Origin of the sequence: Micromonospora sp. NBC_01796, from assembly GCF_035917455.1 — a bacterium.
GTDB lineage: Bacteria > Actinomycetota > Actinomycetes > Mycobacteriales > Micromonosporaceae > Micromonospora_G.
Window position 1 is genome coordinate 7667505 of the sequence record NZ_CP109078.1, and the last position, 55705, is coordinate 7723209.

Below are 55705 nucleotides of genomic sequence, written 5' to 3' on the forward strand. Positions count from 1 at the left end.
ACGCCGGAGGCAACGTGACCGTGGCCGGCTCCACCGAGTCGGCGGTCGGCGCGGCCATCTGCCGTTCCGGCTCCACCACCGGATGGAAGTGCGGCACCGTCCAGGCGAAGAACTCGTCGGTGACGTACCCGCAGGGCACCGTCTCCGGGCTGACCCGGACCAACGCCTGCGCCGAACCGGGTGACTCGGGCGGCTCCTGGCTCTCCGGCCAGCAGGCGCAGGGTGTCACCTCCGGCGGCTCCGGCAACTGCACCTCCGGTGGGACCACGTACTTCCAGCCGGTCAACGAGATCCTCTCGGTGTACGGCCTGACGCTGCGTACCGGGAGCGGCGGCCCCGGCGAGCCGCCGCCGACCGGGTGCACCGGTTACGAGGCGACCTACACCGGCTCGGTGACCAGCGGAAACAGCCAGTTCCAGCCGGGCGGCAGCTACTACCAGTCGACCGTCTCCGGCACCCACCGCGGCTGCCTCGACGGGCCGTCCGGGGTGGACTTCGACCTCTACCTGCAGAAGTGGAACGGCAGCGCCTGGGTCGACGTGGCCGCGGGCGAGACCGCCAGTTCGGACGAGACGATCACGTACAACGGCACCGCCGGCTACTACCGCTACGACGTGTACGCGTACAGCGGCTCGGGCAGCTACTCGCTCGGCATCACCAACCCGTAACCGGAATCCGGCCGGCGCGGGGCAGACCCGCGTCGGCCGGCGACCGAACGGATCGGGCGGGTTGCGGGGTACGCACCGGACCCCGCACCCCGCCCCTGGACGAGCAATCCCCCACTCTGGCCGGTCGTCGTAGACACCGCCAGGCGGCGCGACGATCTTGCAGTTGTGGTGGGACACAAATCCGGATGAGTGCCGTGATCCGGGCGCCACAAGTGCAAGATCGTCGCGGGGGGCGGTGGTGCGGCATCGACGGGAGTTGGGAGGTACTCGTCTGGGGTTGACGCTGGCGCAGGCGCGCGGCGACCGCCCGGAGGTGCGAATCGCCTCGAAGCGGGTACCGGTAGGTACATGACCGACCTCATTCCGCCCGACGACGACCGGGAGAACGCCCGGCGGATCGCCGCCGCCCACACCGCGGCCTCCCGCGACGTGGAGGCGTTCCTGCGCCGGGCGCCCGACCTGCCCACTCCCGCCGACGTCGCCGAGTACGCGGCCCTGCTCGCCCGCGAGGAGGCGTTCCGTGAGGAGCGCCGGGACGCCGCCGAGTCGGCCGGGTTGGGAGCCCCCAGCATCGGCGGCGAATGACACGGATCGAGAAAGGGCCCCTCGTTATCGCGTTCCGATATCCGAGGGGCCTTTCCGTCGCCTTCGTCGAGGCGGCAGCGGTGGGTCGGGGGTCAGCGTTCGAGCAGGGGGTCGTGGCCCAGGTCGAGCAGGGCCCGGCGCCAGCCCTCGTCGCTCGGCCCGGCATCGGGGCGGGTGTCGAGCAGCCCCTCGATCCCGTCCACCGTCACCCGCATCACGTCGATGTCCTCGGGCGTCAGGTCGACCTTGCGCTTGCGCTTCACCGCGAGGATCTGCCGGCCCGGTTCGGGCAGGTCGAGGTCCGGATCGGGGCTGAACGCCTCCTCCCCCGACCCCTGCGTCATCAACCAGGTACGCAGTTGCTCCGAGGTGACGTTGACCCGGTCGTGGAAGTCCTGCCAGAGCTGCTCGACCTCGGGTTCGATGCGTTGGTCGCGGGCCATCACCGCTCCTTCCGGGAGGTCGACGAGGTCCCCGCCGGGTCGTCCTCGCCCGGGTCCCCCTCGTCACGGTCAGCGTCGTCGCGGTCCGGCCGGTCGCGTTCGCCCCGCAACTGTGTCCGGTCCGGGTTCGCGGTCGGCGGTTGCAGGACCGCATCGGTCTTCGGGCTCTTCTCCCGGCTCTCCTCGGGTTGGCTCACCGTCCGACTCCCCTCGCCGTACCGCCGTCAGGACCGTCCGTGTCCGCACAGGTGAACCCGATCCGGCCGGCGGTGCTCATTCGGCCGCCGCCGCGGCCGCCGCCGTGTTCCGTCCGCTGCTGTGGCCGCTGTCCGACACGTCGAAGGTGAGCGCGCCGTCGGCGACGTCGACCGTCACCCGTTGACCGGGTGAGAGCGAACCGTCCAGCAACATCCGGGACAACCGGTTGTCGATCTCGCGTTGGATCGTCCGGCGCAGCGGGCGGGCCCCGAACTCCGGCTGGTAACCGTGCTCGGCGATCCAGTCCACCCCGGCGGTGGTGAAGTCGACGACGATGTCCTGGGCGTGCAGCCGCCGCCGGGTGTCCTCGAGCAGCAACTCGGTGATCTGCCGCAACTGCTCGCTCTCCAGCCGCCGGAAGATAATCACCTCGTCGATCCGGTTGAGGAACTCGGGGCGGAAGTGTTCCTGCAGCCGGCGCATCAGCCGCTCCCGCAGCTCGATGCTCTCGTCCTCTTCCCCGTCGCCGCCGAACCCGACGCTGCGCTGGGTGCCGGTGATCAGCTCCGAACCGAGATTGCTCGTCATGATCAGTACGCTGTTGCGGAAGTTGACCGTACGGCCCTGGCTGTCGGTGAGCCGGCCGTCGTCGAGGACCTGCAACAGGATGTTGAACACGTCAGGGTGCGCCTTCTCGATCTCGTCGAGCAGCACCACCGCGTACGGGCGGCGGCGTACCGCCTCGGTGAGCTGGCCCGCCTCCTCGTACCCGACGTACCCGGGCGGGGCGCCGACGAGCCGGCTGACCGTGTGCCGTTCCTGGAACTCGCTCATGTCGAGCCGGATCATCCGGTCGGACTCGCCGAACAGCGCCTCTGCCAGGGCCCGGGCCAGTTCGGTCTTGCCGACCCCGGTCGGGCCGAGGAACAGGAAACTGCCCATCGGCCGGTCCGGATCCGCCAGCCCGGTACGCGAGCGCCGCACCGCCTCGGCCACCGCGTTGACCGCGTCGTCCTGGCCGACGATCCGTTCGTGCAGGTGCCCCTCCAACCGCAGCAGCCTGTCCCGTTCCTCCTCGGTGAGCTGGCTGACCGGGATCCCGGTCGCGCGGGAGACCACCTCGGCGATCTCCTGTGGCCGTACCTCGGGCACCTGTTGCTGGCCGTTGTCGCCCCGGGACGACTCGATCCGCTCCTGTACGCCCTGCAACCGGTCGCGCAACTGCGACGCGCGCTCGTACTGCTCGTCGGCGACCGCCTGTTCCTTGTCCCGGCGCAGGTCCTCGAGTTCCCGCTCCAGGTCGCGTACGTCGTTGTCGGGCGTACGGGTGCGCAGACGTACCCGGGCGCCCGCCTGGTCGAGCAGGTCGATCGCCTTGTCCGGCAGGAACCGGTCGGTCAGGTAACGGTCGGACAGTTCGGAGGCGGCGACCAGTGCCTCGTCGCTGAACCGCACCTGGTGGTGTGCCTCGTACCGGTCCCGCAGCCCGCGCAGGATCGCCACCGTGTCGTCCACCGACGGCTCGGGCACCAGCACCGGCTGGAACCGCCGGGCCAGGGCCGCGTCCTTCTCGATGTGCCGCCGGTACTCGTTCAACGTGGTCGCCCCGACGACCCGCAACTCGCCCCGGGCCAGGGCGGGCTTGAGCATGTTGCTGGCGTCCATCCCGCCCTCGCTGCCCGCCCCGCCGGCGCCGACCAGGGTGTGCAGTTCGTCGAGGAAGACGATGAGCTCCTCGCCGTGGGCGCGGATCTCGTCGATCACCTTCTTCAGCCGTTCCTCGAAGTCACCCCGGTAGCGGGTCCCGGCGACCAGCCCGGCCAGGTCGAGCTGGACCACCCGCTTGCCGAGCAGGGTGCGGGGTACGTCGCCGTCGGCGATCCGCTCCGCCAGCCCTTCGACGATCGCGGTCTTGCCGACCCCGGCCTCGCCGATCAGGACCGGGTTGTTCTTGGTCCGGCGGGACAGGATCTCCACCGCCTGTTCGATCTCGTCGGCCCGGCCGATGACCGGGTCGATCTCGTCGGCGCGGGCCAGGTCGGTGAGGTCCTGGCCGTACTGGTCCAGGGTCGGGGTGCCCCGGTCGGGTTTGGGTCCGGGGGCACCGGAGCGTTCCGAGTTGGCGTTCTGCAGCGACTGCGGCTGGATCCGGCCGGCGGCGAGCATCCGCCCGGCCGGCGATTCGGGGTTGAGCGGCAGGGCCATCAGGATGTGCTCGGGGCCGATGTAGGAGGCGCCCATGGCGCGGGAGAGCTGGTGGGCGTCGAGCAGGGCCCGCTTCGCGGCCGGGGTGAGGGAGAGGTTCGGTGGCACCTGACCCTGCGGTGCCGGCTCGGCCGGGCGCTGCTGGCCGCCGAGGGCACCGGCGAGTGCGTCCGGGTCGGCCCCCGCCCGGCGGACGAGTTCGCGCAGCGGCTCGCGTTGCAGGGCGGCCCAGAGCAGGTGGTCGGTGTCGAGGTCGCTGCTGGAGGCGGAGGCGGCCCGGCGGGCGGCGTCGGCGAGCAGTTCCCGGGCATCGGCGGTCATCAGCCGGGTGATGTCCACCCGGTGCGCCGGCCGTCGACCCTCACCGCGCCCGAAGTACCGCGCCAGGAACTCGTCCCAGGGGTCAACGCCGGAGTCACCGGGTGGCTGCGTCATCTCTGGTCCCCTTCGACGGGCAAGACACGGTCGGCGTGGCCTACCCCGCCGTAGGCCCGACAAACGTGCGCCGGTGGCAGGCTGACCCCATGGAGACCGAGCCGCTGCTGGTGGTGGACGCCGCGAACGTGATGGGTTCCCGGCCCGACGGCTGGTGGCGGGACCGGGCCGGGGCGGCCGGTCGGTTGCGGGACGCGCTCGTCCCGATCGCCGAGGCGGGCCTGCCGGACCTGCCCGGCCCCGTCGAGGTGGTGCTGGTGGTCGAGGGGGCGGCCCGCGACATCCCCGGAGCCGACCCGGTCCGGGTGGTGGCCGCCGCCGGGTCCGGCGACGACCGGATCGTCGAGGTGGTCCGGTCGGAGGCTCCGGGGCGGCACTGCGTGGTGGTCACCGCCGACCGGGAGCTGCGGGCCCGCGTCCAGGCACTGGGAGCGGAGGTACGCGGGCCGCGCTGGTTGCGTCCCGACTGACGGCTGCCGTACGCCGTCTCGGGCGCTGCCGTACCCCCGTCTCGGGCATTCTGTCGGAGATCCGACTCAATGTTGCCCGAAATGGCGACTGCCGGGGTCCGACCTCGGGCTCCGTCAGAAGCCACGGTGCGCGTCGGAACGGACACTGAGGCGACAACCGCCCACGGGGGTATGTTGACCCCAGAACAAAACCAGAGCCCTCCCCGCCCGCCCCCAGGAGGTTCCGCCGTGGCGAGCGTCGCCGAGCTGAAAGCAGCCATCGATGCCGCCCTCCAGCAGATCACCGAGGGCCAGACCGCGGTGCAGGCGGCCAGCGAGAAGCTGACCGAGGCACAGCAGACCCTGGCCGGCGCGCTGGAGGGCAGTGGACACGAGACCGTCAGCGCCGCCCAGGCCTCGCTCTCCCAGGCCTCCCAGGAACTGGAGGAATGTCTCTCCGCGACCCTGGCCGCGGTGGAGCAGGCGCAGCTCTACGTCTCGACCCTCTGAGCCGCCGATGTCCATCGTGGAGGAACTGGGCGCGCAGGTACGAGCCGCCGCCGACGAGTTGCCGGTGGCGTTGGTGACGGAGGCGCTGGACCGGCTCCGGCAGGCCGCCGACCGGCTGCGCTGGGTGCGCCAGGAATCGGCCGATCCGATGGGTGTGCCCGAGCTGTCCGCAGCCACCGAGCACGCGGAGACCGCCGGGCACACGCTGCGGGTGGCACAGGACCAGTTCGCCGCGTACCTGGCCGCCATCGGGTTGGCCGGCGACGGCCCACCGGCCGCCGGGCAGCCGCAGCGGCGGGAACCGGCTGACGATCAGCCGACCGCCGGTCCGGGGCCCGTACCGGAGCCGCAGGGCGAGGCCGGGCCGGTCCACCGGTGGTGGTCGGTCCGGGTGACCGAGCTGACCGGCCAGCGGGACTCACCCGAGGCAAAACCGGACCGCGAGATCACCGACGCCGAGGACCTGCTGCGCCGGGTGGCCGAACGCGTACGCGCCGACGACCGCGGCCAGCTCCACGCCCAGCTCCGGGACGTACCGGCCGACGTGGGGCTGGGGATGGCGGCGGTCGCCCCACCGATGCTGCGCGACCTGGCGGCCGAGCTGCTCGGGCACCCGCCCCGGGCACAGGACCTGCCCCGACTGCGCGGTGAACTCACCGGCAAGGCCCGCGACCTGCTCCCCGGGCTTCCCGCCGAGGTGCTCGAAACGGCACTGAGCCGGGTCTGCCGGATGCCACCGCCGAAGAACCCCACCGCCCCACCGCACCCGGCCGATCCGGCGGTGGCCGCCGGGGTGCTCACCGGCCTGCTACTCAACCGGCTCGGTCGCGACGCCCGGTCGGTGGCCGCCCAGAACCTGCGGGAGTCCGATGGCTGACGTTCGGACCCAGCTCGTCACCCGGGTCCGCGGCATGCTGTCGCACGCGCTCGGCGCGACCCGGGGTCGGCTGACCCAGGCCCGTACCGAACTCGACGGGTCGCGGGACCGGTTGACCCGGACCCGACGGGCCGCCGCGCGGGTGCCGCAGCGGGTCGGCGCCGAACGGGACCGCCGGCTCGCCGAGATCGCCGACGAGTACGAGGGCCAGCTCGTCGAGCTGGCCCGGCGTACCGCCGAGGCGGCGACCGACGAGGCGCCCGGCGCGGCCAGCGCACCCTGGCCCCGGTGGCGGCCGAGCCCGGCCGACCGGCACGAACCCGCAGGCGCGCTGCGGGTCGGCGCGGTCCGGCTGCCCGGCGCCGAACCGGTGCCGGCGCTGGTGCCGCTGCTGGACCGGGGACACGTGCACCTGGCCGGCGACGACCGGGCCGGCTGCGACGCCGTGGTGGCCGCCCTGCTGCTGCGCGCGATCGGCCGGGCCGAACCCGGCGCGGTCCGGCTGATCGGCTACGACCCGGAGCACCTCGGCGGCGGGCTGGCCGGCTTCGCCCCGCTGTCCACCGCCGGGCTGCTCACCTTCGTCGGGCCGGGCGGTCTGGCCCGCCTCCTCGACGACCTGGTCGACCAGATCCGACGGATCAACGAGACCGTTCTCGCCGGTGAGTACGGATCGCTGCGCGAACTGGCCGCCGCCACCGGCCGGCGTCCCGAACCCTGGCGGGTGGCGGTCCTGCTCGGCGGGGACGAGCTGTCCCGGCACGAACGCGGCCAGCTCGACCGGGTGGTCCGCACCGGCGCCGCCTGCGGGGTGCACCTGGTGGTCCGGGGCATCGAGCTGCCCGACGAACCGAACGTCGAGCGGGTCCTCGTCGGTGACGGCCTGACCCGGCTGCGCACCGCCCCGAGCCTGCCCGTACGGCTCGATCCGCCGCCGCCGGCCGCCCTGGTCACCGACACCTGCCGGGAGATCGCCGCGACGGTCACCGCCGGTCCCGCACCGGCGCCCTTCACCGACCTGCTGCCACCGGTGGACCAGATGTGGAAGGAAGGTTCGGCGACCGGCCTGACCGTGCCGATCGGCGACGGCCCGCAGGGGCGCCCGGTGCTGCTCAGCCTCGGCGACTACCCGCCGCACGCGTTGATCGGCGGCCCGTCCGGCACCGGCAAGACCAACCTCATCTTCGCCTGGATCGGTTCGCTGGCCGCCCGCTACTCCCCCGCCGAGCTGGAGTTCTACCTGCTCGACTTCAAGGAGGGGGTGTCCTTCGCCCGGTTCGCCCAGGGCCGGCGGGACCCGAGCTGGCTGCCGCACATGCGGCTGGTCGGGATCAACGTCAACACCGACCGCGAGTTCGGGCTGGCCCTGCTCCGGTTCCTCGCCGAGGAACTGCGCCGCCGGGCCGACGCCGCCAAACGGCACGAGGTGACCAAGCTCGCCGAGTTGCGCGCGGTCGACCCGGACGGGCACTGGCCCCGGATCGTGGCGGTGGTGGACGAGTTCCAGATGCTGCTCGCCGGTCGGGACGCGGTCGCCCGGGAGGCGGCCGACCTGCTCGAGGACCTGGCCCGACGGGGCCGGTCGCAGGGCATCCACCTGGTCCTCGCCTCGCAGGACGTACGCGGGATCGAGGCGCTGTGGGGAAGGCCCGCCCTGGTCGCCCAGTTCACCCTCCGGATCGCGCTGCCGAAGGCGCTGCGCATCCTCGCCGAACGCAACGACGCGGCCCAGGCCCTGCCCCGGCATCACGCCGTGATCAACGCCGAGTCCGGCATGGCGGAGGGCAATCAGGTGGCCCGGATCCCGTCGGCCAGCGACTGGGGCACCTGGAGCGAGCTGCAGAACCAGCTCTGGCGGATGCGCCCGCAGGACGCCGCGCCGGCCCGGTTGTTCGACGGCGACGCGGTACCCCGGCTGGCCGAGGCACCGGACTTCGCGGCCCTGCGACCGGTCGAGGAGTCGACCGAGGGCAGGGCCGCCGGTGGTCCGCGCGGTCCGGTCGCCCTGCTCGGCGAGATCATCGACGTCCAGTCGCGGTCGGCCGGAATGCGCCTGCCCCGGGCACCCGGGCGCAACCTCGCCATCATCGGCACCCGGGTGGACGAGGCGTGCGCGGTGCTCGACGCGGCGGCCCGGTCACTGCACCGGCAGCATCCGCCCGGCACGGCCAGGTTCTCGATCGCCTGCCTGGACCCGGACGCCGACTCGGCCGCCCGTACGCTCTACGACTCCCTCGGTGACGACGCGGCCTGGTACGACGAGGAGACGGTGCCGGAGTTGATGAGCGAGACGGCCACCGGGCTCGGTCTGGGCGCCGCCCCGGGCGAACCGCACTACCTGCTGCTGTACGCGGTCGACGCCGCCGCCGGTCGGTTGGCGGCTCGGGCCGGTGGGCGTACGGGGCTGGAGCACCTGCGGCAGATCCTGCACGACGGGCCGGAGCGGCGTACGCACGTACTGGCCTGGTGGCGGGGCGTGGCCCGGATGCGGGCGGACCTCGGGGGCCCGGCGTCGCGTACGGACCAGATCGGGGCCTGGGTGGCGTTGGACGTACAGGGGGCGGAGCTGGGTTCGGCCCTGTATCCGGGCACCGGTGGGCCGGACTGGTATCCGAGGCCGTGGCGCGGGCTCTTCTTCGACCGGGCGGTGCACCGTACCGGGCAGACGATCATCCCGTACGGACCGGCCCGATGAGCGGGACGTACGCCGAGCTGATCCGCCGGCTGGCCGAGACGACCGCGCGGATGGACGCCGAACGGGGCGAGGCGCAGAGCTGGTACGCCGGCCAGGTCTCCGCCGCCGATCGCGCCGTACGCGACGCCGAGCAGGCGGTACGCCGGGCCGAGGCGGAGCTGGAAGAGGCTCGCAAGGAAGCCGAGTCGACCGACGCCGAAGTGCTCCTGCTCTGGCAGACGCTGCGGGAACGGCTCGGCGGCGGGGTGCGCCGGATCGGTGACCCACCGGTGCCGACCGTGGGTGCCCCGACGGATCCGCGGCTGCTGCTCGACGGGGTTCGGGACCTGCTGGACCGGGCCAGGCATCCGGGTGAGTTGTCCGGCTCGGCCCAGCCGCTGCTGGCGGTCTTCGGCGTACTCGGTGCGGCGGTCGCGTACGCCCTGGGTTTCGCCGCCCGCGCGGCCGGTCTGCGGTACGGCGGCGACCTGGCCATCGGGATGCCGGTGCTCGGCCTGGTGGTGACGTTGGTCGGCCCGGTGGTCGGGCTGGCCCCGGCGAAGCTGCTCGCCGACCGCCGGCACGCCGGGCTGGACCCGAAGTCGGTGACCATCGTGGTGGCCGCCGGCCTGCTCACCACCGGCGCCCTCTTCGCCCTGGTGCGCTGACCCCGACGGGCCGGTCCTGAGCGGCCCGCCGGTGCACCGGTCAGGCGGGTACGGCCACCGCCTCCCGGAGCAGCCGGCGGGCGAGCAGGATCCGGTCCGCGTCGTCGTCGAGTCCGGGCAGGTCACCGACGCGGGAGACACCGCCGTCGAGGAATGCCCGCAGCGCGAGCGCGCACTGTCCGGGGAAGGTGATGGTGCGGTCGAACAGGCGCAGTTCGACCCGGTCGGGCTCGTCCGGACCGGCCGGCCCGAGCTGCCAGTTGAGCCCGCCGCGGGGGGCGAGCCGGGAGTCGGCGTCGAGACCGGCGATGGCGTCCGCCTGGGCCAGCGGCCGGATCGGCGCGGGACGGGCGGCCGACCAGACGCGTTCCCTGAGCTTGGCCGCGACCGCGACCGGGTCCGCCCGGTCCAGCCAGTCGCGCAGCGCCTCCACCGTCTCGGTCAGCTCCGGCCCGATCTGGGCGGGCTCGGCGAGGTCGAGCCCGAACGGCAGCGCGGCGCGCAGTCGCGGGTCCTCGGCGGCCAGCCCGAGCAGGGTCTCGACCAGCGCGTAGCGGGTGAGGGCACGGACCCCGACGGTGAGGTGCAACGAGCTGCCGTGCTGGGCCTGGGCGCTGTGCAGCCAGCCACGGGGCAGGTAGAGGGCGTCGCCGGGCTCCAGGGTGACGTCGAGCGCCGGTGGTCCGGCCGCGGTGGCGGAGACCTCGTCGGCCCGCCCGCCCCAGGGTTGACGTTCCAGCGGGTCGGCCAGGACCGGTTCGTGGATCCGCCAGTGCTTGGACCCGTCGACCTGGAGCACGAAGACGTCGTGGGTGTCGTAGTGGGTGGCGAAGCCCTGGTTGCCGGCCGGGGTCAGGTAGGCGTTGACCTGCAACGGCTGGCGCAGGCTGGTGCCCAGTTCACGGGTGAAGTCGATCAGCGGTGGCCAGTTGCGGTGCAGTCCCTGCAGGACGAGGGTGGCGCCGTCGGCGTACAGGTCGAGGATCCGCTCGTCGAGCACCTGGTCGCCGACCTCGGCCCCGGCACCACCGCCGCCGGTGAACCGGCCCGCCGGCAGCACCTGGCCGTCCTTGGCCACTCTCAGGAACGGGGTACGCAGACCGCGTCGACTGAGCAGTTCGTCGGCGTCGGCGGGGCTGAGCAGGTCGGTGAAGCCGTCCGGGTTGGCGAGTTCCTTGGCCCGGGACAGCAGGGGTGCCCGACCCCAGTGGGTGGCGACGAACGCGGCCGGGGGCAGGGCCACACAACGGGCCAGCGCCGGGCGGCGGTCGCCGCCCGGCGCGTTGTCGGTCATCTACCGGGTCCCGGCTACCGGGCCGCGCTGTCCGCGCCGCCGTCACGCTGACCGGGGTTGGCGCCACCGTCGGCCGGACCCTCGGCGCTGCCGTCCGCACCGCCGTCGTGCTGACCCGGCGTGGCTCCGCCGTCGGCCGGACCCTCGGCGCTGCCGTCCGCACCGCCGTCGTGCTGACCCGGCGTGGCTCCGCCGTCGGCCGGACCCTCGGCGGCGCCGTCGGCACCGCCGTCCCGCTGGCCGGGGTTGGCCCCACCGTCGGCCGGACCCTCGCCGGCACCGCCGCCGCTCGTCCGGATGTCGTCGTCGTCGAGTCTCATCGGGCCCCCTCGGTTCAGTCGCCCCGCCTTCCACGCGGCGGGGCGCCGTGCAACCGGGTGGTACCCGGCACACGATCATCCCTAACCCGCTGGCGGGGTCACTCCACCAAGAAGCCTAATTCAGCTCGAATCATCGCAAAGCGGTTCGCGGAGTCCCGCGGCGTACCTCGGCGGGAGCCGGATCCGGCCAGGTCAGCGCCGGACCAGGGGTGCCGAGCTGTCCCGTACGACCAGGTCGGTGGAGAGTTCCACCCGAGGGGTGTCGACCGGCTCACCTCGGGCCAGGCGCAGCACCGTACGGGCCGCGAGCAGCCCCATCTCCGCCAGCGGCTGGCGGACCGTGGTCAGCGGGGGCGAGGACCACCGCGCCTCGGGCAGGTCGTCGAAACCGACCACGCTCACGTCGTCGGGCACCCGCAGGCCGCGCCGACGGACCGCCTCGTACGCACCGAAGGCCATCTGGTCGCTGGAGGCGAAGATCGCGGTGGGTGGCTCGGGGAGGTCCAGCAGCGCGGTGCCGCCCGAGTACCCGGACTCGTGGTAGAAGTCCCCGGGCACGATCAGCTCGTCGAGCATGGGGATGCCCGCCGCCTCCAGCGCGGCCCGGTAACCGTCCAGCCGGGCCCGGCTGCACAGCAACCGGGGTGGGCCCGCGATGAAGCCGATCCGGCGGTGGCCGAGGGAGAGCAGGTGCTCGGTCGCCCGCAGCCCGCCGGCCCAGTTCGTCGCACCGATGGTTGGTATGTCCAGCGTGGGTACGCCCGCGGGGTCGACCAGCACCATCGGCACGTTGAGCCGGCGCAACTCGGCGTGCACCGGCGGGGCGAGGTCGCTGGTCACCAGGATCACCCCGTCGGTGGCCCGGGTACGCAGATTCTGCAACCACTGCCGGGTGGAGGTGGACCTGCGGTGGATGGCCGACACCACGGTGCCGACACCGGCCGCGTGCGCGACGTCCTCCACCCCACGGATGATCTCCACCGCCCAGGGGCTGTCCAGGTCGTTGAAAACCAGGTCGATGAGGCTCGCGCCGGCCCGTGGACGGGTGGCCCGGCGCCGGTAGCCGTGCCGGCGCAGCAACTCCTCGACCCGCTCCCGGGTCTGCGGCGCGACATCGTTGCGACCGTTGAGCACCCGGGACACGGTGGGCACCGACACCCCGGCCTCCTGGGCGATCGCGGTGATGGTGATCCGGCGTCCTTCGTCGACCGTCACGAGGCAGCTCCTTCGTCGAGGCTCCAGCCTACGACCGAAACACTTTCGCGGTCGCGCCGGCACCTGGCCCGGGTCGATCACCGTTCGCCGAGGCCGGATGCCGAGGCGACGGCCGGTGCCGGCGGCTCTGGCGTTTTGCACCAAGTTACGGAACTGTTCCGGAAAGTGGTGCCCGCAGACTAGCCGATCCGGCCCCGGCCCGGCGCTTTCCCCGCTCGTGCTCCGGTGTCGTAACGAGGACACGTCGGCCGGACATCGACGTCTGCGACCATGGAGAGCATGGCAGCAGGACGACGTACGGCCTGGGATCCGCTGGCCGCGACCGCCGGGGCGATCGCGCTACTCATGACCGTTCTCTATCTCTGGCTGATCGGCCGGCAGGGCGGCCAGGCGGTCGCCTGGTTCGTCGGCGGGACCGCCGCGGCGGGCCTGCTCGCCGCGTACGGGGTGCGCCGGGCGGCAGCCCACCGGGTCGGGGCGCTGGCGGTCGCCGGCACCATCATGATCGTGCTCGGAGTGCTCGGCATCCTCTCGATCGGTCTGCCCCTCCTGGTGGCCGGCGCGCTGGCACTGACCGCCGCGTTGCGTTCCCCCGGCAGGGCGCCCGACCCGGCGTCGTCGAGCTGAACCCCGCCCCGGAAGTCACCGCGGCCCGTCCGGCGGCTCCCACCGCGCGTAGCGGGCCATCGAGCGCAACGCGGTTCGGGACGGAGTGAGACGCATCAGGGTGTTGCGCGCCGCGACCGCGAACGGCTGCTCCAGCTGCTGGCCGAACCGGACGATCAGCCGGGCGGCACGGGCCATCCGCTGCGTACGCGGTCGCCGTTGCCCGTCGTACGCAACCAGCGCGGCACCCAGCCCGCTGTCCGGGCCGCAGACGGCGCCGAGCACGACGGCATCCTCGATGGCCTGTCCCGCCCCCTGACCCAGGTTCGGTGTCATCGCGTGGGCGGCGTCGCCGAGCAGCACCACCCGACCCCGTACGTAGCTCGGCAGCGGGGCGTCGAGACAGTGGATGTCGTCGCGGATGACGGTGTCGGCGGCGGTGGCCGCGAGCAGGGCGGGAATGGGGTCGTGCCAGGACCCGAAGCGGCCGGACACCGTCGACATCCCGTCGGCGTCGCGCTGCCCCGGCGGGGCGTTGACGGCGGCGTACCAGTAGACCCGGCCGTCGCCGAGGGGCACCATCCCGAACTCGGCACCCGGCCCCCAACTGATCGCCGTCACCAGCTCGCCGTCCCACCGCTGTCGGGTCACGCCACGCCAGGTGGTGGAGCCGGCGTACACCGGTGCCGGATGCGCCGGCCAGAGCCGGGATCGCAACATGCTACGCAGCCCGTCGGCACCGACAACCAGGTCCGGTTCGACGGTCTGCCGCCGGCCCCGGTGCAGGTACGTCAGGCGGGCCGGCGGGCCGGGTAGGACGTCGACCACCTCGGCACCGGTGACGAGCGACGCCGCCGGCAGCGCCTCGCGCAGGATCCGGTGCAGCGTCGCCCGATGGATGCCGAGTGCCGCCGTACCGAGTTCGCGGGTGATCGCGACGCTGTCGATCCGGGAAAGCCACCGACCGGTGCTGGTACGGGTACCGCCCGGCGTGTCCACCCGGCCCTGCGCCCGGACGGCCTGCGCCAGGCCGAGCGCGTCGAGTCCGCGCAGCGCGTTCGACATGAGGGTGAGACCCGCACCGACCTCGCCGAGCACGGGTGCCCGCTCCAGCACGGTGACCAGCCAGCCCCGACGTACCAGGGCGACTCCGGCGGCGAGTCCCCCGATCCCGGCCCCGACGACCACGGCGGTACGAACCGTCATGAGGGTCATCATCCGCCGTCCACCGGCCGGTACGCCATCGACGGGGGCACCGCACGGTTGGTACCTAGCGCCGGAGCGGGACCCGGCGCGCTTCGGTCCACGAGCGCAGCAGCCACTCGACCGGCCCGTACCGGAACCGGGCCAGCCACCATGCGCTGAGGAGGAGCTGGCCGCCGAAGATGCCGACCGCGATGAGCAGGGTGGGCAACGGGGCGACCCGACCGACCAGCCCGAGACCGATCCCGGTGAAGATCAGTACAGCGGCGACCGACTGACCGAGGTAGTTGGACAGGGCCATCCGCCCGGCGGGCGCGAGGATCCCCGCGATCCGGTGCCCCCACCCGGTCTGGAATCCGCGCAGCGCCGTGGCCACGTACGCGGCCATCAGCAGGGGCGCGGTGAGGATGCTCAGCATCAGGCCGGTCAGGTTCTCGGTCCCGCCACCGACGGCGAAGACCAGCGCACCGGCCAGGCCGACCGGGTAACCCATCCACTGCACCCGCCGCAGCAGGCCCTGGTGCCGGGTGACGTCGGCGAGCAGCCGTACCTTGCCGGCCGCCAGGCCGATCAGGAAGGCACAGAGGGCGAGCGGCCCCTGGACCACCAGTGCCCCGATCATCGCCGGCATGGCACGGAGGTGCTCGACCAGCACCGAGCCGAGGCCACCACCCAGCGCCTCGGTGGACCGCGCACCCGAGTCGAGCGCGACGGCGTGATCCGGGACCAGGCCACCACCGCCCACGGCCGCCAGTGCGATGACCAACGCGACCAGGCCGAGCAGGACGCCCGCGAGGGTCGACGCGGTCCTCGGACGCATCCCCCGCGCCGTGAACAGCACCAGCCCGAGCAGGGCGTACGTGGTCAGGATGTCGCCGTGGAAGAGGAACACGGCGTGCAGTACGCCGAGTACGAACAGCCCCGCCAGCCGGCGCCGGAAGCGCGGGGCGAAGGCGACGCCGCGCCGTACGGCGGAATCGATCTGGAGGGTGAAGCTGTAACCGAACAGGAAGGAGAAGAGCAGGTAGAACTTCATGGAGAAGAGGAACTCGACGAGCCAGCGGGTGGCCTGGTCCACCCAGGACCCGTAGGCCGGATCCGGTACGAGATGGAACGGGTAACCGGACGCGAAGAACGCGATGTTGACGACCAGGATGCCGAGCAGCGCGAAGCCGCGTAACGCATCGAGGTCCCCGATGCGCGACCCGTCCCCGGGTCTCGCCGAAGCGTCGGCGGGTGGTTCCACTTGCATCGGACTGCTGAACGGATTCATGGCTTGTCCCCCCGGATGTCAGCCTGTGGATCGGGTCGCCGCCGACGGGTGGATCGAACCGCCGTCGGCGTACGGATCGTCGGAATCAACGTATGAAAATGTCGGGTTCGCTCGACAGCCGGCAGACCGGAGGATTCGGGGTAGGGCTGGTCCTACCACCGGGGCGTGCCCCGGCCCTGACGCCCGTCCGGACGCCCCGACAACGACCGTGGGAGGGGTCCGTCCTGGAGTGGTGCGGGCGTGTACCGTCGCCGCATGACGGTGCTGCAGGAGTTTGTCGCCGCCCTTGCCGGCGGCCGGATCCAGGTTGTCGATCTCACCGCGCCGCTCTCGGACCAGACCCCGATCCTGGGCCTGCCCGAGCAGTTCGGCCAGACCTGGCCGTTCCAGCTCACCGAGATCAGCCGGTACGACGACCGCGGCCCCGCCTGGTACTGGAACAACTTCTCCACCGGCGAGCACACCGGCACCCACTTCGACGCGCCGATCCACTGGGTCACCGGCAAGCAGGCGGCCGACGTGTCGCAGGTGCCGGTGAGCCAGCTGATCGCGCCGGCCGTGGTGATCGACCGCAGTGCCGACGCGGCGGCGAATCCCGACTTCCTGCTCGAGATCGAGCATGTGCGGGCGTGGGAGGCGGAGCACGGCGAGCTGCCGGCCGGCGGCTGGCTGCTCTACCGCACCGGGTGGGACGCGTACGGCGACGACGCCGAGCGGTACGCCAACGCCGGCCGTACGCCGGGGATCTCGGCGGAGTGCGCCCGCTGGCTGGCCGAGGAGTCACCGATCCAGGGCATCGGGGTGGAGACGGTCGGCACCGACGCCGGTGCCGCGCACTCGTTCGACCCGCCGTTCCCGTGCCACTCGTACCTGCTGGGTCAGGAGAAGTACGGGCTGACCCAGTTGCGCAACCTCGCCACACTGCCGCCGACCGGTGCGGTGGTGATCGCCGGGCCGCTGCCGATCGTGGCCGGTTCGGGCAGCCCGTGCCGGGTCCTCGCGCTGGTCGAACGGTAGACACGGGCCGGCGATGCGGGTATCCGAGGTGGTCGGCCGGGTGCTGGCCGGGCACGGCGCGCGGTACGTCTTCGGTGTGGTCGGCAGCGGCAACTTCCACGTGACGAACGCGCTGGTGGCGGCCGGTGCCCGGTTCGTGCCGGCCGCGCACGAGGGTGGTGCGGCGAGCATGGCGGACGCCTTCGCCCGTACCTCGGGCACGGTGGGGATCCTCTCGGTGCACCAGGGTCCGGGTCTCACCAACGCGTTGACCGGCATCACCGAGGCGGCGAAGAGCCGTACGCCGATGCTGGTCCTGGCGCCGGAGGCGACCGCACCCCGATCGAACTTCTTCCTCGACCTGCCGGCCCTGGCCGCCTCGGTCGGCGCCGAGTTCCTCCGGGTACGGGCGACGCACGCGGCCGAGGACACCGGCACCGCCTTCCGGGCCGCCGCCCGGGGCGCGACGGTGCTGCTGGGTCTTCCGCTCGAGGCGCAGAACGCGTCGACCGAGCCCTGGTCGGGCCGGATCGTACCGGCCCCGCCCGCCGGGCCGCCGGTCGAGCCGGAGGTGGCGTCGCTGGTCGCGGCGCTGCGCGCGGCGCGCCGGCCGGTGTTCATCGCGGGCCGGGGTGCCCGTACCGCCCGCGAACCGTTGGTCCGGCTCGCCGACGCGTGCGGCGCGCTGCTCGCGGTCTCCGCCGCCGCCAAGGGGCTGTTCGTCGGGGACCCGTGGAACCTGGACGTGGCCGGTGGGTTCGCCACCCCGCTGGCGACCTCGCTGATCGGTGAGGCGGACCTGGTCGTCGCCTGGGGCAGCACGCTGAACATGTGGACCACCCGGCACGGCGAGCTGATCCCGCCGGGCGCGGTCGTGGCACAGGTGGACCGGGATCCGGCCGCCTTCGGGGTGAACCGACCGGTCGACCTGACGGTGGCGGGCGAGGTCGCGACGGTCGCGCGGGCGGTGCTGGCCGGGCTGGCCGGGCAACCGGTGTCGGATCCGCCGACGGGCGGATGGCGTACGCCGGAGCTGGGCCGGCGGATCGAGCGGGAGGGCCGCTGGCAATCGGTGTCCTACGTGGACGGGGGCAGGACGGAGCAGCCCGCCACGATCGACCCCCGGACGCTCTCCATCGCCCTGGACGATCTGCTCCCGGCGGAGCGGACGGTGGTGGTGGACTCCGGCAACTTCATGGGCTACCCGTCGATGTTCCTCGACGTGCCGGACGTGGCGGGGTTCTGTTTCACCCAGGCGTTCCAGTCGATCGGGCTCGGTCTGGCCAGCGCGCTCGGCGCGGCGGTCGCCCGGCCGGACCGGCTCACCGTGGCCGCGCTCGGTGACGGCGGTTTCCTCATGTCGGCCGCCGAGCTGGTCACCGCCGCCCGGCTGGCCCTGCCGCTGGTCGTGGTCGTCTACGACGACGCGGCGTACGGCGCGGAGGTGCACCACTTCGGCCCGGACGGGTATCCGTTGGACACGGTGACGTTCCCGCAGACCGATCTGGCCGCGATCGCCCGGGGCTACGGCTGCGCCGGGGTGACCGTCCGGGGCGTCGAGGACCTCGACCCGGTACGGGACTGGCTCGCCGGTTCCCGGAGCCGGCCGATGGTGGTCGACGCGAAGGTGTCGGGCGAGCGCGGTTCGTGGTGGCTGGAGGAGGCCTTCCGCGGGCACTGAGCGCCGTTGTGCGCCCCTGCGGTCGGTCAGCGATGCATGTGCACGCGGATGCTGGTCGCCCCGGGCCGAGTGTGTACGCGTACCAGGTCGCACAGCTCGTTGACCAGCACCAGGCCGCGCCCGCCGTCCTGGTCCGGCGCGGCCGGGATCCGACCGGCGAGCGGCTCGGTGATGTGCCCGGTGTCGGTGAGCTGGCAGATCAACTGGCTCCCGTCGGTCCAGACCGCCAGGGTGCCGGTGGCGCCGCCGTGCTCGACCGTGTTGGCGGCGAGTTCGTTGACCGCCAGGGTCAGGTCGGTGACCCGGTCCGGTGCCAGCCCGGCGGCCAGTGCCTGCGCGGTCACCAGCCGGCGCAGCGCCCAGAGCGTGTGGAACTCGATCACGACGGTCTCGGCGTACGCGGGCGGGGGCGGCAGTGGCAGGTTGAAGCCGTCGGCCACCACGAGCGGATCGGCGTAGTGCGGGCTGTCCCAGGCCGCGGTGGCGGTCCGCACGGTCGGATGGGTGCGGTACGCGTCGTCGAGCCAGTTCCGGTCCAGCCGACCGGTGTCGTACGGGCACAGGATGGTCGCCCGCCGGCCGGTGAAGGCGGCGTTGATCAGGGCTTCGTGCTGGGCGCAGGCGGGGTATTCGTCGGCGGTCCGCCCGGCCCAGACGGGTTCTCCGATGATGCGTACGGCCCGGTCGGGGTGGGCGTCGGCGAAGGCGAGCAGGACACCGGGGAGGATCCGGCCGGGGTTGCGCCCGGCCACGCCCATGTCGTGGAGCTGGACGTCGGCCGCGTCGGCGCCGAGGGCGGTGCGGATGTGGTCGAGGTTCTCCTCGGGCACGGCGACCATCACCGGTTCGTCGGCAGCCAGTCCGGCCTGGATGAACGGCACGGTGCCGGCCAGGTATTCGTACCGGTTCGCGTAGAACAGGGCCGGGTGCACAAACGCGCCGGGACCGGTGGACTCGCGCATGGCCCGACCGCCTCCCCTGCCCGCCTGTTTCCGATCACCGCGCGGCGGCCCGGACGGCTCGACCGGAGTCATCGGGGTGCCGAACGGACCTCGCCGCCCATCACCATAGCCGTCCATTGCATCGGTGCATTCCCGGTGGCGGGCAGAAACCCCGGCCACTCGGCCAGGGCGGACCACCGGTTTCGCCGAGCCCGATCACTGTGTGTAGTCAACAGTCCCGGACCGCCGGAGCCCGGCTCGGCCGGAGCGGCATCGGTCGGCCGGAGCCGGGCTCAGGGAGTGGCGTACGCGTGCAGCGGCCCCGGCGCCGGTCGGGCGTCGAGCGTGCTCGGATCCACGCTCCACGCACCCGCGAGGCGCATCACGTCGTGCTCCGAGACCAGGATGTCGGGCTGTCCGTCCAGCGCGGGCGGCAGCCCCATCGCCTGCTCCACGTCGTCGGGGTCGCCCCGCCACTCGGTGACCTCACCGATCTCGCCGAGGAAGCCGAACGCGCGTACCGCGACGCCGTCGACCGCTCGGGCCCACCGGTGCAGCTCGGAGACCCGGTAGGTGGCGAAGAGCTGCACCTCGGTGCCGAGCGTGGCGGAGAGTTCCACCACGTCCACGACGGTGTTCGGCCGGAGCAGCCAACGGCCGGTGGCGAGCAGCCAGTGGGCGTCGCGGGCACCGGGCAGCGGCGGCGTCACCACCAGGCGGTCGTCGGTCAGGTAGGCCAGGTCGATGCCGTCCCGCCAGGAGACCGTACCGAGGTCGCGCAGTGCCAGGGCCCCGGTGAGAGCCTCGACGTCGGCGTCCCGGACCGCCAACCACGACTGTTTGTGGCCGAATCCGACCATGGTCTCCCCCTGCATGCCCCGCACGTTACCGACCTTCGTCGCGCCGACGCGGCGACTTACCGGCGCGACCGCCGGATCCGGCCCTCCGGGTCCGCGCCGGGCCCGGTCCGATTCGGGTACGCGGCACGCCGGATCGCCGGTGGGCCCCGGCCGAGACACGTCGGCGGATCTCGATGAGCAAGGATGATTCGTTAGTTCCGTTCCCGATCACGCATTTCGTCCCCGGAAGGACTGGACATGGAAAAGCCGAACATCGGACCGATCGAGGGTGCGCCCCCGGCGGACCTGGTCATCGAGGACATCACCGTCGGCGAGGGTCCGGAGGTCGGGCGCGGCCAGTGGGCCTCCGTGCACTACGTCGGCGTCTCCCACTCCACCGGCGGCGAGTTCGACTCCTCGTGGGGCCGGGGCGAGCCGTTCGGCTTCCAGGTCGGTGCCGGGCGGGTCATCGCGGGTTGGGACCAGGGCGTGGCCGGTATGAAGGTCGGCGGCCGGCGCAAGCTCGTCATCCCACCGCACCTCGGGTACGGCAACCAGGGCGCCGGCGGCCTGATCAAGCCGGGCGAGACGCTGGTGTTCGTCGTCGACCTGGTCGACGTCAAGTAATCCTCGACCGTCGGCGGTGCCGGCGATGCCCGTACCCGGGGCCTCGCCGGCCCGTCGGCGGGCGGTGACGGCGGGCGCGTCCTCGGGTTAGGGTGCGGCGGTGTCGTCGTACGTGATCGGCGGTGTCTTCGCGCGGACCTCGCGCGCGGTCTCCCTCGGTCTGGTGGCCGGGGTCTATCTGGTGGCCGGCGGCGCGGGCGCGCTGACCTGGTGGCTGCTCGCCCCGCACCACCACCCGCTGACGGTGGCCCTCTGGGCCGATCTGGTCGGCACCGTGGTGGTCTTCGCCGCCTCGGTGGTGGCACGCAACGCCAGCCTCTACGACCCGTACTGGAGCGTGGCGCCGCCGCTGATCGTCCTCGGCTGGGTGATCGCCGCCGGGCACGGAGTCGGCGTACGGCAGGCACTGGTGCTCGGCCTGGTCACCGTCTGGGCGGTACGCCTCACCGGCAACTGGGCCGCCGGCTGGACGGGCCTGAGCCACGAGGACTGGCGTTACGTGCAGATACGCGGGCAGACCGCGGGTCGGCCGCCCTGGTGGCTGGTCAACCTCACCGGCGTGCAACTCATGCCGACCCTGGTCGTCTTCGCCGGCCTGGTCGCCGTTTGGCCGGCGATCACCGGCGACCGGCCGCTGGGCTGGCTCGACGCGGTCGCGGCCGGGCTCACCGCCGCCGCGATCGCCCTGGAGGCGCTCGCCGACCGCCAGTTGCACCGGTTCACCGGCGAGCCGGCGAACCGGGGCCGGATCGCCGACCGGGGCGTGTGGCGGTACGTCCGGCACCCGAACTACCTGGGCGAGATCGCCTTCTGGTGGGGCCTGTGGTTGTTCGGGCTGGCCGCCGCGCCGCGCTGGTGGACCGTGGTCGGGCCGCTGGTGATGGTGGCGCTGTTCACCGGGGTGAGCATTCCGATGATGGACCGGCGGTCGCTGGACCGCCGGCCCGGTTATCGGGAACACATGCGGAAGGTGCCCGCCCTGCTGCCCCGGCTCACGCGCCGACCGGCACCCGCTCCTTGATGAAGTTGAGCAGTTCCCGGGTGACGTCCTCGGCGTGGGTCCAGGGGATCCCGTGCGGCGCGTCCTTGAGTACCACCAGCTTGCTGCCGTTGACCATGCCCACCAACCGCTTGCCGGTGGACGGGAACGGAAGCACCCGGTCGGCGTCGCCCTGGATGATCAGCAGCGGCACGTCGATGCGGGGCAGGTCGTCCCGGAAGTCGGTCAACCAGGCCGGTACGGCGGCCAGGGTCGCCGTCGGAGACGAGCTGATGGCCATGCTCCAGTTCGCCCGGACCGCGTCGTCGCTGACCAGCTTGCCGGCGTTGACGTCGAGGTTGAAGAAGTTCTGCAGGAACTGGGTGTACCAGACGTACCGGTCCTTGCGGATCTGGTCCATGAAGCCGTCGAACAGGCTCTGGTCGACCCCCTCGGGGTTGTCGGCCGTCTTGAGCAGGAACGGCGGGATCGGCGAGACCACCACCGCCCGGTTCACCCGCGCGGACCCGTACGCGCCGAGGTAGCGGGTCACCTCGCCGGTGCCCATCGAGTGCCCGACCAGGGTGACGTTGCGCAGGTCGAGGGTGTTCATGATCTGGTCCAGATCGGCGGCGAAGGTGTCGTAGTCGTAGCCCATGGTGGGCTGACTGGACTTGCCGAAGCCCCGACGGTCGTAGGTGATGGCCCGGTATCCGGCATCGACCAACGCCTGCACCTGCTTCTCCCACGCGGTGCCGCCGAACGGGTACCCGGGAATGAGCAACACCGGCTGACCTGCGCCGTGGTCCTCGTAGTAGATGTCGATGGACGCGGAATTCTCCACCCCGACACTGATGTACGGCATCTCGACTCCTCTCGCATGGACGCGTGCGTGACGGGGGTCGGCCGATCCGTTGCCACGTGAGAGGGGCGCGGCAGCCTGAAATTAACACGGTCCGGGGTGGGTGGTGGCCGAGTCGCCGGGTTGGGTCCACCCCTGCCGAGCGGTACCGCAAATTTTCGGCCCCGGTCCGATAGTTCAGGCCGTCGCGGCACGCACTCTGGACCGCTGCTTCATCACGCCGGCCCTGTCCCCGCCGAGAGGGTGGGCCGGGAGCAGAGCATCGAGACCCTCGACGGGAGGCCAAGTTTCCGGAAACATATCGGAAGCAACGGCATCAGCCCCCGGCACGACGACGTCGCCGGTGGGACTTCGGAGTGCCGGTACAAGCGACAGGAGGCTGCCATGAGCAGCGATCCCCGGGCCAGCAACGGCCACCGCACCCTGACGGCGGCGCCACTGGCAGCGTGGCAGGACCCGTCCCGACCGGTCGACGTACGGGTCGACGACCTTCTCGGCCGGTTGTCACTGGAGGAGAAGATCGCCCAGCTGTACGGCGTCTGGGTCGGCGCGGACGTGTCCGACGAGGACATGGCCCCGCACCAGCACGACATGGTGGACGAGATACCGGACTGGCGGGAACTCATCCGGGTCGGGTTGGGGCAGCTCACCCGGCCGTTCGGCACCGCCCCGATCGACCCGGCGCTCGGTGCGCGGGCGCTCGCCCGGATGCAGGCCGAGATCGTCGCCGCGAACCGGTTCGGAATCCCGGCGATCGCGCACGAGGAGTGCCTGTCGGGCTTCATGACCTGGGGCGCCACCGTCTATCCCACCCCGCTGGCGTGGGGCGCCACCTTCGACCCCGAGCTCGTCGAGCGGATGGCCGGGCAGATCGGGGCGGCGCTGCGGCAGGTGGGCGTACACCAGGGGCTGGCGCCGGTGCTCGACGTGACCCGCGATCCGCGCTGGGGCCGGACCGAGGAGACCATCGGCGAGGATCCGTACCTGGTCGCGACGATCGGCACCGCGTACGTGCGGGGGTTGCAGTCGGCCGGGGTCATCGCCACCCTGAAGCACTTCGCCGGCTACTCCGCCTCCCGGGCCGGCCGCAACTTCGCCCCGGTCGCGGTCGGTCCACGCGAACTCGCCGACGTGCTCCTCCCGCCGTTCGAGATGGCGGTACGCGACGGCGGGGCCGGATCGGTCATGCACTCGTACGCCGAGGTCGACGGCGTACCGGCGGCGGCCGACGAACGGCTCCTCACCGACCTGCTGCGGGTCCGGTGGGGCTTCACCGGGACCGTCGTCGCGGACTACTTCGGCGTCGCCTTCCTGCAACTGCTGCATCACGTCGCCGACTCGGCCGTGGACGCGGCCCGGCTGGCGCTCACCGCCGGGGTCGACGTCGAACTGCCCGCCGTCCGCTGCTTCGGCCCGGCCCTCGTCGCCGCGGTCCGCGCCGGAACCGTGCCGGAGGCCCTGGTCAACCGGGCCGTTGCCCGGGTCCTGCGGCAGAAGTGCACGCTCGGGCTGCTCGACCCGGAGTGGCAACCCAGTCCGCCGGCCCTGGCCGGTCGCGGCGACGAACCGGCCGAGCTGGAGGGGACCGTCGACCTGGACCCGCCGGCCAACCGGGCGCTCGCCCGGGAACTCGCCGAGGAGTCGGTGGTCCTGCTCGCCAACGACGGAGTCCTCCCGCTGGCCCCCGACTCCCGGATCGCGCTGGTGGGGCCGCTGGCCGACGGCGTCACCGGGATGCTCGGCTGCTACACCTTCCCGAGCCACGTCGGCGGTCAGCATCCGGGCGTACCGGCCGGGGTGGACATCCCCACCCTGCTGGCGTCGCTGCGCGCCGAACTGCCCTCGGCCCGGTTGAGCCACGCCGCCGGCTGCACCGTCGACGGTACGGACCGGGCCGGGATCGCCGAGGCGGTGGCCGCCGCCACCGAGGCCGACGTGTGCGTCGCGGTCCTCGGCGACCGGGCCGGACTGTTCGGCGCCGGAACCTCCGGCGAGGGCTCCGACGCCGCCGACCTGCACCTGCCCGGAGTTCAGCAGGAGCTGCTGACCGGGCTGCTCGACACCGGGACCCCGGTGGTGCTGGTGCTGCTCGCCGGGCGTCCGTACGCCCTCGGCGGGTGGGCGGACCGACTCGCCGCCGTGGTGCAGGCGTTCTTCCCCGGCGAGGAGGGTGGTCCCGCGATCGCCGGCGTGCTCGGCGGGCGGGTCAACCCGTCCGGTCGGCTTCCGGTCAGCGTGCCCCGTGATCCGGGCGGGCAGCCGGCCGGATACCTGGCCCCGGCGCTGGGTCACCGCACCGAGGTCAGCAACATCGACCCGACCGCCCGCCACCCGTTCGGGCACGGCCTGTCCTACACCCGGTTCGACTGGCGGGACGTCCTCGTCGACGGTGTCGCACCGACCGAAGGACAGCGCACCGACGTGCCCACCGGCGGCACGGTCACGGTCTCGGTGGCCGTGCAGAACACCGGGGAGCGGGACGGTGCCGAGGTGGTGCAGCTCTACCTGCACGACCCGGTGGCCCAGGTGACCCGCCCGGTGGTCCGGCTTACCGGGTACGCCCGGGTCCCGCTCGCCGCCGGCCAGTCCCGGCGGGTGACCTTCCGGGTGCACGCCGACCTCACCTCGTTCACCGGCCGCGACGGCCACCGGGTGGTCGAACCCGGTGACCTGGAGTTGCGACTGTCGGCGTCGAGCGCCGAACATCGGTTCGTGGTGCCGCTGCGCCTGACCGGGGTCGAGCGCCGGGTGGACCACCGGCGGCGGATGGTCGCGGAGGTGACGGTGCGGTAGGAGCCGCCCGGTACGCGGTCAGGGGATGATCGTCGCCAGGTCCTCGGGCATCGTCGACCTGACGTCGCCCCACTCCCCCGGGCTGATGTGCCGCCGCAGGGCGTCGAGGACGGTCTGCACCACTCCCTCGGCGCCCCCGTCGACCTCGTACGGGAAGCCCTGCCGGACCTCGTAGAGGAAGTCCTCGCGGTTCAGCTTGACCGGTACGTCGCTCGGCTCCCAGCCCTCGTAGTAGACGCCGCGCACCAGCACCGGCAACTGGGCCGCGAACTGGACGCTCTCCTGCACCGGGAGCCGGTCGCGGAGCAGTTGCAGCACCGTGCGCAGCGCCGCGTACGACTGGTTGCGCCGTTGCTTCGGCCACCCGTATGCCTGCTCGATGTCCTTGAGGATGAGGTTCGTCTTCTCGATCGACGCCTCGAAGGTCGAGTACGGATTGCTCGCCACCATGTTCCCCCGTCCGGTGAGTGCACCGGCTCTCCCACCGGTGATCTCCCCAGGGTCGCGCCGGGGCGGGTGAGCGGGGTTCACCCCGGCCGGGTGAACGGATTCGCTCAGGCGGCCCGGCGTTCCCGCGACTGCTTGCAGGAGACGCAGGTGGTGGCGGACGGGAAGATCTCCAACCGCTCCACCGGGATCGCCGCGGAGCAGCCCTCGCACCAGCCGTACGTTCCCTCCTCCAACCGGGCCAGCGCGTGTTCGAACTGGGCCCGGCGGTCGAGGATGGTCCGCAGCAGCGACTGCGCGGTGTCCCGCTCGGCGGTCTTGGTGCCGCTGTCGGCCTGGTCGTCGCCGGCGGTGTCGCCGACCTCCACCAGCCGCAGCACCTGGCTCTGTAGCACGGCGTCGTCGTACTCGCCGGTCAGCTCGTCGAAACGAGCCTCCAGTGCGAGCCGGATCAGGTCTGTGTCCGCCTGGGAGCGGGCCGTGCCGACCGCATCGTTGACGACGACCGCATCGTTGACGAGCATGCGTTTGCCCTGCCTTTCCGTGACGGCGGTGGACTCGCTGCCAGGACCCGGTTGGTCCGGCGCGGTCCACCGTGACCGGGCGCATACCCGTACCGGCCCGCCGTCAAACAGGGAAAATTTGCGCCCCGCGATCGTGTCCCCGACCGCTGCGCGCCCGGCCGGGCCGGGGGCGAAGTTCAGTCCCCGTCGCCCGGTTCCACCAGGGCGGGGTGGCGCGGGTCGTCCATCCGTACGACCACGTCGGCGAACGTCGCCGGAACGACCTCCTCGCGGTAGCGGGCGAAGGCGGGCAGGGTCCAGGCGTCCGCCGGGTCGGTGCGCCGGGCCAGCGCCGCGGGCGACAGGACAAGGTGGATGGTGACGTCGAAGGGAAGCCCGCCGCCGAGCAGGAACGCGCCGCTGACCAGGAGCACCGCCCCGGTCGGCAGGTCGAGGTAGCCGGCCCGGCTGGCCCGGTCGGTCCGCGCGTTCCACAGCGACGGCAGGATCCGACCGCTGCCCGAGGGTCCGGCCGGGTCGAGCACCTCCCGCCGCAGCCCCGCCTCGTCGAGCCAGTCGGTGTAGAACGCGTCCGGGTTGTCCCGACCGAACTCGTAGCGCAGCGACGCGGGCCGGAGGAAGTCCTCGGCCCTGATCGGCAGCGCCGGGCGGCCACGCAGGCGCAGGGGGTCGACCAGGGCGTCGGCGAGCCGGTCGGGCCCGGCGGCGGCCGGACCGTCGACCGCCACCCGCAACGGCTGCCCGGGGCGTTCCCCGGCGAGCCGGTCGGCCAGCTCCTGGACCAGCGACTCCGGGCTGATCGGGCGGATCTTCACCCGGTCCATACTGCCCGAACGGGTCAGCCGATCTGGTCGACGGTGACCCGCGCCTCGTCGGCGAGTCGGTAGCCGACGCCGTACACGGTGGTCACCAGCGGTACGTCGGCGCCGACCTTGCCGCGCAGCCGGCGGACGTGCACGTCGACCGTACGGACGCCGGTGTGCTCGTACCCCCACACGGCGGCGAGCAGTTGCAGCCGGGTGAAGACCCGACGGGGGTGTTCCACCAGGTGCAGCAGGAGGTCGAACTCCAACCGGGTCAGCGGCAGGGGCTGGCCGTCGACCAGCACGGAGCGGGAGGCGGCGAGAATGCGTACCTCGGGCACGTTCGGGTCGGTGATGGACGGTCCGGTCTGGCTCGACTCCGGCACCGGCCGGGGCGGTGGGCGCAACGCGGCCGGTTCGGCGGTACGCCGGTCCGCGTACGTCGGTCCGGGGATGACCGTGGCCTGGCCGTGCTCGATCAGCTCACGGGCGGCGTCCAGCAGTCGTTGCGCCGACGGGGTCAGCGCCTCCTCCCCGCTCAGGGGAATGGAGAGGGTCACGGTCAGCGCGGGCGCCCCGGCGCTGCTGGGACGGCGTTGGGCACCCGGCGGGCGACCGGGTCCCGCTGGCTGGGACGTATGCCATCCGGCACGCGACGACGCGGGGCTGACCGACATGGTCCTCCTTGGCTGATGGGGGGAACTCCCCGCGGCCCGTGGTGCCGCACGCTCGATGTTTCCGGGCACCACGGTTAGGGTCAAGGGGCCACTACGTTGCATGAATGTGACAATTGACGCACGCATCGGAACTGAACGCTCGCTCTGCGTACCAGATCTTGGGAAATCCGGCGGGGCGGTCCACGATGATCGAGTGCGGGGAGTACTGGCCGGTTTCACGGCCATCTGGACGGTCACGCTCGCCGGTTACCTGATCGGCCGCATCGGTCTGCTCGGCCCGGACGGGACGACGGTGCTGGCCCGACTCGCCTTCTTCGTCGCCGCCCCGGCACTGCTGTTCACCACGCTGGCCCGTTCCTCGCTGGCCGAGGTGTTCACCCCGGCCCTGGCCGCCTTCGTGCTCAGTACGGTGCTGGTCGCCGCCGTCTACCTGGCGCTCGCCCGGTGGGTGTGGCACCGGCCGGCCGGCGAGGCGACCGTGGGCGCGCTCAGCGCCTCGTACGTCAACGCGGCGAATCTCGGCCTGCCGGTGGCGGCGTACGTGCTCGGTGATCCGTCCTTCGTGGCGCCGGTGCTCCTGTTCCAGGTGCTGCTGGCCTCACCGCTGGCGCTCGGCGTGCTGGACGCCACGGCCACCGGACACCGGCCCTCGGTACGCCGTCTCGCCCTCCTTCCGGCCCGCAACCCGATCATGCTGGGGTGTGCCGCCGGGCTGGCCGTCACGGTCACGGGACTGCCGTTGCCCGAACCGGTGATGCGCCCGTTCGAGCTGGTCGGGTCGGCCGCCGTACCGTTGGCGCTGCTCGCCCTGGGGATGTCGCTGCGCGGCAGCCGTCCGCTGCACGGCGGCCCGGAGGCGGGCGAGCGGTACACCGCGGTCGGCCTCAAGGTCCTGGTGCAGCCGGCGCTGGCCTACCTGATCGGACGGTTCGCCCTCGGCCTGACCGGGCCGGCCCTGCTGGCCGCGGTGGTCACCTCGGCCCTGCCGACCGCGCAGAACGTCTTCGTCTACGCCACCCGGTACCAGCGAGCCGAGTCGCTGGCCCGGGACACCGTCGTGCTCTCCACCCTCGCCGCCGCCGTCATGCTGGTGGCGATTTCGGCCTGGCTGGGCTGAGCCGGACCCCCGCGTCGGTGCGCGGGCTACGCGTCGCGGTCCAGGCTGATCCGGGCCTCGTCGGCCAGCCGGTAGCCGACCCCGTACACCGTCGTCACCAGGGGCACCGTCTCGCCCACCTTGGCCCGCAGCCGGCGTACGTGCACGTCGACCGTACGGGCGACCGCGTGTTCGTAGCCCCAGACGCTGTTGAGCAACTGCAGGCGGGTGAAGACCCGGCGCGGGTGCTCGGCCAGGAAGACGAGCAGGTCGTACTCCAGTCGGGTCAGCGGGATCGGCGCACCGCCGCGCAGCACCTTCCGGGAGCCGGCGAGGATCCGAAGTGGAACGGCGTCCTGGACGGCCGCGTCGGCCTCCTCACCCCAGACTCGCGCCGGTGCCGGCTCGACGACCAGTCCGATGGCACCGGGAGCGCCGGCGATCGCCGCCCGGTCACCCTGTTCGACCAACTGCTGGACCAGCTCCAGCAGGCGGGACGCCTGCGGGGTCAGGGTGTCGCCACCGCTCAACGTGATGTCGAGGGTGACGGTGAGGGTGGTGGGGGCGTTACCTGGTTCGATCCGTCGGCGGCCGAGGGTCGACCGTACCGATCCGCTCGACGGTGGGTACGTGCGCGGGCTGATCGCGATGACCGACATGAGGGGCCTCCTAGCGCTGGTGTGCCGTGCCGTCCCGCGGCGCGGTGGCGCGCGGGATCAGGTGTACGCCCGGCCGGCGATCGCCGGGGGCGCGGTGGTCAGGTGGGCGTAGACGTCGGTGGGGCCGAACGCCGGCAGACCGGCCAGCCGCCAGGCGGCGAACCCGCCCGCGATGTCGGTGGCCAGGTACAGGCCGAGGTCCTGGAGGGCGGCGGCGGCCAGCGAGGAGGTGTAACCCTCCTGGCAGAAGATGACCACCGGCAGGTCGTACCGGTCCGCGACCGGCAACCGGGCCGAGCTGCGCGGGTCGAGCCGCCACTCCAGCACGTTGCGCTCGATCACCAGCGCGCCGGGGATCGAGCCGGTCGCGGCCCGCTGGGCGGCCGGTCGGATGTCGACCAGCAGCGCTCCGCCCCGGTACGCCAGGTGCCCCGCCTCCGGTTCGAGTCGGTGCAGCCGCAGCCGGGCGGCCTCAAGGATGTCGTCGATGCCGCGCGAGCCGGCCGGTGCCGTCGTGTCCGGACAGCCTGCCTGCCGGTGCGATGAGTTGATCAGTTTCACCAGGCCACCCCTGCCTCAGCCACCTCGGCCACCCGCAGCTTGCCGCCGTCGAGTTCGTAACGGGTCATCCGGCGCAGCGCCGGGAGGTAGACGTGCACGCTCACCGCGGGCTCGGTGCCCCGGTTGCTGACCCGGTGCACGTGCCGTGGACCGAACTGCCGTCCGCTGTCGGCCGCCAGCACGGTCGGCCGGAGTTCGCCACCGACCACGATCTCCTCGGTGAGCGCACCGGCGGACACGAGGAAGCCACCCGACGAACCGCCGTGGTCGTGCAGGTCGGTCGTCTGGCCGGGCAGCCAGGTAAGCAGCCAGACCTCGTACTCGTCGGTGCCGGCCAGCCGGGCGTACCAGCGTTCGACCGGGTCGAACTGGGCTGTGACCGGCCAGGCGGCCGGGTTCGAGGCGTACTGCCGGGCGATGGCGAGCGGGTCGGTGGAGTTGATGGTCATCGTCATTCCTCGTCGAAGGCGATCGGTCCAGTGCCCCCACCCTAGCCAATAAAACCTATAGGCTTGGTAGGTAATTGACTTCGTCTCACTTGTTGGGAAACGACGAGGCCCGCCCCGCCGGACAGGACGGGACGGGCCTCCTCGACGGGACCGGGACGAAACTCAGGCGCCGCCCTCGTTGAGGGTGACCGTGGCCGGTTGGAAGCCCGCACCGGTGACGTCGACCCCCGAACCCCTGAGCGCGTCCAGCGCCCGCTGGACGTACTCGTTGGTGTACGCCGCCGGATCCGGCTGCTTGGTCAACACCGTCTGCCCGTCCTGGTTGCGGGTGGTCAGGGCCAGGTCGACGGTTGCCTTCCAAGCCGTCTCGTCGATCAGCCCGACCCCCTTCGGTGCCGGCCAGATCAGCTTGTTGACCTCGTTGGTCTGCCAGAGCTGGTGGCTGGCACCGAGCTTGGCGCCCCGGGCGACCACCAGGTCCCGGCACACCTGCGGGTTGTCCCTGCAGTACGCCCACCCCTTGATCGTGCCGGTGAGGAACTTCACCGCCGTCTCCTGGTACGCCCCGTCCTTGGCCAACCGCTCGCTGTTGGCCCAGACCGCGTCCTGCAGCATCGCGGTGCCGATCGTGTTCCAGTCCAGCACCGTGAACGCCTCCGGCCGGTAGAGCTGACCGGTCTTCGGGTCCTTGGCCTCCAGCAACTGGGCGTACTCGTTGTAACTCATCGCCTGGGCCGCGTCGATGTCACCGCGCAACAGCGCCTGCATGTCGAACTGCTGCTGCACCAGGGTCACGTCCTTACCCGGATCGAGTCCCGCCTTGGTCATCCCGGCGAACAGCTCGAACTCGTTGCCGAACCCCCAGTTGCCGACCTTGCGGCCCTTGAGGTCGGCCGGCGTACGGATCCCCCGGTCGGCGAAGCTCACCTGGTACGTCCCGGACCGGGCGAAGATCTGACCGATGTCGGTGATCCCGGCGCCCTGCTCCCGCGAGGCGAGCGCCTTCGGCACCCAGGCCACCGCGAAGTCGGCCTGCCCCTGCGCCAGCACCGTCTGCGGGACGATGTCGACACCGCCCTCGACGATCTCCACCTCGAGGCCCTGCTCCTGGTAGAAGCCCCTGTCGACGGCGGCGATGTACCCGGCGAACTGGGCCTGCACGAACCACTGCAACTGCAGCTTGACCGAGGTCCTCCCGCCCGGCGCGGTGGACCCGGAACCGGTGCCGTCCGCGGTGCCGCAGCCGGCCAGCACCGCACAACTCACGAGCCCGGCGACAAGGCGCCGTCTGCTGAGACTACCCATCTGTCCTCCAGCGGTTGACTCTGCGCATCGGGACCGGTCGGCCCCGACGTCGGGCGGCGCCGGGCGGGCGAGGGCCCAGCACGGCCGTCGTCAGCCGGACCGCCGCGCCCGCCAGGGCATCGTCAGGCGTTCCAGGCCGAGGGCGGCCAGATAGAAGACAAGACCGAGTACGCACGCGCCGACCACGAACGCCCACGCGCGCGGGTACGCGGTGTACGAGGCCGCCGAGGTGATCCGCGATCCGAGGCCGTCCTGCCGACCCCCGAAGTACTCCGCGACCACCGCCGCGATCACCGCCAGGGAGGACGCCTGACGCAGACCGGTGAAGACGAACGGCAGCGCGCCGGGCAGGCGTACCAATCGGGTGAAGGTCCAGCCGGGAGCGGCGTAGCTGGTCATCAGCTCGCGGTGCACCGGGTCGACCTCGCGCAGCCCGCGCAGGGTGTTGAGGAAGACCGGGAAGAACACCACGATCGCCACCACGCTGCGGCGCGGGATGCTGCTGGTGGACTCGAACATGTTGTTGAGGATCGGCGCGAGCGCGATGATCGGCAGGGCGTTGAGGGCCGCCGCGACCGGCACCGCCACCTCGCCGAGGAAGTCGAACCGGCTGGCCAGCATCGCGGCGAGGATCGCCAGCACCGCCCCGGCGACCAGCCCGACCAGCGCGTTGGTGCCGCTGGCCAGTCCGACCTGCCAGATCACCGCCCGGTTGTCGACCAGTTCGGTGCCGATCGCGGACGGGGCCGGCAGCAGGAACGGCGCCACCCGCCCCAGGGTGACGGTCAGCTCCCACGCCACCAGCCCGCCCACCCCGACCAGCAGGGGCGGACCGACACCGCGCAGGAGCCGGCGCGTCCCACGGCCGACGGTCACCGCGACACCGCCGGATCCGCCGGCTCCGGTTCCCCCGGTTGGTCGGCCGGGTCCGGTCCACCCGGCGGGTCGGCCGGTGGCCCGTGGCGCAGGGCCTGCCGGACCCGGGTGATGCCGGCGAAGAACTCCGCGGTCTGCCGGGTGGTCTCGTTTCGCTCCGCCAGGTCGATGCCGATCTCGGCGGTGATCCGTCCGGGACGGGCCGACATCACCACCACCCGGTCGGAGAGGTACACCGCCTCCGGGATCGAGTGCGTCACGAAGATGGTGCTGGTGCCGGTACGGGCGCAGACCCGCAACAGCTCGTCCTGGAGCCGCTCCCGGGTCATCTCGTCCAGGGCGCCGAAGGGTTCGTCCATCAGCAGCAGCGGCGGGTGCACCGCCAGGGCGCGGGCGATCGCCACCCGCTGCTGCATGCCTCCGGACAGTTGCGGCGGATAGTGCCCGGCGAAGTCGGCCAGCCCGACCAGGTCCAGCATCTCGCGGGCTCGTACCCGCCGCTCCCGCCGGCCGGTGCCGCGCAGCTCCAGCGGCAGCTCGACGTTGCGCTGCACCGTACGCCACTCGAAGAGGCCGGCCTGCTGGAAGGCGATGCCGTACTCCCGGTCAAGGCGGGCGGTCCGGGCCGGCTTCCCGGCCACCCGTACGGTCCCCTCGGTGACCGGGATCAGGTCGGCGACCAGGCGCAACAGGGTCGACTTCCCGCAGCCCGAGGGCCCGATCAGGCTGACGAACTCGCCCCGCCGCACGGTGAGATCGACGCCGGTCAGCGCGGTCACCCGGTCCGGGCGGCCGGGGTTGAAGACCTTGGTCACGCCGGTGATCTCGACCGCCGGTCCGTGTTCCGTGGTGGTCACCGCATCGACGCCCTTCGTCCGGGGGTGAGCAGGAGTTCCGCGAGCCCGACCGCCCCCGCCACCAGGAGGCCGAGCAGCACCGCGCCGAGCAGCGCGGTGTAGACCTTGGCCGGGTCGGTGGTCGCCTCGCGCGAGTATTCGATGACCAGCCGGCCGATGCCGCCCCGGGTGCCGGTGGAGATCTCCCCGACCACGGCACCGACCACCGCCGCCGCGCCGGCCAGCCGCAACGCCGGATAGAGGTACGGCGTCGCCGCCGGCAACCGCAGTTTCACCAGCGTCCGCCACCAGCCGGCGGCGTAGCTGCGCATCAGTTCCTCGGCTATCGGTGCCGGCGAGGTCAGCCCGCGCAGCAGCCCGACGGCGATCGGGAAGAACGCCAGGTACGCCGCGATGGTCGCGACCGACATCCACGGCTGCCACGGGTACGACCCGATCGACAGCCGCCCGCCCCATCCGGCGATCACCGGGGCGAGCGCGATCAGCGGGACGGTCTGCGACAGCACCACGTACGGCAGCAGCCCGCGCCGGACCCAGCGCAGGCGCTGCATCAGCACCGCGAGCAGCAACCCGACCAGCGCCCCGGCGAGGAACCCGACCGCGACACTGCGGAGGGTGACCAGGCCGGCGTCTGTCACCACCAGCCAGATCGGATCCCCGCCGACCCGTTCCGGATCACCGAACCGGCCCAGGATCTCGGTCAGGTGCGGCATGGCGGCGTCGTCGGCGCGGGGCAGCACCCGTACGCCGAACAGCACCGTGCCGTCCGGGTCGCCGACCGCCTTGTAGCCCTCCCAGAGCAGCCCTCCGAGCACCACCGCCCCGAGCACCCCGAGCGCCGTACGCACACCGCGCCGACCCGGTGGCGGGGCGCCCGACCCACTTTCGGGTGAGCCGCCGGTCATACGGCGTTCGCGGCCGAGCCGGCCCGCTGCACCGGGCTGTGCCGTCGGGTCCCGTCGCGCAGTACCGGGATGATCTGCTCGCCGTACGCGGCCAGGGTCTCCTCCTTGGCGTCGTGCTGGAGGTAGACCGCGAACTGGTCGACCCCGAGGGCGCGCAGTCGTTCGAGCTTCTCCAGGTGCGCCGAGACCGGGCCGAGCAGGCAGAACCGGTCGACGATCCCGTCCGGTACGAAGTCCGCGTGCCGGTTGCCGGCCCGGCCGTGCTCGGCGTAGTCGTAACCCTGCCGGCCGGCGATGTAGTCGGTGAGTGCCTGCGGTACCGCCCCGGTCGCGCCGTACCGGCCGACGATGTCCGCCACGTGGTTGCCGACCATGCCCCCGAACCACCGGCACTGGTCGCGCTGGTGGGCCAGGTCGTCGCCGACGTAGGCCGGGGCGGCGACGCAGAACCGGATCGCCGCCGGATCCCGACCGGCCCGTTCCGCCGCCGCCCGCACCGCGCCGATCATCCAGGCGGCGATGTCCGGGTCGGCGAGTTGCAGGATGTAACCGTCACCGACCTCGCCGGCCAGGGCCAGCGCCCGTGGCCCGTACGCGGCCACCCAGACCTCCAGCTCACCACCGGCCGCCCAGGGGAACCGCAGCTCCTGCCCCCGGTAGTTCGCCGATCGGCCGTTGGCCAGTTCCCGGATCACGGTGACGCAGTCGCGCAGCTCGTTGATGCTGGTCGGCGGGTACCCCAGCGTCCGCAGGGCCGAGTCGCCCCGACCGATGCCGCAGACGGTGCGGTTGCCGTACATCTCGTTGAGGGTGGCGAAGTGCGACGCGATGACGGTCCAGTCCCGGGTGCCGGGGTTGGTCACCATCGGGCCGACCACCACCCGCTCGGTCCGGGCCAGGATCTGCGAGTAGATGACAAACGGTTCCTGCCAGAGCAGGTGTGAGTCGAAGGTCCAGACATGGCTGAATCCGGCCGCCTCCGCCCTCTGGGCCAGCGACACGAGCTCCCGGGCGGGTGGGTCGCACTGGAACACGACTCCGATGTCCATCGTCTGCTCCTCGTGGTCGGGCTAGCGGACCTTGGGGAAACCGAGGTCGACCTCGCTCGTCGCCGGATCCGGCCAACGCGAGGTGACCACCTTGGTACGGGTGTAGAACCTGAGCCCCTCCGGCCCGTACATGTGCAGGTCGCCGAAGAGGGAGGCCTTCCAGCCGCCGAAGCTGTAGTAGGCCACCGGCACCGGGATCGGCACGTTCACCCCGACCATGCCGCAGACCACGTCGTACTGGAAGCGGCGGGCCGCACCGCCGTCGCGGGTGAAGATCGCCGTGCCGTTGCCGTACTCGTTGGCGTTGACCAGGTCGACGGCCTGCTCGTAGGTGTCGACCCGGACCACCGACAGCACCGGGCCGAAGATCTCGTCGAGGTAGAGGTCGGAGTCGGTGGTGACGTGGTCGACCAGCGAGGCGCCGAGGAAGAAGCCGGGCCCGTCGGCGGCGGGCAACGTCCGCCCGTCGACCACCAGTTCGCCACCGGGCCGGTCCAGGTAGGACCGCACCCTGTCCCGGTGCTCGCCGCTGATCAGCGGCCCCATCTCGGCGTCCGGGTCGGTCGCCGGGCCGACCCGGATCCGCCCGATCCGCTCCGCGATCGCCGCGACCAGGGGATCCGCGACCGCCCCGACGGCAACCACCACGGATACCGCCATGCACCGCTCCCCCGCCGACCCGAAGCCGGCCGAGATCGCCGCGTCGGCCGCCGAGCCGAGGTCGGCGTCGGGCAGCACCACCATGTGGTTCTTCGCCCCGCCGAGCGCCTGGACCCGCTTACCGGCCCTCGTCCCGGCCTCGTAGACGGCACGGGCCACCGGGGTCGAACCGACGAACGACAGCGCGGCCACGTCCGGGTCGGCGAGCAGCGCGGCCACCGCCGAGCGGTCCCCCTGCACCACGTTGAACGCCCCGTCCGGCAGCCCGGCCCGGCGCAGCAGGTCGGCCAGGAGCAGCGAGACGCTCGGGTCCTTCTCGCTCGGCTTGAGGACGAACGTGTTGCCGGCGACGAGGGCGGTGCAGAACATCCACATCGGGACCATGGCCGGGAAGTTGAACGGGGTGACACCGGCGACCACCCCGAGCGGTTGGCGGATCGAGTAGACGTCCACCCCGGTCGCCGCCTGCTCGCTGTAGTCGCCCTTGAGCAGGTGCGGCGCCCCGGTCGCGAACTCGACGTTCTCCAGCCCCCGGGCGAGTTCACCGGCGGCGTCGGCGACCGTCTTGCCGTGCTCGGCGGAGAGCAGGGTGGCGATCTCCTTGCTGTGCGCGTCGACCAGATCCCGGAACCGGAACATCACCTCGGCGCGGCGGGACAGCGACGCGGCCCGCCAACCGGGCTGGGCGGCACGGGCGGCGAGGACCGCGGAGCGTACCTCCTCGTCCGTGGCCGCGACCACGACGGCCTGCTGCTCCCCGGTGGCCGGGTCGAAGACCGGCAGCCGGCGGTCGCCGGTGCCGGCGACCTCGACCCCGTTGATCCAGTGTGGAATCTCGCGCATGTTCCTCACGTTCCCTTGCTCGCTAACCGAGGTACGACGACAGGCCACGGGGCAGGTACCGGCCGTGACCGGCCCGCCCGTGGTACGTCCCGTCGGAGACCAGCACCGTGCCCCGGGAGATGACCGTGTCGACCCGACCGGCGATCCGGTAACCCTCGTACGCGGAGTGGTCCATGTTCATGTGGTGGGTCTCCACGCTGATCGTGGTCTGCCCGGCCGGGTCGTAGAGGACGATGTCGGCGTCCGAGCCGGGGGCGATGATGCCCTTGCGCGGGTAGAGGCCGAACATCCGGGCCGGCGTGGTGGAGATCGTCTCGACCCAGCGCTCCAGCGACAGCTTGCCGTCGACCACACCCTGGTAGACCAGGTCGACCCGGTGCTCGACGCCGCCGATCCCGTTCGGGATCTTCGAGAAGTCGCCGAGGCCGAGTTCCTTCTGGTCCTTGAAGCAGAACGGGCAGTGGTCGGTGGAGACGATGGCCAGGTCGTTGGCACGCAGTCCGCGCCACAGGTCGCGGCGGTGCGACTCGTGTCCGCTGCGCAGCGGGGTGGAGCAGACCCACTTGGCCCCCTCGAAGCCCGGCGCGCCGAGCTGCTCCTCCAGGGTCAGGTAGAGGTACTGCGGGCAGGTTTCGGCGAAGACGTTGCGTCCGGCGTCGCGGGCCGCCGCGACCTGTTCGAGTGCCTCGCTGGCGGACAGGTGCACGATGTAGAGCGGGCAGTCGCGGGCCACCTCGGCCAACCGGATCGCCCGGTGGGTCGCCTCCGCCTCCAGCACCGCCGGCCGGGTCAGTCCGTGGTGGATCGGATCGGTGTCGCCCCGGGCCAGGGACTGCTGCACGAGGACGTCGATCGCGATCCCGTTCTCGGCGTGCATCATGACCATCGAGCCGTTCTCCCGGGCCCGCTGCATCGCCCGCAGGATCTGGCCGTCGTCGGAGTAGAACACCCCCGGGTACGCCATGAACAGCTTGAAGCTGGTGATCCCCTCGTCCGCGACGAGCTGGTCCATCGCCTTGAGCGAGTCGTCGTCGACCCCGCCGAGGATCATGTGGAAGGCGTAGTCGACGTGACAGTTGCCGGCCGCCTTCGCGTGCCAGGCGGCCAACCCGTCCTGGACCACCTCACCGGTCCGCTGCACCGCGAAGTCGATGATCGTGGTGGTGCCGCCGTACGCCGCCGCACGGGTCCCGGTGTCGAACGTGTCGGAGGCGTTCGTGCCACCGAACGGCAGTTCCATGTGCGTGTGCGCGTCGATGCCGCCGGGGATGACGTACCGCCCGGTGGCGTCGATGACCTCGTGGTCGCCGTCCGGCGCCCGTCCCGGCGCGAACAGGGCGGCGATCGTCTCGCCCTCGACCAGGACGTCCGCGCGGTGCGCCCCGGTGGGGCCGATCACGGTTCCGCCGGTGATCAGCAGTGCCATCTCCCGCTCCTCCCGTTCGTTTCGATCGACACGACGCCGGGCTCCGACCTGCCGGAGGCGCACGGCCCCGGAGGGCTACGGCTGTACGAGTCCCTGGTAGGCGTCGGGGCGCCGGTCCCGGTAGAAGGCCCAACGGTCACGTACCTCGGCGAGCAGCCCGAGGTCGAGATCGCGCACGATCAGCTCCGGCTGGTACGCGTCACCGACCGCGCCGACGAACTTGCCCTCGGGGTCGACGAAGTACGAGGTGCCGTAGAAGTCGTTGTCGCCGAGGTTCTCGATACCGGTCCGGTTGATCGCACCGATGAAATATTCGTTCGCGACCGCCGAGGCCGGTTGCTCCAATTGCCACAGGTACGACGAAAGGCCCCGACTCGTCGCCGACGGGTTGAACACGATCGTCGCGCCGGCCAACCCGAGTGCCCGCCAGCCCTCCGGGAAATGCCGGTCGTAGCAGATGTAGACGCCGATCCGGCCGACCGCGGTGTCGAAGGTCGGGAAGCCGAGGTTTCCGGGACGGAAGTAGAACTTCTCCCAGAAGCCGTGCACCTGCGGAATGTGCGTCTTGCGGTACTTGCCGAGGTAACTGCCGTCGGCGTCGACCACGGCCGCGGTGTTGTAGAGCACGCCCGGCTGCTCCTGCTCGTACATCGGCAGGACCATCACCAGGCCGAGTTCGGCGGCGAGGGCCTGGAACCGCTCCGTGGTCGGGCCCGGGATCGACTCGGCGTACGCGTAGTAGCCCGGGTCCTGCACCTGGCAGAAGTACGGACCGTAGAAGAGTTCCTGGAAACAGATGACCTGGGCTCCCTGGGCGGCCGCCTGGCGGGCGTACTCCTCGTGGGCCTTGATCATTGACTCTTTGTCCCCGGTCCAGTTCGTCTGCACCAGGGCGGCGCGGATGCTGTCGGCCACGGTCGTTCCTCCCTCGGGTGTTTCCGGGTGGATGGCGTAGGACCTTAGTGACACTTGCCGGGGTGGACAATGGCCAATCTGTTACATGCTTGTTCGGAGAAATGACACGCTGCAATTGATCATCGTCGCGGGGATACCCGCGTTCACCTCGGCAGGTTAAGATCGGCACCCGCGGCGGAGGGAGAGCCGATGGCACCGGTGGTCACGGCCATGAGCCGCAGCGTCACTCGCCCTCGCGCTCCGCGAACACCGCCAGGGCAACCTGGTACGTGTCGAAGGCGCGGGCCGCACCCGCGTACGCCTCCAGGTGCACGAAGAGGTCGACGATCTGGTCCTTGGTGACGCCGACGTTCAGCGCGATCCGCAGTTGTCCGCGCAGGGGTTCGTGGGTGCCCAGCGTGGCGGCGATCGCGACGGAGACCAGCGCCCGGCTCCGGTCGTCGAGGGCGGTCCTGGTCCAGGAGTCACCGAAGGTGTGGGCGGTGGCCAGGGCACGGAAGTCCGCGCCCGAGGCCGGCTCGCCTGGGCCCATGGGAATCACCAACGGTGTACCGAGGAGGCGTTCTGCGTTGTCGAGGGCGCGCTGTTGTGCCTGCTCGTCCACGTCGCACTCCTCCAGCCCTGCTCGCCGGCCCGGCGGCCCCGCCGTCGCTACGCCGATAATCACCCGATTTCCCGGAACATGGGGCGGTTACCCGCAAATGGCGGCCGTCGGGGGCGACACTTGAGCAAAGGAAAGTTACCTGCTTCAATGCGGTGGGAGCACCGGGCCGTCATACCTATCACCCAGCACCGTGACGGGAGACGACCATGCTCCGCAAACCCCTCGGTCAGGCCGTACTGGCCACGCTGGCCGTACTGATCGGGCTCGCGATCGCGACGCCCACCCTTCCGGCCGCCTCCGCGCCGGTCACCGCCCTCGCCCCGGTCAGGATCATGCCGCTCGGCGACTCGATCACCGGCTCGCCCGGCTGCTGGCGGTCCATGCTCTGGAACAGGCTCCAGAGCACCGGCTACACCAACGTCGACTTCGTCGGCACGCTCGGCCCGCAGGGCTGCGGACAGCCGTACGACGGCGAGAACGAGGGCCACGGCGGGGCTCTGGTGACCAACGTGGCCAACCAGAACCAGTTGCCCGCCTGGCTGTCGGCCACCCGACCGGACATCGTGCTGATGCACTTCGGCACGAACGACGTCTGGAGCAACGTCGCACCGGCGACCATCCTCACCGCGTACGGCAAGCTGGTCGACCAGATGCGGGCCAGCAACCCGGCGATGAGGGTCCTGGTTGCCAAGATCATCCCGATGGCGCCGAGCACCTGCGCGGAGTGCGGCCAGCGGGTGGTCGCCCTGAACGACGCCATCCCCGGCTGGGCCGCCGCGAAGAGCACCACCGCGTCACCGGTCGTGGTGGTGGACCAGTGGACCGGTTTCAGCACCGGCAGTGACACCTACGACGGGGTGCACCCGAACGCCGCGGGCGACCAGAAGATGTCCGACCGCTGGTACCCGGCGCTGACCGCCGCGCTCAACGGCGTCACCCCGACGACGAGCCCGACCGCCACCCCGACACCCACCCGTACGCCCACGGCGAGCCCGACTCCGACCCGTACCCCGACAACCGGGCCACCGACCACCCCGCCGCCGACAACAACCGCACCCCCGATCGGCGGCTGCACCGCGACGTACCGGGTGATCGGGCAGTGGCAGGGCGGCTTCCAGGCCGAGGTGACCGTACGCAACGGGAGCACCGGGGTCTTCGCCGGTTGGGCCGCCTCCTGGAGCTTCGGTTCCGGTCAGCAGGTCAGCCAGGCGTGGAACACCACGCTGACCCAGTCCGGGACGAACGTGTCGGCTCGCAACGTGGGCTGGAACGGCAACCTGGCGCCGGGAGCGACGGCAACGTTCGGTTTCCTCGCGAGTTGGAACGGCTCGAACCCCGTACCGACGGTCACCTGCACCGCCTGAACCCATGACCGTTGCCGGTTGAGGGTACGAAACACGAACGGTCACGACAGCACGGACGGCCCGGACCTTGATGGTTCGGGCCGTTGTCGCTGACCGGTCGACCGCACGGTTCCGACCCGACCAACCTCGCTTCCGAGACCCAGGAGTCAGCGGCGCAGGGCGGTCTCCCGCTCCATGTGCGACAACTTCTCCGGGTTGCGCACCGCGTAGATGCCGGTGACGAGGCCGTCGTCGATGCGCACCGCGAGAACGCTGTCGATCTCGCCGTCGATCCGGAGAATCAACGCCGGACAGCCGTTGACCTGCGCCGGCCGCAGCGACGCCAGGGCCGCGACCCTGGGCAGCCCGGCGGCGAGTACGCGGGCCACCCGGTCGGCGCCCACGATGGGCCTCGGCACGGCCTGCTTGACTCCGCCACCGTCACCGAGAAGAACAACATCGGGTGCGAGGATGTCGAGCAGACGTTGCAGGTCACCCGTTTCGGTGGCCCGCTGGAACGCCTCCAGCGCGTTCCGGGTCTCGGCCGGGGTGACGACTCCGCGCGGTCGGCGCGCCGCGACGTGTGCCCGTGCCCGGTGGGCGATCTGGCGGACCGTTGCCGCGCTCTTGTCCACGGCTTCCGCGATCTCGTCGTACCCGAGGTCGAACACCTCGCGCAGGACGAACACCGCCCGCTCGGTGGGCGTGAGGGTCTCCAGCACCAGCAGCATCGCCATCGAGACGCTCTCGGCCAACTCGACGTCCTCGGCCACGTCGGGCGCGGTGAGCAGCGGCTCGGGCAGCCAGGAGCCGACGTAGGACTCCCTGCGGCGGCCGAGCGTACGCAGCCGGACGAGTGCCTGACGGGTGGTGATCCGGACCAGGTAGGCCCGCTGGTCCCGTACGGTGTCGAGGTCGACGCCCGCCCACCGCAGCCAGGTCTCCTGGATGACGTCCTCCGCGTCGGCGGCCGAGCCGAGCATCTCGTAGGCGACGGTGAACAGCAGGTTGCGGTGGGCGAGGAACGCCTCGGTGGCCGGGTCCGGACGGTCGTCGCGGCTGCCGCCCCGGCCGCGATCGTCGGCTGCGGTTCGCGACGTGCCGGTCATGAGGGGCTCCTCTTCACGTTCGACTGGGTCACCCACCAGACACCGGGGACCGTCGTCCTGTGACACCGGGACGCTACCGATGTTCGTCACCTGTCGGTGGCACTCGTCACGTCCCCGGTGCTGTCACAGGGCCCGTGCCGCCGGCATCTCGTGTTCGTCAAGTGCTGCGACAGCACCCGCGACACCACGAGTGAGGACGGAAGTCATGGAACCCCGCATCGACCTGTTCAGCAACGAGATCGGCGCCAAGTTCGCCAAGCGGTTCGCCAACGCCGGCCTGGTGATCGTCCAGTCGCCCCTGCCGAAGGCCACCCAGGAACTGGTAAGCCTGCGCGCCAGCCAGATCAACGGCTGCGGTTGGTGCATCGACATGCACACCAAGGAGGCCACGGCCGCCGGGGAGAGCGCGGTCCGGCTCCACCTGGTGGCCGCCTGGCGCGAGTCCACCGTGTTCACCGAGGCCGAGCGGGCCGCCCTGGCACTGGCCGAGGAGGGCACCCGGCTCGCCGACGCCCACCAGGGCGTGTCCGACGAGACCTGGGACCAGGTACGCAAGCACTACGACGACGACCAGACCGCCGCGCTGGTCGCCCTGGTTGCCCTGATCAACGCGGCCAACCGGCTCGCCGTGATCGTGCACCAGAGGGGCGGCTCCTACGAGCCCGGCCTGTTCGCCGCGTTCAACCGGTAGACGGGCGAATCTCGCACGCCAGCGTGCTTCCGCCCGGCGCGTGAGATTCGGCCCGGCCCGGCCCGGGAACGATCGATCCGGGCCGGGCCCGCGCAGGCGGGCGATGATCGATACTGTGCCCCGGTGGCCCATACACAGCTCACCGCCGAGTTGGTGGTCGACGGTCGTGCTCCGCGCACACCGGCGCTGTCGCCGGACGGCAGGTGGGTCGCCTACGTGGTCGCACCGGGCGGGCAGGCCGGTGATCATCCCGTCAGCGAACTCTGGGTGGCCGCCGCCGACGGGACAGGGTCGCCCCGACGATTGACCTCGGGAGAGGCGCACGATTCGGCGCCAAGATGGGCCGCGGACTCGGTGGTGGTCTACTTCCTCTCCGACCGGGCCGAGCGTGGCACGGCGCAGGTACACCGGGTCGGGCTGGTCGACGGTGTGGTGCAGGCGCTCACGTCCTGGTCCGGTGGAGTGTCGGGTCACCTCCCGCTGGCCGATCCCGACCTGGTCGTCGTGATCGCGGCCGACGAACCGTCGGCCGAGGACGAACGTCGGGCCAGGGAACGCGACGACGCCCGGGTGTGGGGCGAACGCGTACGCCCGGACCGGCTGCGCCTGCTCGACGTGCGGAGCCGGGAGGTCCGGACACCGGACGGGTTCGGGAATCGCCATGTCGTCGAGGTGGCCCGACGGCCCGACGACGGAACGCTGGCGGTCCTCACCTGGTCGACCCCGGACGTGGACCCGGGCCTGGTCGATCCCGGTCTCCACCTGCTCGACCCGGACGGTGGCGGGACACGCGACCTCGGCCCGGCCGCCGCGGACGCGTCGTCGCTCGTCTGGTGGTCCGCGGACGACGGCTGGCACCTGGCGTATGTCGCGAAGACCCCACCCACCCTGGTGGGCGGACACGCGGTCCTCGACGTCGCCGTGCCGGTGAGCGGGCCGGTGGGCGAGCACCGCAACCTGACCGCCGGCCTGACCTGCTGCCCGATCCACCTGGTCCAGGTCGACACCGGTCCGCCGCTGGCTCTGGTCGCCGACGGGCTCGACACCGCGATCCACCGGCTCGATCCGGTCGGGCCCGACTTCGTCGAGGTGTACCGGGTCCACGGCCTCGCCATGTCGTTGACCACGAACCGGCACGGTGACGCCGTCGCGGCGGTGCTCAGCACGTCCTACGAGCCGCAGAACGTCCACGCCGGTCCCACTCGCGGGCCGCTGACGAGGCTGACCGACCTCAGGCCCGAACTCCGGGACATCCGTTGGGGTGTCCAGGAGCGCCTGTCGTACGAGGCATCGGACGGGCTGACCCTCGACGGCCTGCTGATCCTGCCCGCCGGCCGGTCCCGCGAGGACGGGCCCTTTCCACTGGTGACACTGGTCCACGGCGGCCCGTACGACCGGCACGACGACCGGCTCAAGCTCGGCTGGTTCCCGTCCGGCCAGGGCCTCGCGACCGCCGGCTACGCCGTGTTCCTGCCGAACCCGCGCGGTGGCAAGGGTCACGGCCACGACTTCGCGGTACGCGTCGCCGGTGCGGTCGGCCTCGAGGAGTGGACCGACATCTGCGCCGGAATCGACCTGCTCGTCGCCGACGGCGTCGCCGATCCCGACCGGCTGGGCATCGGCGGCTGGAGCCACGGCGGGTTCATGGCCGCATGGGCGGTCGGGCAGACCGACCGGTTCAGGGCCGCCGTGATGGGAGCCGGAATCAGCGACTGGGGAATGCTCGCCGCGACCGGGGAGGAGGGGCCGTTCGAGTCCGCCCTGGGCGGCAGCAGCGGCTGGGAAGGAACGGGTCCGCACCGCCACGACCGGCTCAGCCCGATCTCGTACGCGTCCGGGGTCCGCACGCCGGTGCTGATCCTGCACGGCGAGGACGACACGAACGTTCCGGTGTCACAGGCGGAGTTCTTCCACCGCGCGCTACGCAGGTTCGGCGTCGAGCACACGTACGTCGTATATCCCCGCGAGGGTCACCGGATCCGCGAGCGCAACCACCAGCTCGACGTGCTCCGCCGCACCCGGGCCTGGTTCGACCGGTGGCTCGGATGACCCCGACGAGCAGCCCGTCCGCCGGCACCGCGACCGCCGGGGCGGACGAGGGCGGGGCGCCAACCGGTTGAACCGGTGACACCCCGCCCCGTTACACCCTCCGCCACGACTGCGGGAGGTCCCGTCGTCGGTGGCTCAGGCGGTGCAGGTGGCGCCGTTCAGCTTGAATCCGCTCGGTGGTGGGCTGGACGAACCGCTGCTGATGAAGCCGATCGTCGCGGACGCGCCCGGTGCCAGCGAGCCACCCCATGTCGGTGCGGTGGCTGTGGCGGTACTGCCGCTCTGCGAGACGGTGGCGTTCCAGCCCTGGCTGATGGTGTTGCCGCTGGGCATGGTCCAGCTTGCCGTCCACGGGTTGACCGCCGCGGTGCCGTTGTTGCGTACGGTCACCGTGGCCTGGTAACCGCCGGACCAGGAGCTGTCGACGCGTACCGAGCCGGTGCACGCTCCCCCACCGGCGGGCGGGGTGGTCGGAGGTGCTGTGGTGGGTGGCGGAGTCGGCGGTGCGGTGGTCGGCGGCGGGTCGGTCGGGCCGCCGTTACCGCCGAAGTTGACGTCGGAGCAGTTGTAGAACGCCTCCGGGCTGTCGGAGCGCTGCCAGATCGAGTAGATGATGTGTCGCCCGCTCTTGTTGGGCAGGCGGGCGTTCCAGACGTACTCGGCGCCCGATGCCCCGCTGCCCAGCGGAGGGTTGGTGATCTGGTCGAACGGCGTCGCGTCCAGATCCGACCACTTCAGCGGCGCGTTCGGGTTCCACCCGTCCCGGGTGACGTACTGGTACCAGGTGCCGGGGTGCGGGGCCCAGGCGTTGTACCGGAACGTGATGGCCGCGCCGGACTGGAGGTTCGTCGTGGGCCAGTCGGCCGAGGCCGCGTTGTACGCGGCGTACTTCGTCGTCCCGGCACCGCAGAGCGCGCCGTCCGGGATGATCTCCCGGTGCCGGCCGGCCGCGTTGCTGATGAGGACGGCGAAGAAGTCCCACAGCGGCTGCTTGCCGCCCTGTGCCACCGCCGCGGCACAGGCGGGGTTGGTGGGGTTCAGGTCGCCGCCCCCACCGGCGCGACCGTCGAGGTAACACGCGTACGTACGGGTCGCGGGATACGTCATAGCCCCGTGGGCCAGTACGGCATCGGGCTTGAGGAGCAGCGGGAGCCCGCTGCCCAGGATCGCGGCGGCGGCGATGACCGCCAGCCTGCGTCTGATTCGCAACGCACTTTCCTTTCGGTGCGGCCACGGCCGTCACTCGCGCGTCCGCCCGGAGGACGGGTCGCGGAAGCTGCGGGAACGTGGGCTCGGGCCACCGTAGGAGTTGCACCCGGGTGCCCGACGCCGAAGATCTGGACGGTGTCTCGCGTCCGCACCACTCGGTCCGCATCCGGAGCGTCGCCCACCTCGCTCCGTGCCCGGGAACCGTCGGCGCAGACGGCCACTCGCGACCGGCACGCACCGACATTCGACCACAGGGCGGTCCATTAAGCAATGTACGTCGATGGAACCGCCCCCCGTCGTACACATGGAACAGCGGGCCCGACCTCCGCGAGGAAGGTCGGACCCGCTGGTTGCGGAGCCGTTCACCCGGATCCGGCAGCGACAGCTACCGGCGCCGGGAGTTGCTCACCAGGACCAGTAGCTGGGCTGGGTCTGCGGGTTGAACTCCTTGTACGGCTGGAGCTTCGCGGTCCAGGTACGCCAGTCGTTCAGGTCGAGCACATCCAGGCCCTTCTGGATGTCGTTCGAGTAGATGTAGCCGTTGTAGTAGTACGCCGACCACGATCCACCCGTCACCAGGCGCGTGTCCGAGAGCGGACCCCGCTCCCAGTAGGCGATTTCCTTCGGCTCGGCCGAGTTGGTGAAGTCCCAGACCGAGATGCCGCCCTGGTACCACGCCTGCACCATGATGTCGCGGCCGAGCACCGGGATCAGCGAGCCGTTGTGGGCCACGCAGTTCTCGAAGTTCGTGTTCTCCCGCGGAATCTTGTAGTAGCTACGGAAGACCAGCGCACGACCGTCGCCCCGACCGGTGATGTCGTAGATGCCGTCGGCGCCACGGGTGGCACCGATCGTCGGGTTGCAGGTCGGGCCGCCGCCGCCACCGAGTTCGTCGGTGAAGACGACCTTGGTGCCCGCGTTGTTGAACGTGGCCGAGTGCCAGAACGAGAAGTTCACGGTGTCGCGTACCGAGCTGATCACTCGGGGCGCTTCCCGGTTCTTGATGTCGAACAGCACACCGTCGCCCATGCAGGCGCCCGCCGCGAGGTCCTTCTCCGCGTAGACGGTGATGTCGTGGCAGCCGGCGGTCGCCGAGCTGCCGTTGCCACCCGGGTTACCGCCCTCCGGGAAGAGCACCGGCGTGGCCACCACAGCGGCGTCCGTCGGCTTCTTCAGCGGGACCTTGATGATGGAGATCAGGTCGTGCGGCGGCTGGCAGTCCGGGAAGGCGGCGTTCGGGCTGTACGAGGAGACGTACAGGTAGACCGTCTTCTTGTCCTTGCTCGGAACCAGGGTGTGGGTGTGCGACCCGCACTTGGTCTCGACGGACTTGATGTAGCGGGGGTTCTTCTTGTCCTTGATGTCGAAGATCTTGATGCCCTCCCAGGAGGCGGGGTTCGCCGCCGACTGGGACGTGCTGGCACACGAGTCATCGCTGCGGGACGAGTCGGTCGACAGGAACAACAGGTCACCGTGGACGGTGATGTCGTTCTGCGAGCCGGTGCAGAGCACCTGCGACACGACCTTCGGCGACCGCGGGTTCTTGACGTCGAAGATGACGAACCCGTCGTAGTTGCCGCTGAAGGCGTAGTTCCCCGAGAAGGCGAGGTCGCTGTTGAGGGCGGCCTCCGTGTTGAACGGGCCCACCTTCGGTACGTTGGCGATCTGGCGCAGGTTCGGGCTGCTCGAGATCTCATCGACACCGGGTATGGCGTCCACGGTGGGCGGAGCGGGGGTCCGCTCCTGGGCACTGCTGGGCGGAGCGGTCGCCACGCCGAGCACGAGCAGGGCACTCGCGGCAAGCCCGACGATGCGGAGTCGCCGCGACCCTGGTGGGGAAAGGTTGAACATCTGGCGGCACCCTTCGAAAGGGGTTAACGATGTTGAGGACCTTACCTAACCCATCAATTCCTCGATGTGATGAGTATCACATCGAGGAACTCGCGCGTCACCTGGCTATTATCCAAGACGATCTTCGACGAGGAGAGACCAGATGACTGGAACAAGCCGACGGCGGATCGTCCTCGTCGCCCTGGTGGCACTGCTGGTGGTCGGCGGCATCGCCGCCGTACAAGGGTTCTCCGGTGGTTCGTCCACTGACGACCGTACCGCCGGGGCCACCGCCGGCGGCACCCCGAGCCCCTCCGTGGGCACCGGCGGGGACGCTCCGGTGATCATGCCCGGCCGGCCCGGCGAGTCCGCCTCGATCGCGCCGCCCGGTGAGCAGGTCGCACCGAACACACCGCGTTACAACACAATGGACGCGGAGTACATCCGGATGATGATCCCGCACCACAGCCAGGCCCTGCTGATGACCGAGCTGGTGCCCGACCGCGCCGCCGACCCCCGGATCAAGGTGCTGGCCGGACGGATCAAGGACACCCAGGGGCCCGAGATCCTGCGTATGCGCGGCTGGCTGGAGTCGTACGGGCTGGACCCGGACGAGGACAAGCGTCGCGGCCACGACCACGGCACGATGGCCGGCATGCAGAGCCCCGAGGCGATCGCCCGGCTCACCGCCGCCCGCGGCGCCGAGTTCGACCGGCTGTTCATCGAGATGATGACCAACCACCACCAGGGCGCGATCGACATGTCGATCAACCTGCTCAAGGTCGGCGTCGACCTCATCGTGGAGGAGATCGCCACCGCCGTCGCGTCCGAGCAGAACATCGAGATCCAACGCATGCGTGGGCTGCTGACCGAGTAGGGGGCGCCACCCCGGGGTGGTGGTCGCCGGGACACCGGGCCGCCGGCCACCACCGGCCGTGGACTGCCTAAGCTGATCCGATGGCCGAGGAGCTGGACGAGGAAACCCTGGCGTTCGCGCACCGGATGTTCGACCTCGCACGCGAGGGCCGGACCGAGGAACTGGTCGGCAACGTGGCGGCCGGGCTCCCGGTCAACCTGACCAACGACAAGGGCGACACGCTGCTGATCCTGGCCGCGTACCACGCGCATGCCGACACCGTCGCCGCGCTGCTGAGCCACGGCGCCGACCCGGCCCGGACCAACGACCGGGGACAGACGGCACTCGCCGCGGCCGTCTTCCGCCGCTCCACCGGGACCGTCAGCGCCCTGCTGGACGCCGGCGCCGTCCCGACCCAGGGCAGCCCGTCGGCGATCGAGACGGCCCGGTTCTTCGAACTGCCCGACATGCTCGCGCTGCTGCAACGCGCCTGACCGGTCGTCGCAGTCGTTCGGTCGCGGCGTTTGACCGGGCCCAGGACGGGTAGCCGGCCGGCCATGACGACCCCGCAGACACCGGACGCCCTGCTCGTCGGAGGGCCCCGGGACGGCACGCTGTTCAGCGCCGAGGACGCCTCGAGCGTCGAACTGGAGATCGACGGGTTGGTCCAGCGCTATCTGCGTACCGACCGGCAACACGACCGGGACGGCACCCCGATGGTGGTGTTCGCCTACGACGGCGTGACCGACGCGGGCGTCACCCAGGCCGAGGTCGAGGCGAGCGACCAGGTATACAGGGCGGGTGGATGATCCCGTACACCGGCAGATGCGGACCGCGGCGACGGCGCTGCTGAGCGCGCTCGCCGGCCCGGAGCGCGAACTCGCGGCCCGCCCCTTCGACGCGGACGCGGACCGGCGATGGATCGAGTACCGTCCCCGACCCCGGCCCGGGGCCTGCATCGCCGACCTGGACCGGACCGCCCGCAAGGCCGCGCACCGGCTGCTCGCCACCGCGCTGAGCCCGCACGCGTACGCCCAGGCGATGGGCATCATCGCGCTGGAGGAGGTGCTCGACCGGCAGGAGGACTGGCGCCGGCAGCGGCACAGTGACGACTACTGGGTGGCCGTCTTCGGCGACCCGGACCGGGACGACCACTGGTCCTGGCGGTTCGAGGGGCACCACCTCTCGGTGACCATGACCGTCCTGGACGACCAGGTCTTCCCCACCCCCGTCTTCCTCGGCGCCAACCCCGCCACGGTCAGCTACGCCGGGCGGCCGATCAGCCGCCCGCTCGCCCCGGAGGAGGATCTGGCCCGCGAGCTGCTGGACGCGATCGGCCCGGTCGGCCGGGCCGCCGCGATCGTCTCCGACCGGGCGCCGGACGACCTGCGCAGTGGCCCCTCGCCGGTGGCGCCGGCCCGGATCGAACCGCTCGGGTTGCGGGCCGCCGGGCTGGGTTCGTCCGCGCGGGCGATGCTGGACCAGCTGGTCGCCCTCTACCTCGACCGGCTGCCGCCGGAACTGGCCGCCCGTGAGGCGGTACGGGTCGCCGGCGGCGACCTGCACTTCGCCTGGCAGGGCCCGACCGTCCCCCGGCAGCGGCACTACTACCGGATCCAGGGCGACGACCTGCTGATCGAGTACGACAACACCAGCGAGGACGGCAACCACCCGCACACGGTGCTCCGCCGCCCGCACAGCGACTTCGGCCACGACGTCCTGGCCGCCCACCGCGCCGCCGTCCCCCACTGACCGCCGCCCTCTCCCCCGCACCCGCCCAGGACCGCTCTCGTAGAGAAAGAGTGGCAATTCCGGGCCCGATAGCACCTCTTTCAGGGAATTAGCGCTGGTCGGGGAGCGGTGCGCGGGGTGGGGGTCAGGTGCGGTGGGGGTGGGGGGCGGGTTCGAAGTCGGGACGGAGGGTGTCGAGCGAGCCGGGTTCGCCGCCGCCCTGGTCGAAGCGGCGTACCAGGACGGCGCCCAGCCACACCCCGACCGCCCCGACCGCCAGCGCCAGCAGTTCGACCGCGACCAGAACACCGGTGGCGGCGTACTCGGGTGAACCGGAGCGGATCAGGCAGGCGAAGACGAACAGCACCGCCACCCCGGCGTTGACCAGGTTGAACGTGATCGCGGTCCGGCGGGTACGCCCGTCCGGGACGTCCCAGAGGTCGACGAGTCCGGCCCCGGCGGCCAGTGCCGCGGCGACCAGCGCAGCCACCACCGTCCAGTAGCCGACCTCACCGAGGAACGTCGGACCGCCCGCGAGGTAGGTCAGGTCGAAGACCACGGCACTGACGAACAACCCGAACGGGAAGGTCACCAGCATCGGTTGGATCGGGTGACCCTGCACCCGCAAACGGCTCTCCACGGCGGCGACCTCCCCGGTTCGTTCATCGACTACCGTCAGGCCCTACCCCGCACGGTATCGCGCCGAACCGGATTTCCGACACGCTGTGTATCGCCTTCCGACGCGATCAGCGAGAATCTCCCGGCGCGCCGCCCGCGGCGCGCCGGGAGAAGATCACGACGTACGCGACCGGGCCAACGATCGGACCAGCCGCTCGGCCACCTCCCGCAACGGGATCGACAGGGCTCCCGAGGTACGCCGGAGCACCTGCAACGCCTCGGGCGCGGAACAGCCCCGCTCGGTCATGATCACCGCGATCGCCTGGCCGACCAGCTCACCGTTGGCCAGGGTCCGGTCCAGCTCACCGCTGAGCGCGTGCTGCCTGGCCCGGTCCCGGACCGAGGCGAGCAGCAGCCCGGCATGCTCGGCGAGCAGCATGGCTGTCACCTGCCGCTGCTCACCGAGCGCCCCGGGCTCACGCGCGTAGAGGTTGATCGCCCCCACCACATGATCGTCGACGTCGACCGGGGCGGAGATCACCCCCCGTACGCCGAGCGCCCGCGCCCGCCGGGTCCAGCCCGGCCACCGGGACTCCCTGCGCAGGTCGGCGACGTGCACCAGATCCCGGGTACGGATCGCGGTCAGCGCCGGCCCGTCCGTGCCGTACTCGATGTCGTCCAGACTCCGGGAGGCCGGATCGGACGCCACCACGGCGGCCGGCGCCCCGGCCCGCAACACGGTCACCCCGCACCAGGTCACCCCCGGAATGGCCCGTTGGCTGGTCCGGACGAGTCGCTCCAGGGCGTCGTCGAAGTCGTTGCTCGCGATCAGCCCGGCGGTCAGTTCGCGCAGCAGGGCGGCGGTCTCCAGCACACCCAGCGTCTCGGTGGGGTGCGCCGCCCGGATCTCCAGGCTCACCGGGCCGGGGCCCAGGCCACCACCGCGTACCGCGCGGCACGCCCCGCTCGTTCGCTCGCCTCGGTCATGTCTCGCCTTTCCCCGGCCTGATCGGACCCGCCCTACTACCCGTGCGGGCCGAGGATCAAACCGGGAAAAGCGAGGGCCCCGCCCACCGACCTGCGGTGTGCGGGGCCCCGGCTTCCGGTCAGCGGGAGGCGGCGGTGAGCCGCCGGCCGACCGCGGCGATCAGGCGGTCCAGTTCCGACCCGAACGGGTTGTCGTGGACCAGGTACGTCCAGGTCGCGCTCGGCCGGACCAGCTCCGACTCGTCCGGCTGCCAGTCCTCGCCGATCTCGGCCTCCTCGAAGGTCGCCACCGTCCGCGTCTCGATCTCCGGTACCAGGGCGGTGAACGCCGGTACGGCCGCGCGGTGGAACTCGTCGAGCGGGTCGAGCCGGCCCAGGGCACGCAGGTGCACACCCTCCCGGACCTCGGAAAGCTCGGCCAGGTGCTCGGCCCAGAGCCGGTCGAGGTGGTAGAGCGCGATCGACCGGGCGGCCCGGGACAGCACCTCGGAGTCGATCTCCTCGGTCTTCTCCGGGAACCGGTTCTTCAGCATGTCGGCGGCGACGTCACTGCTCAGCAGCCGCTCGCGACGCTCGGCCAGGGCCTTGCGCTGCTGCTCGATCACCACGCTGTAACGCCAGGTGTTGCGGTGGATCTCGTGGTTGACCCCCTCCGCGACCCGCTGGGCGTGCTCGACCGCGAAGTCGACCTGTTCGTCCTGGACCAGACCGTCGGCGTTCATCTTCGGCGAGGGCGGGATCGCGTCCGAGGCGTGCCGCAGGACCAGCTCGTCCTCGAGGCTGACGAAGAAGACCGACCGACCGGGGTCGCCCTGCCGGCCGGCCCGGCCACGGAGCTGGTCGTCGACCCGGCGGCTGTCGTGCCGGCCGCTGCCGATGACGTACAGGCCGCCGAGTTCGGCGACCCGGTCCCGGTCGGTCTGCTCGCTGCCGCCGAGCCGGATGTCGACACCCCGACCGGCCATCTGGGTGGAAACGGTCACCGCGCCGTACGCACCGGCCTCGGCGATGATCGCCGCCTCTTCGGCGTCGTTCTTCGCGTTCAGCACCAGACAGGGCACGTCGGCGGCGAGCAGCGCCTTGGACAGGCTCTCCGACTCCTTGACGTCGAGCGTGCCGACCAGCACCGGCCGGCCCGTCTCGTGGCTCTTCTTGATCTCGGTGACCAGGGCCTCCTCCTTCTCGGCCCGGGTGGCGTAGATCCGGTCCGGCTCGTCCACCCGGACACACGGGGTGTTCGGCGGGATCACCGCGACCTCGAGCGAGAAGAACTCCCGGAGCTGGTCACCGACCAGGACCGCGGTGGCCGTCATGCCGCACACGGTCGGGTAGAGCGCGACGTACGCCTGCACGGTGATCGTGCCGAGGACCTCGCCCTCGGCGGTGGCGGTGAGTCCCTCCTTGGCCTCGACCGCCGCCTGGAGACCGTCCGGCCAGCGGCGGCGCTGGGCGACCCGGCCGCGCATCTCGTCGATCAGCTCCACCGCGCCGTTACGGACGATGTAGTCCACGTCCCGGTGCAGCAGGGCGTGCGCGTGCAGCGCCACGTTGACCGCCGAGAGCTGTTCCATGTTCTCGTCGGCGTAGAGGTTGACGTCCTCGAGCTTCGCCTCGATCACGGACAGGCCGGTGGTGGTGAACGCCACACTGCGGCCGTCGTCGGCGATCTCGTAGTCCTCCCCGGCACGCAGCCCGCGGACCAGCGCCGCGGCGGCGTGCACCGGGTCCTGCTCGCCGGGAACCGCACCGGCCAGCACCATCGGCACCCGGGCCTCGTCGATCAGGATCGAGTCGGCCTCGTCGACGATCGCGGTGGTCAGCTTCGGCTGCACCCGGTCCTCGAGGTCGGTGACGAGTTGGTCGCGGAGGTAGTCGAAGCCGGCCTCGCTGACCGAGACATAGGTGACGTCGGACGCGTACGCCGCGCGACGCTCCTCGGGGGTCGACGCCTCGGTCACCCAGCCGACGCTCAGCCCAAGCAGCCGGTAGATCGGCTCCATCCACTCGGCGTCCCGGCGGGCCAGGTAGTCGTTGACGGTCAGCACGTGCACCGGGCCGTTGCCGCGCCGAACGTGCCCGTACGCGGCGATCGTGGCGGTCAGGGTCTTGCCCTCACCGGTGGCCATCTCGGCGACCTTGCCGGCGAGCAGCGACATCGCGCCGAGCAGCTGTACGTCGTACGGCCGCTGGTCGATGCCGCGGCGGGCGGCCTCGCGGCCGACGGCGCAGATCTCCGCGAAGTCCTCGGCCTTGCCGGCCGCCTCGGTCAGCTCGGCGTCGTCGAGGGCCGAGAGTTCCTCCTCGCGCGCCTCGATCGCGGGCAGCAGCTTCTCCAGCGGCGCCAGATCCACCGTGCTACCCGGCCGCTGCAAGAAACGCCGGAACCTGCTCTTCAACCGTGTCGACACACCCATGAGCGGCAACGGTAGCCGACTTCGGCGCAACTGTGCGGCCCGGCTTGCCGCAGCGGTATGTCCGGTCCGGGAACCCCTGGTCAGCGGCTCAGCCGACGAGAAGCTGATGCGCGGCGAGCTCCCGGTACAGCGGGCTGGTCTCGGTCAGTTCCAGGTGTGGTCCGACCGCCACCACCCGGCCCGCGTCGAGGACCACTATCTGGTCCGCGTCGACCACCGTCGCCAGCCGGTGCGCCACGATCAACAGGGTCCGGTCGGCGGCGACCGCGTCGATCGCCCGACGCAGGGCCGCCTCGCTGCGCGCGTCGAGGTTGCTGGTCGGTTCGTCCAGCAGCAGGACCGGCGGGTTCGCCAGCAGCGTACGGGCGATCGCCAGGCGCTGGCGCTCCCCGCCGGAGAGCAGCACCCCGCCCTCGCCGACCTGGGTGTCCAGCCCCAGCGGGGAGCGTTGCACCACCCGGGTCAGGTTCACCTCGGCCAGTACGGCGAGCAGGCGCTCCTCGGTCGCGTCCGGCGCGGTCAGCAGCAGGTTCTCCCGCAGCGTCCCGGCCAGCACCGGTGCCTCCTGCTCGACGTACCCGAGTTGGGCGCGCAGCGCGTCGCGGGACAGGTCGCGGATGTCCACCCCGCCGACCTTCACGTGGCCGTCGGTCACCTCGTAGAAGCGCTCGACCAGCGCCAGCAGGGTCGACTTGCCGGCGCCGGAGGGGCCGACGAGCGCGGTCCGGGTGCCGTACGGCACGGTGAAGCTCACCTCGTGCAGCACCGGCCCGGCGTCGGCGTAACCGAAGCTGACCCGGTCGAACTCGACCGCTGCCGCCGTGGCAGCGGCCGGGCGGCGGGGCGGCGGCAGGACCGCCGGGGTGTCCCC

General features: G+C 71.8%; 55 protein-coding genes (2 of these 55 only partly in view). 21 read left to right on the forward strand and 34 right to left on the reverse strand.

Annotated features, from left to right (window positions below; genetic code table 11):
- Together OIE47_RS34040 and OIE47_RS34045 are read left to right on the forward strand one after the other, a co-directional pair.
- Positions 1-668, forward strand: partial view of a S1 family peptidase gene (locus OIE47_RS34040; protein WP_326558643.1) — the end only. It extends 817 nt beyond the left edge of the window; the window shows 668 of its 1485 coding nt (coding positions 818-1485); its start codon lies beyond the left edge, outside the window; its stop codon occupies positions 666-668.
- A gap of 348 nt (positions 669-1016) precedes the next feature.
- Positions 1017-1253, forward strand: coding sequence for a hypothetical protein (locus OIE47_RS34045; protein WP_326558644.1), 237 nt, complete (start codon positions 1017-1019; stop codon positions 1251-1253).
- Positions 1254-1345: 92 nt separating this feature from the next.
- Here the strand turns inward: OIE47_RS34045 and OIE47_RS34050 are convergent, their stop codons facing one another.
- The 3 genes from OIE47_RS34050 to OIE47_RS34060 all read right to left on the reverse strand — a co-directional run bounded on the left by OIE47_RS34050 (position 1346) and on the right by OIE47_RS34060 (position 4534).
- On the reverse strand, positions 1346-1696 hold the full coding sequence (locus OIE47_RS34050) for a DUF3140 domain-containing protein (RefSeq protein ID WP_326558645.1): 351 nt from the start codon (positions 1694-1696) through the stop codon (positions 1346-1348).
- Positions 1696-1893: a hypothetical protein gene (locus OIE47_RS34055; protein WP_326558646.1), complete on the reverse strand. Its 198-nt coding sequence runs from the start codon at positions 1891-1893 to the stop codon at positions 1696-1698. Before OIE47_RS34055 ends, OIE47_RS34050 begins: the two co-directional genes overlap by 1 nt.
- Before the next feature lie 76 nt (positions 1894-1969).
- The gene (locus tag OIE47_RS34060; RefSeq protein WP_326558647.1) at positions 1970-4534 is read right to left on the reverse strand and encodes an ATP-dependent Clp protease ATP-binding subunit; all 2565 of its coding nucleotides are present in this window, start codon (positions 4532-4534) and stop codon (positions 1970-1972) included.
- Positions 4535-4623: 89 nt separating this feature from the next.
- Here OIE47_RS34060 and OIE47_RS34065 point away from each other — a divergent pair, with 89 nt between their 5' ends.
- The 5 genes from OIE47_RS34065 to OIE47_RS34085 all read left to right on the forward strand — a co-directional run bounded on the left by OIE47_RS34065 (position 4624) and on the right by OIE47_RS34085 (position 9712).
- Positions 4624-5004, forward strand: a complete 381-nt coding sequence (locus OIE47_RS34065) for a hypothetical protein (protein ID WP_326558648.1) — start codon at positions 4624-4626, stop codon at positions 5002-5004.
- 228 nt (positions 5005-5232) lie between these two features.
- Complete coding sequence (locus tag OIE47_RS34070; RefSeq protein WP_326558649.1) at positions 5233-5493, forward strand: hypothetical protein; 261 nt, start codon at positions 5233-5235, stop codon at positions 5491-5493.
- A 7-nt stretch (positions 5494-5500) separates the two neighbouring features.
- Entirely contained in the window at positions 5501-6370 is an 870-nt protein-coding gene (locus tag OIE47_RS34075; RefSeq protein ID WP_326558650.1) for a hypothetical protein, read from the forward strand.
- A complete protein-coding gene (locus tag OIE47_RS34080) occupies positions 6363-9065 on the forward strand; it encodes an FtsK/SpoIIIE domain-containing protein (protein ID WP_326558651.1) in 2703 nt (900 codons plus the stop codon). The genes OIE47_RS34075 and OIE47_RS34080 overlap by 8 nt, the downstream gene beginning before the upstream one ends.
- On the forward strand, positions 9062-9712 hold the full coding sequence (locus OIE47_RS34085) for a hypothetical protein (protein ID WP_326558652.1): 651 nt from the start codon (positions 9062-9064) through the stop codon (positions 9710-9712). Before OIE47_RS34080 ends, OIE47_RS34085 begins: the two co-directional genes overlap by 4 nt.
- Positions 9713-9752: 40 nt before the next feature.
- Here the strand turns inward: OIE47_RS34085 and OIE47_RS34090 are convergent, their stop codons facing one another.
- From OIE47_RS34090 to OIE47_RS34100, 3 genes are all read right to left on the reverse strand, one after another.
- Positions 9753-11006, reverse strand: a complete 1254-nt coding sequence (locus tag OIE47_RS34090; protein WP_326558653.1) for a cupin domain-containing protein — start codon at positions 11004-11006, stop codon at positions 9753-9755.
- Between the two features lie 14 nt (positions 11007-11020).
- Complete coding sequence (locus tag OIE47_RS34095; protein ID WP_326558654.1) at positions 11021-11326, reverse strand: hypothetical protein; 306 nt, start codon at positions 11324-11326, stop codon at positions 11021-11023.
- A 192-nt stretch (positions 11327-11518) separates the two neighbouring features.
- Positions 11519-12541: a LacI family DNA-binding transcriptional regulator gene (locus OIE47_RS34100; protein WP_326558655.1), complete on the reverse strand. Its 1023-nt coding sequence runs from the start codon at positions 12539-12541 to the stop codon at positions 11519-11521.
- 279 nt (positions 12542-12820) lie between these two features.
- Here OIE47_RS34100 and OIE47_RS34105 point away from each other — a divergent pair, with 279 nt between their 5' ends.
- Entirely contained in the window at positions 12821-13168 is a 348-nt protein-coding gene (locus tag OIE47_RS34105) for a hypothetical protein (protein WP_326558656.1), read from the forward strand.
- A gap of 15 nt (positions 13169-13183) precedes the next feature.
- Here the strand turns inward: OIE47_RS34105 and OIE47_RS34110 are convergent, their stop codons facing one another.
- Positions 13184-14353: an FAD-dependent monooxygenase gene (locus OIE47_RS34110; RefSeq protein WP_326558657.1), complete on the reverse strand. Its 1170-nt coding sequence runs from the start codon at positions 14351-14353 to the stop codon at positions 13184-13186.
- Positions 14354-14417: 64 nt separating this feature from the next.
- Positions 14418-15602, reverse strand: a complete 1185-nt coding sequence (locus OIE47_RS34115; RefSeq protein WP_326558658.1) for a DUF418 domain-containing protein — start codon at positions 15600-15602, stop codon at positions 14418-14420.
- A gap of 276 nt (positions 15603-15878) precedes the next feature.
- Between OIE47_RS34115 and OIE47_RS34120 the strand changes: the two genes are divergently transcribed.
- Positions 15879-16640 (forward strand): cyclase family protein, encoded by a 762-nt coding sequence (locus OIE47_RS34120; protein WP_326558659.1) that lies wholly within the window; start codon positions 15879-15881, stop codon positions 16638-16640.
- Positions 16641-16653: 13 nt separating this feature from the next.
- Entirely contained in the window at positions 16654-18300 is a 1647-nt protein-coding gene (locus OIE47_RS34125; RefSeq protein WP_326558660.1) for a thiamine pyrophosphate-binding protein, read from the forward strand.
- A gap of 26 nt (positions 18301-18326) precedes the next feature.
- Here OIE47_RS34125 and OIE47_RS34130 read toward each other — a convergent pair whose 3' ends face one another.
- Both OIE47_RS34130 and OIE47_RS34135 read right to left on the reverse strand, forming a co-directional pair.
- Complete coding sequence (locus OIE47_RS34130; RefSeq protein WP_326558661.1) at positions 18327-19262, reverse strand: sensor histidine kinase; 936 nt, start codon at positions 19260-19262, stop codon at positions 18327-18329.
- Between the two features lie 272 nt (positions 19263-19534).
- Positions 19535-20116: a hypothetical protein gene (locus tag OIE47_RS34135; protein WP_326558662.1), complete on the reverse strand. Its 582-nt coding sequence runs from the start codon at positions 20114-20116 to the stop codon at positions 19535-19537.
- Between the two features lie 222 nt (positions 20117-20338).
- Between OIE47_RS34135 and OIE47_RS34140 the strand changes: the two genes are divergently transcribed.
- Positions 20339-20707 (forward strand): FKBP-type peptidyl-prolyl cis-trans isomerase, encoded by a 369-nt coding sequence (locus OIE47_RS34140; protein ID WP_326558663.1) that lies wholly within the window; start codon positions 20339-20341, stop codon positions 20705-20707.
- 100 nt (positions 20708-20807) lie between these two features.
- Positions 20808-21728 carry a DUF1295 domain-containing protein gene (locus tag OIE47_RS34145; protein WP_326558664.1) on the forward strand — a complete coding sequence of 307 codons (921 nt, stop codon included), beginning with the start codon at positions 20808-20810 and terminating at the stop codon, positions 21726-21728.
- Here OIE47_RS34145 and OIE47_RS34150 read toward each other — a convergent pair.
- Positions 21700-22551, reverse strand: a complete 852-nt coding sequence (locus OIE47_RS34150; protein WP_326558665.1) for an alpha/beta fold hydrolase — start codon at positions 22549-22551, stop codon at positions 21700-21702. The two genes, OIE47_RS34145 and OIE47_RS34150, sit on opposite strands and share 29 nt — an antisense overlap.
- 381 nt (positions 22552-22932) lie before the next feature.
- Here OIE47_RS34150 and OIE47_RS34155 point away from each other — a divergent pair, with 381 nt between their 5' ends.
- Entirely contained in the window at positions 22933-25341 is a 2409-nt protein-coding gene (locus tag OIE47_RS34155) for a glycoside hydrolase family 3 N-terminal domain-containing protein (RefSeq protein WP_326558666.1), read from the forward strand.
- Between the two features lie 18 nt (positions 25342-25359).
- On the opposite strand, the gene OIE47_RS34160 is transcribed toward OIE47_RS34155, so the two are convergent.
- From OIE47_RS34160 to OIE47_RS34175, 4 genes are all read right to left on the reverse strand, one after another.
- Positions 25360-25791 (reverse strand): DUF2267 domain-containing protein, encoded by a 432-nt coding sequence (locus OIE47_RS34160; protein WP_326558667.1) that lies wholly within the window; start codon positions 25789-25791, stop codon positions 25360-25362.
- A gap of 104 nt (positions 25792-25895) precedes the next feature.
- A complete protein-coding gene (locus OIE47_RS34165; RefSeq protein ID WP_326558668.1) occupies positions 25896-26312 on the reverse strand; it encodes a TraR/DksA family transcriptional regulator in 417 nt (138 codons plus the stop codon).
- A 176-nt stretch (positions 26313-26488) separates the two neighbouring features.
- A complete protein-coding gene (locus OIE47_RS34170) occupies positions 26489-27127 on the reverse strand; it encodes a uridine kinase (protein WP_326558669.1) in 639 nt (212 codons plus the stop codon).
- A gap of 23 nt (positions 27128-27150) precedes the next feature.
- Complete coding sequence (locus OIE47_RS34175) at positions 27151-27792, reverse strand: winged helix-turn-helix domain-containing protein (RefSeq protein ID WP_326558670.1); 642 nt, start codon at positions 27790-27792, stop codon at positions 27151-27153.
- Positions 27793-27985: 193 nt separating this feature from the next.
- Here OIE47_RS34175 and OIE47_RS34180 point away from each other — a divergent pair, with 193 nt between their 5' ends.
- Entirely contained in the window at positions 27986-28909 is a 924-nt protein-coding gene (locus OIE47_RS34180) for an AEC family transporter (RefSeq protein ID WP_326558671.1), read from the forward strand.
- 26 nt (positions 28910-28935) lie between these two features.
- On the opposite strand, the gene OIE47_RS34185 is transcribed toward OIE47_RS34180, so the two are convergent.
- The 12 genes from OIE47_RS34185 to OIE47_RS34240 all read right to left on the reverse strand — a co-directional run bounded on the left by OIE47_RS34185 (position 28936) and on the right by OIE47_RS34240 (position 39997).
- On the reverse strand, positions 28936-29547 hold the full coding sequence (locus OIE47_RS34185; protein ID WP_326558672.1) for a winged helix-turn-helix domain-containing protein: 612 nt from the start codon (positions 29545-29547) through the stop codon (positions 28936-28938).
- A gap of 57 nt (positions 29548-29604) precedes the next feature.
- On the reverse strand, positions 29605-30099 hold the full coding sequence (locus OIE47_RS34190; RefSeq protein WP_326563318.1) for a rhodanese-like domain-containing protein: 495 nt from the start codon (positions 30097-30099) through the stop codon (positions 29605-29607).
- 5 nt (positions 30100-30104) lie between these two features.
- On the reverse strand, positions 30105-30557 hold the full coding sequence (locus OIE47_RS34195; RefSeq protein WP_326558673.1) for a cysteine dioxygenase: 453 nt from the start codon (positions 30555-30557) through the stop codon (positions 30105-30107).
- Between the two features lie 162 nt (positions 30558-30719).
- Positions 30720-31862, reverse strand: a complete 1143-nt coding sequence (locus tag OIE47_RS34200; protein ID WP_326558674.1) for an ABC transporter substrate-binding protein — start codon at positions 31860-31862, stop codon at positions 30720-30722.
- A 90-nt stretch (positions 31863-31952) separates the two neighbouring features.
- Positions 31953-32738 (reverse strand): ABC transporter permease, encoded by a 786-nt coding sequence (locus OIE47_RS34205; protein WP_326558675.1) that lies wholly within the window; start codon positions 32736-32738, stop codon positions 31953-31955.
- Positions 32735-33595, reverse strand: coding sequence for an ABC transporter ATP-binding protein (locus OIE47_RS34210; RefSeq protein WP_326558676.1), 861 nt, complete (start codon positions 33593-33595; stop codon positions 32735-32737). Before OIE47_RS34210 ends, OIE47_RS34205 begins: the two co-directional genes overlap by 4 nt.
- Positions 33592-34443, reverse strand: coding sequence for an ABC transporter permease (locus OIE47_RS34215; protein ID WP_326558677.1), 852 nt, complete (start codon positions 34441-34443; stop codon positions 33592-33594). The genes OIE47_RS34210 and OIE47_RS34215 overlap by 4 nt, the downstream gene beginning before the upstream one ends.
- A gap of 53 nt (positions 34444-34496) precedes the next feature.
- Positions 34497-35549, reverse strand: coding sequence for a TIGR03842 family LLM class F420-dependent oxidoreductase (locus tag OIE47_RS34220; RefSeq protein WP_326558678.1), 1053 nt, complete (start codon positions 35547-35549; stop codon positions 34497-34499).
- A gap of 21 nt (positions 35550-35570) precedes the next feature.
- On the reverse strand, positions 35571-37052 hold the full coding sequence (locus OIE47_RS34225; RefSeq protein ID WP_326558679.1) for a CoA-acylating methylmalonate-semialdehyde dehydrogenase: 1482 nt from the start codon (positions 37050-37052) through the stop codon (positions 35571-35573).
- A gap of 22 nt (positions 37053-37074) precedes the next feature.
- A complete protein-coding gene (hydA, locus tag OIE47_RS34230) occupies positions 37075-38478 on the reverse strand; it encodes a dihydropyrimidinase (RefSeq protein ID WP_326558680.1) in 1404 nt (467 codons plus the stop codon).
- A 75-nt stretch (positions 38479-38553) separates the two neighbouring features.
- On the reverse strand, positions 38554-39393 hold the full coding sequence (locus OIE47_RS34235; RefSeq protein ID WP_326558681.1) for a nitrilase-related carbon-nitrogen hydrolase: 840 nt from the start codon (positions 39391-39393) through the stop codon (positions 38554-38556).
- Positions 39394-39616: 223 nt separating this feature from the next.
- Positions 39617-39997 carry a carboxymuconolactone decarboxylase family protein gene (locus OIE47_RS34240; protein WP_326558682.1) on the reverse strand — a complete coding sequence of 127 codons (381 nt, stop codon included), beginning with the start codon at positions 39995-39997 and terminating at the stop codon, positions 39617-39619.
- 206 nt (positions 39998-40203) lie between these two features.
- On the opposite strand from OIE47_RS34240, the gene OIE47_RS34245 reads away from it, so the two are divergent.
- Positions 40204-41361, forward strand: a complete 1158-nt coding sequence (locus tag OIE47_RS34245) for a cellulose binding domain-containing protein (RefSeq protein WP_326558683.1) — start codon at positions 40204-40206, stop codon at positions 41359-41361.
- 146 nt (positions 41362-41507) lie between these two features.
- On the opposite strand, the gene OIE47_RS34250 is transcribed toward OIE47_RS34245, so the two are convergent.
- The gene (locus OIE47_RS34250; protein WP_326558684.1) at positions 41508-42449 is read right to left on the reverse strand and encodes an RNA polymerase sigma-70 factor; all 942 of its coding nucleotides are present in this window, start codon (positions 42447-42449) and stop codon (positions 41508-41510) included.
- Positions 42450-42654: 205 nt separating this feature from the next.
- Here OIE47_RS34250 and OIE47_RS34255 point away from each other — a divergent pair, with 205 nt between their 5' ends.
- Together OIE47_RS34255 and OIE47_RS34260 are read left to right on the forward strand one after the other, a co-directional pair.
- Positions 42655-43140 carry a carboxymuconolactone decarboxylase family protein gene (locus tag OIE47_RS34255; protein ID WP_326558685.1) on the forward strand — a complete coding sequence of 162 codons (486 nt, stop codon included), beginning with the start codon at positions 42655-42657 and terminating at the stop codon, positions 43138-43140.
- A 123-nt stretch (positions 43141-43263) separates the two neighbouring features.
- A complete protein-coding gene (locus tag OIE47_RS34260; RefSeq protein ID WP_326558686.1) occupies positions 43264-45189 on the forward strand; it encodes a S9 family peptidase in 1926 nt (641 codons plus the stop codon).
- 135 nt (positions 45190-45324) lie between these two features.
- On the opposite strand, the gene OIE47_RS34265 is transcribed toward OIE47_RS34260, so the two are convergent.
- Together OIE47_RS34265 and OIE47_RS34270 are read right to left on the reverse strand one after the other, a co-directional pair.
- The gene (locus tag OIE47_RS34265) at positions 45325-46398 is read right to left on the reverse strand and encodes a lytic polysaccharide monooxygenase (protein WP_326558687.1); all 1074 of its coding nucleotides are present in this window, start codon (positions 46396-46398) and stop codon (positions 45325-45327) included.
- 405 nt (positions 46399-46803) lie between these two features.
- Positions 46804-48249, reverse strand: a complete 1446-nt coding sequence (locus tag OIE47_RS34270) for an LVIVD repeat-containing protein (protein WP_326558688.1) — start codon at positions 48247-48249, stop codon at positions 46804-46806.
- Positions 48250-48391: 142 nt separating this feature from the next.
- On the opposite strand from OIE47_RS34270, the gene OIE47_RS34275 reads away from it, so the two are divergent.
- The 4 genes from OIE47_RS34275 to OIE47_RS34290 all read left to right on the forward strand — a co-directional run bounded on the left by OIE47_RS34275 (position 48392) and on the right by OIE47_RS34290 (position 50836).
- Complete coding sequence (locus OIE47_RS34275) at positions 48392-49105, forward strand: DUF305 domain-containing protein (protein WP_326558689.1); 714 nt, start codon at positions 48392-48394, stop codon at positions 49103-49105.
- Between the two features lie 80 nt (positions 49106-49185).
- The gene (locus OIE47_RS34280; protein ID WP_326558690.1) at positions 49186-49578 is read left to right on the forward strand and encodes an ankyrin repeat domain-containing protein; all 393 of its coding nucleotides are present in this window, start codon (positions 49186-49188) and stop codon (positions 49576-49578) included.
- Positions 49579-49641: 63 nt separating this feature from the next.
- A complete protein-coding gene (locus OIE47_RS34285; RefSeq protein WP_326558691.1) occupies positions 49642-49893 on the forward strand; it encodes a hypothetical protein in 252 nt (83 codons plus the stop codon).
- A 16-nt stretch (positions 49894-49909) separates the two neighbouring features.
- Entirely contained in the window at positions 49910-50836 is a 927-nt protein-coding gene (locus OIE47_RS34290; RefSeq protein WP_442792201.1) for a DUF3500 domain-containing protein, read from the forward strand.
- Between the two features lie 124 nt (positions 50837-50960).
- On the opposite strand, the gene OIE47_RS34295 is transcribed toward OIE47_RS34290, so the two are convergent.
- The 4 genes from OIE47_RS34295 to OIE47_RS34310 all read right to left on the reverse strand — a co-directional run.
- Positions 50961-51455, reverse strand: coding sequence for a DUF2231 domain-containing protein (locus OIE47_RS34295; RefSeq protein WP_326558693.1), 495 nt, complete (start codon positions 51453-51455; stop codon positions 50961-50963).
- Positions 51456-51608: 153 nt separating this feature from the next.
- Positions 51609-52352: a GAF and ANTAR domain-containing protein gene (locus OIE47_RS34300; RefSeq protein WP_326558694.1), complete on the reverse strand. Its 744-nt coding sequence runs from the start codon at positions 52350-52352 to the stop codon at positions 51609-51611.
- 187 nt (positions 52353-52539) lie between these two features.
- The gene (secA2, locus tag OIE47_RS34305) at positions 52540-54834 is read right to left on the reverse strand and encodes an accessory Sec system translocase SecA2 (protein ID WP_326558695.1); all 2295 of its coding nucleotides are present in this window, start codon (positions 54832-54834) and stop codon (positions 52540-52542) included.
- Positions 54835-54922: 88 nt separating this feature from the next.
- Positions 54923-55705, reverse strand: the 3' portion of a protein-coding gene (locus tag OIE47_RS34310; RefSeq protein ID WP_326558696.1) for an ABC transporter ATP-binding protein. It continues 975 nt past the right edge of the window; only the last 783 of its 1758 coding nucleotides appear in the window; its start codon lies off the right edge, out of view; the stop codon is at positions 54923-54925.

What these genes read in the sequence shown, in the direction of transcription:
- OIE47_RS34045 (WP_326558644.1), top strand. Translation starts at nt 1,017, where the DNA reads ATGACCGACCTCATTCCGCCCGACGACGACCGGGAGAACGCCCGGCGG.
- OIE47_RS34050 (WP_326558645.1), bottom strand. Translation starts at nt 1,696, where the DNA reads ATGGCCCGCGACCAACGCATCGAACCCGAGGTCGAGCAGCTCTGGCAG.
- OIE47_RS34060 (WP_326558647.1), bottom strand. Translation starts at nt 4,534, where the DNA reads ATGACGCAGCCACCCGGTGACTCCGGCGTTGACCCCTGGGACGAGTTC.
- OIE47_RS34065 (WP_326558648.1), top strand. Translation starts at nt 4,624, where the DNA reads ATGGAGACCGAGCCGCTGCTGGTGGTGGACGCCGCGAACGTGATGGGT.
- OIE47_RS34075 (WP_326558650.1), top strand. Translation starts at nt 5,501, where the DNA reads ATGTCCATCGTGGAGGAACTGGGCGCGCAGGTACGAGCCGCCGCCGAC.
- OIE47_RS34080 (WP_326558651.1), top strand. Translation starts at nt 6,363, where the DNA reads ATGGCTGACGTTCGGACCCAGCTCGTCACCCGGGTCCGCGGCATGCTG.
- OIE47_RS34085 (WP_326558652.1), top strand. Translation starts at nt 9,062, where the DNA reads ATGAGCGGGACGTACGCCGAGCTGATCCGCCGGCTGGCCGAGACGACC.
- OIE47_RS34090 (WP_326558653.1), bottom strand. Translation starts at nt 11,006, where the DNA reads ATGACCGACAACGCGCCGGGCGGCGACCGCCGCCCGGCGCTGGCCCGT.
- OIE47_RS34095 (WP_326558654.1), bottom strand. Translation starts at nt 11,326, where the DNA reads ATGAGACTCGACGACGACGACATCCGGACGAGCGGCGGCGGTGCCGGC.
- OIE47_RS34105 (WP_326558656.1), top strand. Translation starts at nt 12,821, where the DNA reads ATGGCAGCAGGACGACGTACGGCCTGGGATCCGCTGGCCGCGACCGCC.
- OIE47_RS34110 (WP_326558657.1), bottom strand. Translation starts at nt 14,353, where the DNA reads ATGACGGTTCGTACCGCCGTGGTCGTCGGGGCCGGGATCGGGGGACTC.
- OIE47_RS34115 (WP_326558658.1), bottom strand. Translation starts at nt 15,602, where the DNA reads ATGCAAGTGGAACCACCCGCCGACGCTTCGGCGAGACCCGGGGACGGG.
- OIE47_RS34120 (WP_326558659.1), top strand. Translation starts at nt 15,879, where the DNA reads ATGACGGTGCTGCAGGAGTTTGTCGCCGCCCTTGCCGGCGGCCGGATC.
- OIE47_RS34125 (WP_326558660.1), top strand. Translation starts at nt 16,654, where the DNA reads ATGCGGGTATCCGAGGTGGTCGGCCGGGTGCTGGCCGGGCACGGCGCG.
- OIE47_RS34130 (WP_326558661.1), bottom strand. Translation starts at nt 19,262, where the DNA reads ATGCGCGAGTCCACCGGTCCCGGCGCGTTTGTGCACCCGGCCCTGTTC.
- OIE47_RS34135 (WP_326558662.1), bottom strand. Translation starts at nt 20,116, where the DNA reads ATGCAGGGGGAGACCATGGTCGGATTCGGCCACAAACAGTCGTGGTTG.
- OIE47_RS34140 (WP_326558663.1), top strand. Translation starts at nt 20,339, where the DNA reads ATGGAAAAGCCGAACATCGGACCGATCGAGGGTGCGCCCCCGGCGGAC.
- OIE47_RS34150 (WP_326558665.1), bottom strand. Translation starts at nt 22,551, where the DNA reads ATGCCGTACATCAGTGTCGGGGTGGAGAATTCCGCGTCCATCGACATC.
- OIE47_RS34155 (WP_326558666.1), top strand. Translation starts at nt 22,933, where the DNA reads ATGAGCAGCGATCCCCGGGCCAGCAACGGCCACCGCACCCTGACGGCG.
- OIE47_RS34160 (WP_326558667.1), bottom strand. Translation starts at nt 25,791, where the DNA reads ATGGTGGCGAGCAATCCGTACTCGACCTTCGAGGCGTCGATCGAGAAG.
- OIE47_RS34165 (WP_326558668.1), bottom strand. Translation starts at nt 26,312, where the DNA reads ATGCTCGTCAACGATGCGGTCGTCGTCAACGATGCGGTCGGCACGGCC.
- OIE47_RS34175 (WP_326558670.1), bottom strand. Translation starts at nt 27,792, where the DNA reads ATGTCGGTCAGCCCCGCGTCGTCGCGTGCCGGATGGCATACGTCCCAG.
- OIE47_RS34185 (WP_326558672.1), bottom strand. Translation starts at nt 29,547, where the DNA reads ATGTCGGTCATCGCGATCAGCCCGCGCACGTACCCACCGTCGAGCGGA.
- OIE47_RS34195 (WP_326558673.1), bottom strand. Translation starts at nt 30,557, where the DNA reads ATGACCATCAACTCCACCGACCCGCTCGCCATCGCCCGGCAGTACGCC.
- OIE47_RS34200 (WP_326558674.1), bottom strand. Translation starts at nt 31,862, where the DNA reads ATGGGTAGTCTCAGCAGACGGCGCCTTGTCGCCGGGCTCGTGAGTTGT.
- OIE47_RS34220 (WP_326558678.1), bottom strand. Translation starts at nt 35,549, where the DNA reads ATGGACATCGGAGTCGTGTTCCAGTGCGACCCACCCGCCCGGGAGCTC.
- OIE47_RS34225 (WP_326558679.1), bottom strand. Translation starts at nt 37,052, where the DNA reads ATGCGCGAGATTCCACACTGGATCAACGGGGTCGAGGTCGCCGGCACC.
- hydA (WP_326558680.1), bottom strand. Translation starts at nt 38,478, where the DNA reads ATGGCACTGCTGATCACCGGCGGAACCGTGATCGGCCCCACCGGGGCG.
- OIE47_RS34245 (WP_326558683.1), top strand. Translation starts at nt 40,204, where the DNA reads ATGCTCCGCAAACCCCTCGGTCAGGCCGTACTGGCCACGCTGGCCGTA.
- OIE47_RS34250 (WP_326558684.1), bottom strand. Translation starts at nt 42,449, where the DNA reads ATGACCGGCACGTCGCGAACCGCAGCCGACGATCGCGGCCGGGGCGGC.
- OIE47_RS34255 (WP_326558685.1), top strand. Translation starts at nt 42,655, where the DNA reads ATGGAACCCCGCATCGACCTGTTCAGCAACGAGATCGGCGCCAAGTTC.
- OIE47_RS34270 (WP_326558688.1), bottom strand. Translation starts at nt 48,249, where the DNA reads ATGTTCAACCTTTCCCCACCAGGGTCGCGGCGACTCCGCATCGTCGGG.
- OIE47_RS34275 (WP_326558689.1), top strand. Translation starts at nt 48,392, where the DNA reads ATGACTGGAACAAGCCGACGGCGGATCGTCCTCGTCGCCCTGGTGGCA.
- OIE47_RS34280 (WP_326558690.1), top strand. Translation starts at nt 49,186, where the DNA reads ATGGCCGAGGAGCTGGACGAGGAAACCCTGGCGTTCGCGCACCGGATG.
- OIE47_RS34285 (WP_326558691.1), top strand. Translation starts at nt 49,642, where the DNA reads ATGACGACCCCGCAGACACCGGACGCCCTGCTCGTCGGAGGGCCCCGG.
- OIE47_RS34290 (WP_442792201.1), top strand. Translation starts at nt 49,910, where the DNA reads ATGCGGACCGCGGCGACGGCGCTGCTGAGCGCGCTCGCCGGCCCGGAG.
- secA2 (WP_326558695.1), bottom strand. Translation starts at nt 54,834, where the DNA reads ATGGGTGTGTCGACACGGTTGAAGAGCAGGTTCCGGCGTTTCTTGCAG.